Genomic DNA, 57,671 nt, shown 5'->3' on the forward strand with positions numbered 1-57,671 from the left:
GGGGAATTGCCCGTTTTTTTGTGGTGTCGTTCTATATTTCGGTCAACTTATTTAAAATTTCCAAAAATCACATGAGCATTGCCTAACATTTGAATGAGCTAAAAGTTATTATCTGCGGCATGTAAAGGAAATGCAGAAGATAACCAATGAAGTCGATATCTAGAACCAATTACATTTTGAATGTTGTTAACAAGTCCGGAAAGGCATTTGTGACGGATTTGGCTAATGACCTTGATGTTTCGGTTGAGACGATACGCAGAGACCTTAAAGTTCTGGATGAGAAAGGGGAGCTGATACGAGTTCATGGTGGAGCAATAGGTAAAAACTATAAAGATGAAGGAACGTCTTTCAACAACAGGGCGAATCGCAATGTTAACGACAAAATGGATTTAGTCGATCAAGTCATTTCCAATATTTACGAAGGTTCAGTTATTGGTTTAGACGCAAGTTCTTCTAGCTGGCTTGTCGCTCAAGCACTACCTAATATGAGATGCACAGTCGTCACCAACTCCATTAACAATATAAATGTGTTAAGTGGTAAAAATAATATCTCAATAATTAGTTTAGGTGGTTCTTTCTCTGAAAAGTACAAAGCGTTTTATGGGCTTATTACGAGAAAAACCTTAGCTGAAATGTCACTTGATGTCAGTGTTATATCATGTGTTGGTTTCGATGAGTTATCCGGTGTGTGGGACTCTAATGAATACAACTATGAAATAAAGAAAATGTTCATCAACGTGTCAGAAAAAGTAATCCTCTTAGCGGATAAGAGCAAGTATAAGAAAAAAAGTCTATTAAAGGTCTGCAACTTCGATGAAATAGATATTGTAATATCGAATGCTGATGTTAATACACAGTTCTAATTAATTTTACATAATGTAAAAGCTGTTCCTGTTTCTCGGGAGGGATAGTGACACTTGAAGAAAGTTAAAATGACGGACGTTTTATCATCCACCAATCCAATAAAGTCTAAAAAATATACAAACCAAGTAATAACTAAATCTATATAAATCGAAGGATATTAAGACTGCGTTCATTATCCCGTTAATTGGCTTTGTCTACTTAGTCTTATTTGGCCTTAAAGGCTACCAAATTCAAAAATAATCTCTCGTTAGTGTGAAATAGAGAATCGAAAATGAAAAACTTAGTAAAAATCGGTATTCGTCCAACAATCGATGGTCGTCGTCTTGGGGTTCGTGAATCTCTTGAAGATCAAACAATGAACATGGCTAACAACCTAGCCAAGTTTATTACTGAAAATGTACGTCACGTTAGCGGTGAAGCGGTTGAATGTGTTATTGCCGATACGACCATTGGCGGTGTAGCTGAAGCATCAGCTTGTGCAGAAAAATTCAAGCGTGAGAACGTTGGCGTATCTATTACCGTTACCCCTTGCTGGTGTTACGGTACTCAAACGCTGGATATGGATCCACATCTGCCAAAAGCCATTTGGGGCTTCAACGGTACCGAACGTCCTGGGGCTGTATATCTAGCCGCAGCAATGGCAGGTCACTCTCAACTTGGTTTACCCGCGTTTTCTATCTATGGCGAAGAAGTTCAGGATAAAGATGACACGTCTATTCCTAGCGATGTTCAGGATAAGATCCTTCGTTTCTGCCGCGCAGGTTTAACGGTCGCTGCTATTCGCGGTAAATCCTACTTATCTATGGGCTCAGTCTCAATGGGGATTGCGGGTTCTATCGTAGACCAACCGTTCTTCCAACATTACTTAGGCATGCGCAACGAGTATGTTGATATGACTGAAATTAAACGTCGTCTCGACCGCGAAATCTTCGATAAAGAAGAGTTTGAACTGGCGTTGTCGTGGACAAAAGAACATTGCAAAGAAGGTAAAGATTACAACCGAGTTCCAATGACCGAAGAGCGTAAAACCGAAGATTGGGAAACCGTGGTTAAGATGACGATGATCATGCGCGATCTGATGATTGGTAACCCGAAACTCGCAGAAATGGGTTATGCGGAAGAGGCGATGGGACACAACGCTGTTGCCGGCGGCTTCCAGGGTCAACGTCATTGGACAGATCACTTACCAAATGGTGACTTTAGTGAAGCGGTCCTCAACTCGTCATTTGACTGGAACGGCATCCGCGAACCGTTTGCTATTGCGACAGAAAACGACTGCTTGAACGGCGTAAATATGCTGTTCGGAAAAATGCTGACAGGCCAAGCGCAAGTATTCTGTGACGTGCGCACTTACTGGTCTCAAGATTCAGTAGAGCGCGTTAGTGGTTACCGCCCTGAGTCTGGATTGATTCACCTTATTAACTCAGGTTCAGCGGCTCTGGATGGCTGTGGGGAAGCTCGTGATGAGCAAGGTCAACCTGTATTTAAATCGCATTGGAATATGAATGCACAAGATGCAGAAGCGTGTCTGGCTGCGACCCAGTGGCCACCTGCCGATGTTGAATATTTCCGTGGCGGTGGTTTCTCATCGAACTTCCTGACTCATGGTGGTATGCCATTTACGATGCATCGTATCAACATCATTAAGGGCATTGGCCCAGTACTGCAAATCGCAGAAGGTCATTCGGTGACGTTACCTGCAGAGGTGCATGAAACGCTTAATGAGCGCACAAACCCAACATGGCCAACCACTTGGTTTGCTCCACGCCTGACTGGTGAAGGCGCGTTTAAAGATGTGTATTCAGTCATGGCGAACTGGGGTGCGAACCACTGTGTTATCTCTTACGGTCACGTTGGGGCTGACTTGATCACGCTTGCTTCTATGTTGCGTATTCCAGTGTCAATGCACAACGTTGACGAGCAAGACATTTTCCGCCCTCACACATGGACGGCATTTGGTCAGGACAAAGAAGGTCAAGACTACCGTGCTTGCGCAAACTTTGGTCCTTTATACAAGTAATCTTCTCGGGCGGGGTGATTCCCGCCCCCTTCAGGAGCCCCCATGTCTGTAGTGATTGTTTTAGATTGCGGTGCGACCAACTTGCGTGCCATTGCAATTGACCAAAAAGGCGTCATCGTCGCGTCTCATTTCATAAAAAACTCGACCAAATGTGATGCGCAAAACCCAAGTTATCACCTGTGGGATTTCGAAGACATCTGGCAAAAGATCCTTGAGTGTGGTCGGCATGTCGTGGCTCAAGTCGGAGCGAAAAATGTTCTGGCTGTGACCGTAACAACATTTGGTGTTGATGGTGCTCCGTTTGATAGTGATGGAAATCAGATTTACCCAATTATCTCTTGGAAGTGTCCGAGAACCATACCCGTAATGAAAGCGGTAGAAGATGAGGTTGATCGTCTGGAACTCTACCGAAGCAACGGCATTGGAGACTACAGTTTTAATACGCTTTACAAATTGCGTTGGCTTAAAGAAAACGAGCCTGAAGTGTACGCAAAGATGGATAAATTTGTCTTCATTTCATCGATGATCACTCACAGGTTAACTGGCGAAATGACCACCGATTACACAATGGCTGGCACATCCATGCTGACCAGTGTGGAAACCTGTAGCTGGAATGCTAAAGCGCTAAATTACCTAGGATTGACATCGGATCATTTCCCAAGGCTTGTGATGGCCGGTGAAAAGGTGGGATATGTTTCGGAAAACATCGCCAAACAAATAGGGCTTGTTAGTGGGACACCCGTGATTTCCGCAGGTCACGACACTCAGTTTGCTTTAGTGGGCTCGGGAGCGAAAGAAAACCAAGCGTTTTTGAGCTCAGGCACCTGGGAAATCTTAATGGCGCGCAGCCTGCGTCCCGCACTCAATCAACAAGCGTTGGATAATGGGGTGACCGTAGAGCTCGATGCATTGAAAGGCTTATATAACCCAGCGATACAGTGGCTCTCTAGCGCCGTCGTTGAATGGGTTGTGACGCAATTTTACAGTGCAGAAAAACACTCAAACGATTTGTACACCACCATGGTTAATGAAGCTGAAGCCGCCGGGCCAGGTGCTGGTGGGGTGGTGTTTAAACCAACTTTATCAGTTGATGAAAGTGGTATTGGTCAAGGATCAATAGAAGGCCTTTCTATTCACACTTCGCGAGGCCAAATTGCCCGAGCGGTATTTGAAGGATTAAGCCAACAGCTTAAACAACGTTTTCTTTACCTGAATCAATTATGCCAATTGAGCGACGAGCCAATCGTTGTTGTGGGTGGTGGCACCAAAAATCCGCTTTGGAATCAGCTTCGTGCTAATGCGTTACAGCGACCACTTCATATCGTAGAGCAGGCCGAAGCGACGGTAATTGGAGCAGCGATGTTCGCATTTTATGGCGTGGGCTTTTACCGCTCTGTCGATGAATCTCAACACAACATGCGTCCTAAATTGCGTGTGATCTATCCAGAAGCAACGGCAGTCTTAAATCAAATAAAACGGGAGCACAGCCATGCTTAGAGGTAGTCATCCTGCACTTTCGCCGACTCAACCGGCGACACTCTCATAAAAGGCTTATCCAGCATTTAAATTTAAGGATTAACAAAATGAACAGAATAGAGCTTTCCCAACACATTATCGATACTTGTATCGAAATGACCCGTTTAGGTCTAAACCAAGGTACCGCAGGTAACGTCAGTGTCCGCTTTGATAACGGCATGTTAATCACCCCAACGGGCATTCCTTACGAACAACTGACGCCTGAGCAAATTGTCTATGTTGCGGAAGATGGCACCTTTGAAGAGGGTAAACTTCCTTCTTCTGAATGGTTGTTCCACCTAACTTGCTATCAACATCGCCCAGATATAAATGCCGTGGTACATAACCACGCGATCAATTCTGCAACGGTCTCTATCTTGAATAAACCAATCCCTGCTATTCACTACATGATCGCAGCATCGGGAACGACTGAAATTCCTTGTGTACCTTACGCGACATTTGGCAGTCCTCAGTTAGCGAAGTACGTGGAAGAAGGCATCTCAAAAAGCAAAGCAATCTTGCTTCAACACCATGGCTTGATCGCAGGGGAAGTGAACTTAGACAAAGCGCTTTGGTTAGCGCATGAAGTCGAAGTATTGGCAGAGCTTTACCTCAAAGCTCTCGCGGTTAACCCAGAAGTACCAACGTTGGATGATGAGTCTATGCAGGTGGTGCTGGAAAAATTCAAGTCATATGGCTTACGAGTTGAGAAGTAATAAGGAGTAAATAAAATGGCCTTTGCATTAAACCTACCAAAACTGAGTTACGCAGGCGTCGGCGCTGTTGATGACGCGATTTCTACGTTGAGCCAGCAGCCAATTCAGCGAGCATTGATCGTGACCGATGCAAATCTTGTAGAACTGGGAATCTTAGATCATCTGATTGCTCTGTTAGATAAAGCTGCGATCGACTATGTGTTGTTTGACCGTGTGACACCTAACCCGACGGCATCGCTTGTGCGCGAAGGTTTGGAAACGTATGTCGATACTGGGTGTGATTGCTTTATCGCGGTTGGTGGTGGTAGCCCGGTAGATTGTGCGAAAGCCATTCGTATTGTGGCATCTAATGTTGGCGATATTGTCGATTTTGACGGTATCGGCAAGGTAAAGTGTGAGGGCGATTTCTTCATTGCGATCAATACGACGGCGGGCACTGCAGCGGAAATGACATCAAACTCAGTCATTACTGATGAAGAAAGACAAGTGAAGATGGTCATTATTGACTCTAAGCAAATTCCCGATATCGCGGTGAATGACCCTACTTTGATGATTAATTTACCTAGTCATGTCACGGCAGCTACCGGTATGGACGCACTAACTCATGCGGTAGAAGCGTACGTGACACCAGGTGCTCACACCCTGACTAAACCAACGGCGTTAGAGGCGATTCGCCTCATTACCCAGTGGCTACCCGTAGCGGTTGAAGATGGTCAAAACATCAAAGCGCGTGAAGAATTGGCTAACGCACAGTTTTTAGCGGGAATGGCGTTCAATAGTGCCGGTTTAGGCTTAGTACATGCAATGGCTCATCAGCCGGGTGCGACACATAACCTACCTCACGGTGTGTGCAACGCGATTTTGCTACCAGAAGTATGTGGGTTTAACGCAGAAGAGCATCCTGAGAGATTCCGTGATATTGCACAGGTAATGGGTGGGAAGACAGAAGGTTTAAACGATAAAGAAGCAGCAGAATTAGCCGTTGATTTAATTCGCCAATTATCTAAGCGCGTTGGCATCCCAGAAGGATTTAAAACCTTAGGTATTAGCCATGATGATTGCAAAAACTGGATAGACAAAGTATTGGCTGATCCATGCTTAGGCGGTAACCCTCGTCAACCAACGCCAAAAGAAATTGAGGCGTTATATATCGCATGTATCTAATCGCTCTTTGAGTTGAACCGACTTATTAGTAAGCTTTATGTATGGCAGGCAATGTTGAAGCCTTCTTCAAACACTGTCTGTCTTTTGTTTCACTTATATGATTTGGTTAGTTCCTCTTCGGTCCATTTTTTTATGCGGCCTTGTATACGCTCGCTCAACCCTACTAACGACGCTAACGCTCATATCAGTAATGTTTGTGTCTGCTTTTTGAGCAAGATGTTAAGCAGTTGGCCTTCACGCTTCGATTTAACTTAACGCTAGAGCTAGTGCGCTCTAATAAATGCGGGCTATTATTATCGTTAGAGCGCATTTCGCTGGGCGTTTTGTGTAAAATATGGGCTGATAAACAGCGATAGAGTGATTTGGGATTGGTGAAGAACTCATCAATTTTCATGGCGCGCTTTTGCGGGAAATGGTGGGCTGGTGGTATTTTATGCGGAAAATGCCATTATTGAGAATAAATTGTGATGTAATTCAATTTTTTCTGGCTTTTTTTATGCATTTAAGGAATAATCCGCCTCCCTTAGTCGTCCCTAATGGCTTATCGCGGTTGTGTACTGTGCTAATTCCTATCTGAATGGATTTAGTATCTGGATAATTCAGTATCGAATTGGAAGAGCATATGGGACTGTTTTTTTGTTTAATTAAGTAGGATCCCAATGCAAGATTCTGTTATTCAATTCAGTGATTTATCTCTGAATGATTCTATCCTTTCTGCTCTAGACGGAATGGGTTTCGTGTCACCAACTCCAATTCAGGCTGCGGCAATCCCACACCTGTTGGAAGGTGCTGACGCGCTGGGCAAGGCACAAACGGGTACAGGTAAAACGGCAGCATTCTCACTGCCTCTTCTCAACAAACTAGATTTAAACCAACGTAAACCACAAGCAATCGTACTTGCTCCGACTCGTGAGCTAGCGATTCAGGTTGCAGCGGAAATGAAAAACCTTGGTAAAAACATCAAGGGTTTGAAAGTTCTAGAAATCTACGGTGGTGCTTCTATCGTTGATCAAATGCGTGCACTTAAGAATGGCGCGCATGTTATTGTTGGTACTCCTGGCCGTGTTCAAGACCTTATCAACCGTGAACGCCTATATCTAGACGAGGTTAATACTTTCGTACTTGATGAAGCGGACGAAATGCTAAACATGGGTTTCGTGGACGACGTAACTGCAATCATGGAGCACGCTCCTGAATCAGCGCAACGCGTTCTGTTCTCTGCAACTATGCCTCCAATGCTGAAAAAGATTGTTGAGCGCTTCCTTCGTGACCCTGTAATGGTAGACGTTGCTGGTAAGAACCACACTGTAGACAAAGTTCAACAGCAGTTCTGGGTAGTGAAGGGTGTAGAGAAAGATGAAGCGATGTCTCGTCTTCTTGAAACTGAAGAAACGGATGCGTCAATCGTATTCGTACGTACTCGTCAAGATACTGAGCGTCTAGCTGACTGGCTTTCAGCTCGTGGCTTTAAAGCTGCAGCACTACACGGTGATATCCCTCAGTCTCTACGTGAGCGTACTGTTGATCACATCAAACAGGGTGTTATCGATATCCTTGTAGCAACTGACGTTGTTGCACGTGGTCTTGACGTTCCACGTATTACTCACGTATTTAACTACGACATCCCATTCGATGTAGAGTCATACATTCACCGTATCGGTCGTACAGGCCGTGCTGGACGTAAAGGTAAAGCGATCCTTCTTGTTCGCACTAACCAAATCCGCATGCTTCGTACTATCGAGCGTGTAACTAAGTCATCAATGGAAGAAATCCAACTTCCTCTACGTGACCAAGTTGCTGAAGCTCGTCTAGCTCAGCTAGGTGCAGAACTAGAAGCTGAGAAAGAGCACAAATCACTAGATAAGTTTGCTGAGTTGGTTGAGAAACTACAAACTTCTCTAGAAATCGACCCAGCAATGCTTGCTGCGATGCTTCTTAAGCGTCAGCAAGGCAAACGCCCACTGTTCTACATCGGTGAAGACCCAATGGTAGAAGCAATTGAGCGTGATAAGCAGCGTCGTAAAGAGCGTCGTGAAGGTGGTCGTGATGGTGGTCGTGAAGGTGGCCGCAGCTTCAACAACCAAGATTGGGATACTTACCAGCTACAAGTTGGCCGTGAGCAAGGTGTTCAAGTTAAAGACATCGTTGGTGCTCTGGCAAACGAACTTGGTCTAGGTAAAGGTTCTATCGGTGCGATCAAGCTGGCACAAGGTCATACTTTCGTTCAGCTACCAAAAGCAATGACTTCTGAAGCCGCGAACAAGTTGAGCAAACTACGTATCCGTCAACAAGATGTTGGTGCGGTAGTATGTGACTTCGATGATTTCCGCGAGTCTCGTGGTGGTCGTCGTGACGGTGGACGTCGTGATGGTGGTGGTTACCGTGGTAACCGTGATGGTGGTGCTCGTCGCGAAGGTGGCCGTCGTGAAGGTGGTTTCCGTGGCAACCGCGAAGGTAGCCGTGATGGTAACCGCGAAGGTGCTGAGCGTCGTTTCGACCGTAACCGTGGTGGTGATCACCGTGGTAACTACCGTGGTGAACGTGGTCACGGCCGTGGCCGTCGCACTCCGGAAGCATAATCGAGCCAGGTTAATTAAATAACCTGAGTTAGAAAAAGCTGATTTCAAAAACCGAGCATGGTTAACATGCTCGGTTTTTTTATGCTGGTAGGAAGCTGTCGCGTTTCTCGTCGTGCTCCGTTACCCAATTGATCACTTCGTCTAATGGGAGAGCAGGGCAGAATAAGTAACCTTGGATGATGTCACAGCCACGATGTCGTAAAAAATGCAGGGTATCCATATCTTGTACACCTTCGGCAACTACCGAGTAACCAAGCCCGTGGGCAAGTGCGATTGTATTTTCAACAATGGAGCGTGTGCTTTCCGTTCGGTTCGCTGTAGATAAGAATGATCGGTCGATCTTAATCTGATCCACCGGAAGATCTCTTAATAGTGAGAGGGAAGAATAGCCAGTACCAAAATCATCGAGACTGATCTTGATACCAAGCCCTTTGATTTCGTGTATCAGTGGGTTAAGTTCCTTCACTTTGTCAATCGCCATCGTCTCTGTTATTTCTAAACTTAGGAGATGGGCAAATTCAGGAGAGTGTTCGATTAATTTTTTTAGGCGGGTAAGTAATACGTTTGAAGATAGGTCTTTCGCTGATAAGTTGACATGAATTGGAAGCTTGATGCCTCTTCGGATAAACGTTTTCAGATCTTTTTCAACTTGCCCCAGCACCCACATGGTTATGTTGTTGACCTGATTACTTCGCTCGGCAATTGGTATGAAATCGTTTGGCGAAATGTTATTACCTTGTCCGTCTCGCCAACGAATAACTGCTTCAAAACCCACCACGACGCTAGTACGAGCATCAATTAATGGCTGGTAATACAGGCGAAACTCATCCTGATCTAACGCAAATTGAATACGTGATGAAATTTCCAGCTGATATTTAGCTCCAATATTCATATTGTCGTTATAAAATGCGAAAAGATTTCCGTTACTTTTCGCGTGATACATTGCAACGTCGGCATGTTTTATCAGCAATTCATTGGACTCTGCGTCCTGAGGGTAAGTGCTTATGCCAAACACGACAGCGGCAGATACTTGGAATTCGTCGAGGTGAAAGCGAGTGGAAAGTGCTTTATTGAGCCTCACGATAAGTTTCTTGCCATCCTCCTCAGTGGCAGATGCTGTGATTATCACAAACTCATCACCGCCGACGCGAAATATTTTGTCATTATCTTCAAGCGCATCTTGCAACCTTTGACCAATTTGAATCAGTAATTGGTCACCACAGAAGTGCCCCATCGCATCGTTGACTTGTTTGAAATTGACAACATCAAAGAGAATGACTGAAAAAGGCAGGCCAGTTTCAATACGATCGTCAATTACCTCAAAACAGTATTTTCTATTTGGGAGACCAGTTAGCGCATCATGAAACGCATTTTGTTTTTCGCGCTTTGCAAGGCTATGTAATTCGACGATGGAATCATTACTGAATTTGATGACGAAGACGACAAAAACGCTTCCAGCAAATAGAAGTATAGATATGCCAGTTTCGATAAGTGAGCCTGAGGGGTTTTGCGCAATGGTGTACAAGTACGTTGCATACGCAATAATAAAATAGCTGATCAGCACTAGAAGCCAGGTCCACCCAGAAACATCCGTTTTCGAGCGAATATTTTTTGTCATTTGCCATCCGAAGCAGAGCAACATTAAGCCTAAACTGACAAGTAAAAGCGTTATTTTCGGCACGATATTCCCCGATGTATTGTTATGTTTATTGTTTTTATTCGTCTAATAAATAAGTTAGCTCATAATTTAGTCAATAAACAAGACGGATGAATCACAATTCTCTTTTATGAGAAGATATTTTTTTTGCATCGAATAAAATCAGAAAGTGTCCGAGATCAATAAAAAATGTGCAATCAGACTATTAATTTTAAAAGATAGTTGAAAGATTAAAAAATTATTGAATAATAGAAAGCATATAAGTCGTAAGCTGCGTGAAAGCGCAATGACAACCTCTGCTCCACAACAGGATAACTATTTCATGTCTAATTCGTTTGTACTAGTGATCAACTCAGGAAGCTCATCACTAAAGTTCGCGGTCATCGATTCAAATTCAGGTGACGCGGTACTGAGTGGTTTGGGCGAATGCTTTGGTCTTCCAGAATCTCGTATGAGCTGGAAATTCAACGGTGAAAAAAAGGAAGTTTCTATCGAAGGTGACGATAGCCATCATAAAATCGCTATCGGAAAACTAGTAGGGTTAACCGACGAATTGGGTTTAGCTAAAGACATCGTGGCTGTCGGTCACCGTATCGTTCATGGCGGTGAAAAATTCACAACGACGGTTCGTATTACCGATGAAGTGACACAAGAAATCGAACAGCTTGCCGATCTCGCTCCACTACATAACCCGGCAGGTGCTATCGGCATTCGTGCTGCGATTGAAGCATTTCCGACTCTTCCTCAATTTGCTGTATTCGACACGGCATTCCACCAAACGATGCCTCAAAAGGCGTTTACTGGCGCTATTTCCCACGAGCTGTACGAGCAGTATGGGATCCGTCGCTACGGCTTCCACGGTACAAGCCATTACTTTGTAAGTCGTGAAGCTGCAAAAATGCTGAACAAGCCTGTGGAGCAATCGAGCTTCATTACGGTACACCTTGGTAACGGCGCGTCAGTATGTGCGATTAAGGATGGCCAATCGGTTGATACTTCGATGGGCTTTACTCCACTAGCTGGTTTGATGATGGGTACACGTTCTGGCGACCTGGACCCAGGCATTATTGAGTTCCTATTAAAGAAAGGTTGGACTCAGGAACAGGTATTTGAAACGCTAAACAAGAAATCAGGTTTCTTGGGAGTGTCTGGCGTCACTTCCGATGCACGAGGTATTCTGCAAGCGATGGAAGAAGGTCACGAAGGTGCGAAATTAGCGTTTGAAGTGTTTACCTACCGTGTTGCGAAATACATCGGTTCTTACCTGATCCCTCTTGATCGTCTAGATGCGGTTATCTTTACGGGTGGTATTGGCGAAAACTCTCTGGATATTCGTCGTGAAGTTCTGAAAAACCTTAGCTTGCTTGGTTTCGTGGAAGACGAGAAAGGCAACGAAGATGCCCGATTCGGTAATTCAGGTGAAATTGGTAAATCTGAACTGCTGGATGCGAAAGTATTGGTTATTCCAACCAATGAAGAGTGGGTGATAGCATCGCAATCCGTTGAACTTCTAAATCAATAGTATAGCAGTTAATTTAAACAACAAGCCACCAAATATGGTGGCTTTTTTATTTAATAAATTCAATAACTTAATGTTCTTTCCTGTATAAAGCCCTCTTTTTGTTGATCCATTTGATTAATGTGCAATAATCAATCCTAACAAAAAATTATAGGTTATAGAATTACAGGCTGATTGGAATGGACGAAAAACCACGCATTGCACATATTTATTCTAGAGTTTCAAAGGGCACACAAGTAAAAGGAGATGGCCTACGGCGACAAATCGAAATAGCTAGCAAGTTTATTGAAGATGTAAACATTTCAAACAGCCGTGATGGTTTACCAGTGTATACACTTGCAGATAGCCCCATCTACGACAGGGGGTTAAGTGCGTACTTTGGATTAAATACAGATGAAAACGCGGGGCTTGGCGCATTCTTAAAAGCAGCGGAAAACGGACAGGTAGAAAAAGGTACGTTGCTAATTGTAGAAGCAATTGACCGTATAAGTCGCTTGCCCGTTGATGATGCCCGCGCTCTGTTTGCACGTTTCAAAAAGTACGGCATTGATGTTGCCATTTGCCGTTTCAACCTGATCATTTATCACGACAAAAGTAGTGACTTAGGTCAAGACCTGCTTATCACTACAGCAATACATTTAGCGCACTTAGAGAGTGAACAGAAATCAAAACGCATACGTGCCAGATTCACACACAAGCGACTATTAGAAAAAGAGGGCGGTGAGAGACGCACATCAATGAGTCCTAGCTGGATTGAATTAAGCAAAGATAAAACGCACTTTGTGTTGATACCTGAGCGTGCGCGAATTGTGCGCAAGATGGTAGATTTAAAGCTGCAAGGCTGGGGTGCTCATCGCATTACAGTTTATCTTAATGAGCAAGGATATCCTTGCTGGAACCGCAGCAATACTTGGTACACAAAGATTGTTGAGAAGTATCTAAAGATGATACAGCTTGTCGGCGACTTTCAACCAGTCGAGCATGTGCACGGCGAAAAGGGGGTGCGCAAAGAACCTGTTGGAGATGTAATAAAAGGCTATTACCCAGCATTGATTACAGAAGAAGAGTGGATCAGGCTTAAAGCATCTTTTAAGAGATCTGGAGGGCGACAAACGGGCGCGTTTTCAAATCTATTTAGCTGCATGCTTTATTGCCCAACCTGTGGTTCTTGCATGTCTTACTTTAAGCCTAATCGCGGGCGCATCAAAGTAAGATGTCGCAAGCAGATTGACAAGCAAGGCTGCGACCAACGCGCACTTAACTATGAAGAAATCGAGCCGCGATTAATTAAAGCGCTGGCTGGTTTAGATTACGCAAAGATTAACAACAATAGCTTTGCTAGCTTACAGAAAGAGCTAAACACGCTAGAAGCGCAGGTTGCAGAGCTAGAAGCAAGCGCTGACGATATTAAGACACAAATGCTTGAAGAGTCAGATCCTCGTATTATATCCGTTTATGTAAACAAGCTAAAAGCTATCTATACAGAGCAAGATAAAGCAAAAGCACGATTTGAAAAGCTATCAACGCAAACAAGCGACTATGATGTAAACACGCTTGAGCAGCTACAATTAGAGCGAAACGAGGACAGAGAGCGCTACAACGGCTTTGTGCGCTCATTCGTCAAGTATGTGATAGCATCGGATTCAAAGCTTGGTAAACCACTGCGTATAGTGTTTAAAAGTGAAGCTGTGGGTGAAGTGCCAGTATTCTTTAATGACGACAAAAATAACAAAGCTATTAGTGATATTTTTACCGCGCAGAAAGATGTAAACGAAGCTGCCCCAATACGACTAATCAACATGTCACGCGTGCATGGTAATTTAGGTAAACTAGCAGCTATTGATACTGTGCCCGTACCTGATGATTTGGGCGACGCACTAGAAAGGATAAAATATCTTTTTGCAGTAAGACAAGCTGTACTACAAAACCCCGAAAAATGGCAAGCAATCGCAGATGACGCAAGGTTATTTGAGTAACTTCCACCAACAGAGCACCGCAAAGCGGTGCTTTTGTTTCGTTTGGAAAAAACGCGAAAAAACCAATTATATACCCGAGATCATTGAGTAGGCAATTTTGCCTTTGAGCAGTATGTTTTCGTAGCTTGTTCAGTGCCGTGATATATCCTCTTACGAAGCTCGGGGTAATAGAGTAGGAACTTTGCTAAACCTCTTTCTTAGATTTCTGCTCAGGACAATAAATGATTGGTCATTGGGTAAAACATGATTTATTAATAGTTAATTCTGTTCTATTCAATGAGAGCTATGGAAACCGATTGGGTAGCTGAAATAATTTATTGTTACAACTGGAATCGTGCATATATATTTAATGTAAAAGTGTTTCTTTCCGTTCTTTTATGACGACTCAGGCTATGTTAATTATTGACTAATTCAATTGTAATAAATGGAATGATTTCAAAGGAGTAACTATTGTAATTATTATTTAATGAAAGATGTTTTAAATTATTATTCGATAAGTATTTAATATTATCTTTTTACTTAAAGGGTAAGTATTATCACATGCCATGGCACTTAATAGTTAAGAAGTTATGTAATTAATTTTAATAAAATAACTGTTAAGTCGATGATTGTAAAGTTATTTTTTGGTTAACTCTAAAATTAGACATATAAACTCATGATTAAAATTAAAAAACAGACGCTTGATTTAAATTTATATTGAATATTTTTAATATATTGTTAATATGATAAAAATACAACTTGAAGCAAGCTATGTCTGAGAGTTCTATTTGTCCCAAATATCCTCATCAGACGATTCCCTCACAATTCGTTCGGTTGCACTAACACTCTTCGATGTTAGCGCTATATATTAAACCATAATCGCTTCGCTCAAAAAGTTGACATACAATAATTAAAATAAGGAACATAAGCCATGAGTGATTACATAGATATATTCCATTCTGTAGATAAAAATGAACTTTTGAAAATAGAGAAAGCACTACAGTCTGCAAAGAAAGATAAAATTAAACAAAGAAAATCTGATGAAGATAAGTTGTCTAAATCAGTGAAAATAAACTTTACAGAAATGGAATATCAAACACAAATAGATAATAAGAAGAAAGCAGGGTATAGCACTTTATCTGCTTATATGAGATCTATATTAAATAGGACGATGGTGATTAAACCAGTTGTACTTGAAGCTTCAAAAAACTTTTTCCATAAAACATCGGGTATTTTTAAAGATATTAGCTCTATTGCTTCACACCTAGAAAATGGAAATCAGCTTGATAGGCAAGAGGTAGAACTAGTTTTCCAAGCATTTGAAGTATTAAAACAAGAATTTCAGGAAACCAGGCTCTTGTTAATAAATTGCTTTACTGAAGATACTGCATATGAAATAGCACTGGAGCATATATCAATTGAGAAATTAGAAAAGCTGATACAAGAAAAAAAGAGAGCAAACTATGATATATGAAGAACCTGGACAAAAACAAAAAAAACACAATAAGAAGACTGTACATATACTTGTCGATTATATAAAAGGTAACGATGATCGTGTTGCTAAAAACCTAATTAACTATTCTGCAGATGCGAGCAAAGAGCGTGCTGCAATAACAGAGTTCATATACGCCAACAACATCATCCACATTCCGCATGAAGCCAGAACTGCGGCAGGGGAGTTATTAGACTTATCAATGGCCATCACGGAAATGCAGCAATCAATTGCTCTAAATCCCGCAGTAAAGCAACAGTTCAAGCACATGATAGTTTCTTTAGACACGGGTGAGAACTTAAGCAATCCTCAATGGCAAAAGACTGTCAAGAGGCTTATGGAGCACCTCGGATACGACAATTGTCGCTATATATCTTTCAAGCATAATGATACTGACGAAGAACATGTACATATCGTGACCAGCACTATAGATATGGTCAATCGAAAAAAAGTCTCTGACAGCTATAGCTATTATCGTGCACAAGAAGTAATGAGGGAACTTGAAATCGAGTTCGGCCTGCGGCAGTTAGTTTCGAGTAAAGATAAAGGCTATGACGATCGTGCAACCATCAATGATGCAAGAGTTAAAACTAAAAAGGCGCAAGTTGCTAGATTAGTCACGAGAGCGATTAACCGTCTTAACCAACGCTCAACGTTAGCGCAATTTGTCTCAGCCGTAGAAAAACAACATCCAGAACTCACAGTCGAAGTACGAGAAAAGGACGGGTTGGTATCTGGTCTCGTCTTTACTTTGAGTGACAATCGTTTTAGTGCATCTCAGCTTGGCAGTAATCGTAAGTTTACATTGGGAAAGTTAATTCAAAATGAAATTCTATCTGCTGATTCGCTCAATTTTGAGCGTTTTAAAGAAGAAATCAATAAGTCAGCTTTGCTGTCGCAAACGCAGAAACGACAAGCCCATACGTGTTACGTAAAACGTCAGTCGGACGATAATGGTTGGCTACTTGTTCTGTTTACTGCTAACAAAATTTACTTTAATAAACTGCAAGCGATTTTACATAACGATCGATTCCACTTGCGCTCTAGAAGGTTTATACAAAGTGGCAATAAAATGTCTTGTGCGATCGCTATACAGATCAATTTAGTACAACTTAGCGACACATTCGCTGATGTTCTCCGACAATTGTTTATCGAGCTGTTCTCTTCTATTAGAGAGAGCCACAACGAGATCCAACACAAGTTAACTATGCAAACATTCATCAACGATTTCAATGTAAAAGTGATCTCTTTAAAGGAACTTAAAGATTTTGAGTTACAAAAAGATGCTGAAATACTTAGTACTGAAGAATTGTTTGAATACAAAGTTAAGTACAAAGATAACGCGATGAACCTGATTCAGTAAAAATTTACAATTAATTATTTGATACGCTAGTCATTGAAAATCTAACTTTCGAGGGTGTTTATAAGTAGATGTTCGTTTTATATTAATTATCGTTATCATTAAATATAAACGTATTAGTATCTATAGATAATGACCTGGTCATTAATTTTAAAAAGAAAATTGGTTATTTGTAAGTAATATCTGTAAAATTATTTTTAAATTTTCACATCCGAAATAATGTTTTTATTGTTGAATCTAGTTAATTGTATTTAACGTTCAGTTGTTTATGATTATTTCTTCGTTAATTATTATTTAGTTTACTTATTGTTAATTAACTGGTAATTTATAATTAAAGATAAAAACAAATGATAAGTTTTTAATTATGGCCAATAACGCAGATGCAATTAATGTAGCAGTAGATAAAGAAAGATATAACAAAAACAATGATGGTATGTATTATACGCCGTACCGACATAGAAAAGGTATGACTCTTTATCTTCGGTTAAATATAAAGATAAATAATGAAGATTCTAGACATAGATCTCCAATGACAATGGTGGTTAATGTTGCTCAAAAACGTATTGATGAGTACCCCAAGTATACATTTGAAGAATTTGTAAATAACAATGCTTCTGAATGTGTGAAGTCGGGGGAGTTCGAGATTACTCGAGGTGCATATGAGAAATTTTTAGCTAAGCATAAATACTATTACGGAATATATCAAAAAGCAAAAGTGAATGAATGCCGTGGTTATTTCGAGATTGACAGAGCTGGAATTAAGAAAGAGGCGGCAAAGATATCAAAGCCAATTCATGACGTTGCAGATATTGTTGAAAAGCTTGCTTTAGATGGTCTTTTGACTGCCGTGGAAGCACAAGATCTGTATCAGTCAATGTACAGAATTAAACAAGTATTAGACGCATACGTTATGCCTGATATTCTTTTTCAGAATATGCTTTTCTATGATAAAAAATTGACTGATAAAATTAAAAACTACAATAATTTGTCTAACTTTAAAATTTCAAGTAAAGCAAATGCTGATCGTTTTGTTAAACACATGAGTAAAATAGACAGTTTTGAAACTGGCAACAGAGTTAAAAAATTAAGCACTGAAAGAAAGATACTAGAGTCTTTGTGTTCCAGTTAGTCGTAAACCTCATTGATATCTGCCAGATCAAAGATCTGGCTTTTCATATTATATACAAGTGTACATTTTGTAATCTAGTGGATGAATAGTATTGTTTTATTTAAAATCATGGATTAGTATTCAATCTTATACTCTGCTAGTCAACATATAATAAGGATGATTATGATGGATGATATTCATGAAAAACTTGGCGTTAATAAGTCCTTTCTTAACGACACATTCGCAATGATCCGCATATCTAAAGGCGGAGAGGTTTGGGTGCAATATCAAGATAAGATGGATATACCATCTGGCACTAAAGCAATTAATATTACTTCTGATGTCCTGAAGCTTATTGCTAGTCATCAAAGTAGCGAATTATGAGATCCTGGTTTAAATAAATTTGATATTGAGGTTTGATAAACCTGCTGTAATTTATCTTTCTCATCACGACTTTTTCTTTAAGTTAGAGGGAATTATTGTATAGGAATGGATTGACTATGATAGCTCGAATTGGAATAGCCGATGAAGAACTCGTTCGTAAGTATATGTTGGATGTTTCAGCTGGTAAATTAAACCATATCGAAAATTTTCCTCATTTCTGGTTTTCATCATTAACGGAGCTGGCACAGGTTTTAACTAGCGATAATATTAAGCTTTTGTATATAATTTCTCGTGAGAGAGTAAATAGTGTAGGGAAGCTAGCAGAGATAACGGATTGTAGTGTCGAAGAGCTTGAGGTTTCTATTGAGAGACTTACATCTATAGGTTTTGCTCGTATTGATATATGTGGAAACGAAGAGCGTCTTACTGCTATTTATACCTCTTTTGAGATCATAATGGGCAAAGAAGTGGAAGCCCTGCTTCTACAGCTACTTTAATTTTAAAATCAATTGCGCTTTTTTGCTGAAAAAGCGCAATTGATTTAGGTATTGTAAGTTAGTTCTAAAGAAAAATTCCTACCACTTGATTGCGTTGAATTCTCCATTGTTCGTTAAATAGCGCTGCTTGCCTTTGCATTTAAGGTATCGTTGTCTCTAGGGGGGATCACAGTGTCAAAATAAACCATTGTAGGGTCCTGTATCGATAAGAAAATTAGCTTGAGTTTGCAGGTTTCGTTTAAAGATATAGTTGTTATTTACAGTCGCCACTGAAATAATTTACATTACAGGTATTATGAAAAGCAAGTTAAATGATGCTTTAATGAAGTGCGTGTTCAATAAGTCGAAACACACAATGAGGCATAATGGTTTTTCGACATCACATAAATTATGTGTTATTAATCTGCTAATAATAAGGAAGCCCCCATTATTTATATCATACTGAATTGTTCCTACGTTTACGACTTAAGCCGATATGTGAGATATCTTTTTACCACAGTAAGAACAGTACCGTGCGTTACCATCAGGGTCATGGTGCAGTCCTCTTGAACAATTGAATTTAACCCAAAGCGCCCTTCTTAAAATACGCCAGTAATAATACATAGTCATACCCTAGTCATCGTAAATAAGGCTTATTATTGTTGATGATATTGCTTTAGCTATTAGTCGTTAAACCTGCGTTCACTTCCTTGTGTTAGCCTTGAAAACTCATCCAATGGCTAATTTCGTCTCCGCAAAACGTAGTTTTTTCTGGCGTGGGCTAGCTAAAAAGTACGCCAAGGTTAATGGTCCCAATCTCCCCATATACATCATAAAGATGATAATGAGTTCACCCGATGCGGAAAGCTGACCTGTTAAGCCACGAGATAACCCCACAGTACCTAATGCAGAAACCGCTTCAAACACGACATCTATCATCGGGGCATTTTCCGTCAAGAGTAATGCAAAGATGGCTAACCACGTCACTACAACCGAAATCATCGTCAGTGCAAGAGCTTTGCTGATCGTATCTTTCGCGATTTCACGTTTAAACACATGGATTTGCTCATCACGACGTAAGTAAGCGTAAGTCGATAAAATCAACACCATAAAGGTCACGACTTTGATACCGCTTGCGGTACTTAACGAACCACCACCAATGAACATCAACACCAGAATAATCGCGGTGGTGGCATCTTCTAGTTGGTCAATCGCGAGTGTATTAAAGCCTGCGGTTCTTGGGGTTACCGCCTGAAACCAAGAAGCCAGCCACTTACCGAGTTCGCTGAGTGGCGCTAAGGTGTTGGGGTTATCACGCTCGATTAGGTAGATGGCTATCACTGTCATGGCATTGATAAGCACGGTTCCCGTTATCATCATGCGGCTATAAACCGTCAGCTTTGACCACCGACGGTTTCGCTTTAAATCCATCCAAACCGAAAAGCCTAACCCGCCAATGATAAATAGTCCTGTAATCGTCAGGTTAACGACGGGGTCATCCACATAAGGCATTAAGCTATCAGCACTTAAGGCAAACCCTGCATTATTAAACGCACTGATGGTATAGAAAAAACCGTGAAATAAACTGGTTGCCCAGCCAAGCTCATCGTTCCAATACCAGGTCAGTATGGTCATCCCAACCAGTTCGACGGTCAGAGCAAACATAAGCACGGATTTAGCGGTCGCAACAAGCGTCGAGGAGTCGGTTTGATTAAATGCTTCTCTTGCGACGGTACGCTCTAAAAAGCCGATTTTCCCTCCCAAAGCAATCAAGGTCACAATGGCAAAGGTCATGAGTCCGAGGCCACCACACTGAATGAGTAAAGCAATGACAACTTGCCCAAATAAGGTGAACTGAGTGCCTGTATCAACCACCACTAGCCCTGTCACCGTTACGGCTGAGGTAGCCGTGAACAAACTCTGTATCCAAGTGATAGGCTCATGAGCCGCGATAGGCAGTTTGAGTAATGCCGTACCCAGCAGGATGAGCAGTAAAAAGCTGCCACTTAAAATTAGTGGCGGCGCACCAACTATTTTTTTTCCTGACTTGGGCTTACGTTCTATCGGCGTGATAGAGGGGTGCCACAATACCATGTCACACCAACCTTGGAGCGAGGTATTTTAGCTCAGCGCGAGTGCCGCACAACAGAATGATATCATTCGCTTTCAAGACAAAATCATGATCAATCTGATTGAGCACGTCTTGTTCACGTTTGATGAGAACCGTTTGCACACTGCCTTTGGCATCACCAAGAATTTGTCCAATCGGTGTGTCGTGTAACGATGCTCTGATATGAATTTCAACCACATACAACCCGTGACCTAAAGACAAGTAGTTATTCACCATAGGGTAGTTTAGTGCCTGAGCGACACGCACGCCCATTTCCTCTTCTGGATGGATAATACGTTGAACGCCAAGTTTCGACACTATGGTGTGATGTGCTTTGGTACTGGCCTTAACCCAAATCTCTTTAACACCGAGATTTTTCAATGCCAAAGTGCAAAGCAAACTTGACTGCATATCTTCCCCAATCGCGATCAATACCGCTTCGTTGTTGCCAAGATCTAATTCACGCAGCGCATTCTCATCGGTGGAGTCACAAATAATGGCTTGCGTTAACTCCTCGACATATTTCTCAACAATTTTTGGGTCGCGATCAACGCCCGTCACAGTGTGTCCGAGATGGATCAGTTCAAGACTGGCCGCGATACCAAAACGACCAAGCCCAATGACAGTAAAATGTGCCATGACAAAACCTTTACTATTTTTTCCAAAAGTGTGGCAATAACATGGCTAACACCGTGAAATATTCCAGTCGGCCAAGGATCATTGCCAGATTTAATATCCAGATGCCTGTATCAGAAACAGGTTGAAAATTGCTTGCTACCACGCCAAAACCAGGTCCAAGCACATTGATACACGCCACCACTGCGGTAAAGGACGACCAAAAGTCCAGTCCCGTTGCCATCATCAGCAAAGTGAACACCACGGTGGTCAGCGCCGCCAGAGACATAAAAGCCATCACGGCATTGGTCACATCAGAGGTTACAACACGCCCTTGATAACGGATCGGCAAAATGGCTCTGGGATGGGTAAGCTGACGAATTTCTCGTCGAATCACTTTAAACGTGATGATATCACGCACAAATTTATTGCCCCCTGCGGTTGAACCTGAGCAACCACCAAGATAGGCACAAAACACCAAGAAGAGTGCGCTTGCCGCAGGCCAACTGCCCAAATCCGCTGCCCCAAATCCTGTGCTGGTCATAAATGAGACGACGCTGAACATGGCAAAACTCAGTGAGGTAAGAAAATCGTCGTAAGCAGAATGGCTAAAAATGTACCATCCTAAAACAAAGGAGAGCGCTATCGCGGTAAGAATAAACACTCTCGACTCTTCATCAGAGGCATACAGTCGCAGCCCTGAAAAACCACTTTGAAACACACGAAAATGAAGACCAAAGCTGATCGCGCCCAACATCATGAAAATGTTGGATAACATAAGGATAAGGTGACTTTCAAAATGCCACATACTGGCGTCATGCGTCGAAAAACCGCCTGTTGAAACCGTGGTAAAACTGTGCGCAATGGCATCGTAAGCCGACATCCCCGCAAAATAGTAAGCCAACGCACACGCGACGGTAATCGCTAAATAGACACCCCAAAGATAATGCGCTGTCTTATTGATACGAGGCGAAAGCTTGTCATCCTTAATCGGCCCAGGCGTTTCTGCCTTAAGCAGTCGCATTCCTCCAACATTGAGCATGGGCAATACCGCGACGACAAAAATCACCACGCCTAACCCACCCATCCACTGAAGAAATTGACGATACAAGAGAAAAGATTTCGGCATATCGTCCAAGCCAGCTAGGATGGTAGCACCTGTGGTGGTTAAGGCGCTGATGGACTCAAATATTGCGTCAGTCATACTGACTTTGGTAACGAAATGGATCGGCAATGCACCTAAGAAGCCTGTTAATACCCAAGTTAAACTGGCAAACATTAACGCATCTCGAAAAGTGACTTTATGCAGCTCACTTTTTCGCAATAGAACGGATAACAAAAAAGCAGAGAGTATCATTACCGCCGAAGGAGAGAAGAAGTCACCTGAAATATGATCTTGAAATATAAACAGCGACAACAAGCCAAATGAACCTTGCACAATCCCCATCCAAAGCATGGGCATGACCAAGAGTCGAACGGTATTCTTGAGATTAATCACGAGGTGGCTCCATCGAAACTAAACGGTAGCCAATCCCTGATTCGGTTTTAATGAGCTGTTGTTCGTCTGCACTATCGTTGAGTTTTTTGCGCAACTGGCTAACCAGTACGCGCAGATAATGAGTATCTTCGGTATGACTTTCGCCCCACACCTCTCTCAACAAGTCTGTCTGTTTCACAAGTTGCCCTGGTGTAATCATGAGCATTTCAAGAAACGCAAACTCCTTTTTGGTCAGAATGACTTCAGTATCGTACAGCCAGCATTGATGGGTACTTTTTTGTAACTTGATCCCACTAAAAGTAACGATATCCTCGCTAAAATGGTCACTGACCAAATCTCGCAGCAGTACCTTAATCCGAACAATAAGTTCTTTAATGCCAAACGGCTTACTGAGGTAGTCGTTAGCTCCCGCTTCAAGCAAGCGGATCTTCTCTTCTTCTTGATCGCGTGCCGTTAGGATGAGCACAGGCGTTTTACTTGACTGACGGATCATCGATAGGAACTCAATACCATCACCATCAGGCAATCCCAAGTCGAGCACCACCACATGCGGCTGAACACGCTCAAATTGCACTTTTGCCGTGGCTAACGAGTCTGCTCCCACGTAATCAAAGCCTTCAGCCGCCAAAGAAATTCGCATAAACGTTTGGATTTGAGGCTCATCATCCACCACCAGTATTTTGTAGTTCACTACTGCTCTCCTTGTTGACTGCTTGGCAGCGAAATCCGAATCAAACAACCTTGTTGTACTTCTACGCATTCGATATGGCCTTGATGGGCTGAGACCACGCCTTTTGCCACACTCAATCCAAGGCCTGAGCCAGAATCGTCACTTCTTTTCTCCTTGCCTGAATAAAACAGCTCGAACATTCTTTCTGCTTCATCGGGTTGCAGTGATTGGCCTTGGTTGTAGACATCAATCACCACATTTTGCTGATTCTGATAAATTGTCACACTGACCTGTTTATCTTTAGGGGAATAGCGCAACGCATTGTCCAAGACATTAAATAACGCCTGCTCTAATAAAGCCCGACTGACTTCAACCGATGAAACCGTCCCATTGACGACAACCTCAATACTTGTGGTGGATGAAGAGAAACGGCCAATGACGCTTTTTACAATGTGCACTATGGATTCTTGTTGCTTCTGGATGTGAACCACGCCGTGCTGCAATTTCGTCGCTTGCAAAAGGTTCTCTATGTATTGGTGTAAGCGATGGCTTTCTTTGATGGCACTGTCGAGCAGCTCATCCTTTTCTTTGGCTTGCAGTTGCGTCTGATATTCTTTGAAAGTGGTGAGATTACCGATAATCCCCGCGAGTGGGGTTCTCAAATCATGAGATACGGAGAGCAAAATTTGGTGGCGCAGTTGAACTTGTTCTAGCGCATTTTGTTGGCGTCGATATCGCTCAGCGAGCTGACTGGTAGTAAAGGCAACCACAATAAAAACAAGTAAGTTGATGATGTCATCTAAGTGGAACATCTGAAGCGAATATCGAGGCGTGGTAAAGAGGAAGTTAAAACTGACGGCTTCGGCAATCGCAGCCACATAAGCTATTCGTGAGTGACATTGAAGGGCAATCACAACGATAGAAAGCTGGAGTATCAGCAACACCGCAATGGTTGAGCCTAACCAGTGATCAAGTCCTAAAGATACGACAAGTGCAAGAACAAACACCGATGCCGATAAGAGATAACGCTTCTGTAGCCAACTCATTGCCATATAAGTCATTTGAAAGAAAATCTTAACAGCGACTCTATCAGATGCGGGATCAGGGTTCGCGTAAAAAAAGCGTAAAATTGTGGGCAAATGAAGATAATTATGAATGTATCGTCAAAGTTGAAAACAACATAACGATTTCTCTGGCCCTTTATTTATTCGTCTAACAATTAGATTATTTGGATGATGATTCGTAATCAGGAATAAACCACAGAATGAAACGGTCCCCTTGAAAGCACTTAAGAGGGAACGTCATGCTCACCGACATGGGGAGTTCGCTATAGTGTTCAAATAGCAAATCTCTGGACAGAAAGCTCTCATCAATATCTCCTTATTTTCAATCTCCGTATGAGTGTCAGTCTATTCCTATTAAAGTTAAGAGGCGTGTCCCTGACTTCACTGCCCGTTACTTTTACACGTGATTCGAGTTGATAAGCTAAAATGACATAGTGTTTACGCATACGGATAAGGACTCAAAATGAAACAGACGATATACGCTGTACTGATTGCCTTAGCACTGTTTGGTTGTGAAAAGGCGAATGAAACGGTTGATAGTGTACAAGATACAGCAACAGAAGTGATGGATAAAGCTCAAGAGACAGCCAATGAAATGACGGCAGTTGTTCAGGATAATATGAATGATATGCAGGAGCAGGCGTTTGATTTTGAAGAGTTTGAAGCAACTTCTGATACTGCCAGGTCATTCTCAGAAGCAGTAAAAGAGGTGATTAATCTAGATTTTAGTGATCCTCAATCAGTTGAGAATGTAACAAACCGCGTTGCTAATAACTATCAATGTTATGTTGAAGCAACCTCAGAATCAGAAGCAGACAGTACAGTCAGCATGATGATGAGTTCATTGGATAGTGATGAAGCGAAATCATTAATAGGAAAAGCCATTGAACAAGCGAAAGCTAAACAAGAGTGTAATATCTAGACGTTTTTAGTTGGATTGTTTGGATTAATAACCGAAACGGCGGCGTCTCAATGACCAAAGTACAACACGTAAACATGGGCGACTTTTGTCGCCCATGTTTACGTGTTTTGAGTATCTCGCAATTTAACACAAAAGAATATCGATAAGTCATTCATTTAATGGTTGATTTAAATTGAATATATTCGTTATTATTTTGAGTGTTTAAGGGAGTAGCCTTCCTCTTATAAAGAGGTGTGAATATCAACAGTCTCCAAGCCACATGCTTGTGGTATTCACGTTCACTATGTTCTGGCAAGACTTAAGCAAAGCATTGATGCGGGTAGGATCGGTGTTTTGCTGTTGTTTTGCCTACCCAATTGATTAAAGGGAGCCTACTTTGAGAGTACGGTGCGCTTTGTTTTTTTGGCTTTCTACAAGAGAGCGTAGAAACTTTTTTCTTCTCTGCGCAGCTCACTTATATGCTTTGGATCGTCCCCACTTGTTAGCGCCATACTCCTATTTAATCAAGACAAGAAGTCATTTTGCTTCCATGTATTTGCAATGGGTGACCAGGCCTCGCCTTTGATTGCCATCTTCGTAATATCTAACGTAAAAGATTATTAAGCCGTTCTCTTAGTTATCTCTTATATTCACTACCAACTCAAATTGACGGCTAATCTATATTCTTACTTTATCTAACTGACGGATAATCATCATGTTATTAGCAACACTGGCCATTATTTTTGGCTTTGCCTTGCTCGTATGGAGCGCAGATAAATTTGTAGAAGGTGCAGCTGCAAGCGCTAACTACGCGGGAATGCCTCCGTTATTAATTGGTATGCTAGTTGTAGGATTTGGCACATCAGCGCCAGAAATGGTCGTTTCCGCAATGGCGGCGATGGATGGAAACCCTGCGCTGGCATTGGGAAATGCACTTGGTTCGAATATTGTAAACATCACTTTAATACTTGGCACCACAGCGATCATTGCTCCCATCGCTGTTCATTCAAGCATTATTCGTAAAGAGTTGCCGATTCTTCTAACGGTCACTCTTGGGGTCGGGGCGATGTTATGGAATCACCATATTAGCATGTTGGAAGCATGGGTATTGATCGGGGGGTTCTTTCTACTGATTGGCTGGTCAATTAGGAGTGCTCTGCGCTCGAGAGGTGATCATTTAGAACAAGAAATGGACGAAGAATTAGCCAGCCAGACATTGTCGCTAAAGTCGTCGATTTTTTGGCTTGTTGTAGGATTAGTATTATTGATTGTTAGTTCCAGGATCCTTGTGTGGGGAGCGGTTGAAATTGCCCAGCAACTTGGTGTCAGCGATTTACTAATTGGTTTGACTATCGTTGCTTTAGGGACTTCTTTGCCTGAATTAGCTGCTTCCATTGTCGCAGCCCGCAAAGGTGAGCACGATATTGCCATCGGGAATGTCGTAGGTTCGAATATGTTTAACTCTTTAGCTGTTATAGGGATTGCAGGCACTATTGAACCCATTTCCAATATTGGTGCGGAGGTATTCTGGCGGGACTGGACATCTATGCTTTTTGTCACCGTACTTTTAACGTTTACCGCAGTAGGTTTTGGAAAATCCCAAACTATTTCTCGCACAGAAGGCTCGGTGCTTTTGCTTTGTTATCTCGTCTACAACGGCTATCTCGTTTATACCGCCATTTAATAAACGAACCCTATCATATTTTATTAGGAACTAATATTCATGGACAACCTATTAGAACTGTATACAACACATCAAGCGTTCATTATTCAGATCGCACAAAATACATTGCTAACCGTTTTCATCTTTCTCGTTGCGTCGTTTGTATCCAAACTTGTGAAACGAGGCGTATTTAAGGCCACCGAAAAGGTCAGTGGAGGGGATGAGATTGTAGCGCGTTTGCTTTCCCAAGTGGCTTCATATGCGGTGTACTTAGTAGCGCTTGTCATCATATTGGACTTATTTGGTGTCAATACTGCAAGTTTAGTTGCATTAGTGGGTGCAGCAGGCCTGGCTGTTGGGTTGGCACTGAAAGATACATTAAGTAATATTGCTGCTGGAATAATGATCTTATTTCTAAAACCGATAAAAAAAGGGGAATTTGTCGAATTTGGGAGTTACTCGGGAAGTGTAACTGATATTGGTTTGTTTACCTCTGTGTTCGAAACCGCAGATGGCCTTTATATATCAAGTCCCAATAGTGCTGTTTGGAACTCAACCATCCGCAACTTTAGTCGTAACAATAAACGCCGCATGGATATAACGGTCGGAATATCATACAACGATTCAATTGATATCGGTTTGAATGTACTAAAAGAAATTGCTGCGTCTCAGCCACACATTCTCAAGGAGCCTGAGCCACAAGTGATTGTTCATATGCTGGCCGACAGTTCTGTCAACCTTCAACTGCGTGCTTGGTGTCCCACTAATAGATACTGGGATACCTACTGGGCCGTACAGAAGCAGGTGAAACCAAATATTGAAGCGGCAGGGTTAACCATACCTTTCCCGCAAAGGGATGTGCACGTAATAAGTAACGATTAAGGCATTTATCGTGTTGAAAGAGGTGACGCTCTTTCAACGCTGGCTCGGCTTATTAATACTAAACTCTGGATTAGGTAGGCTGGGCCAGTAAATGATGCAGAAGAGTCCTAATATGATTACTATTCCAAGTATAGACATAGTATTGCTTAATAATGTAAACCCTACCAGCCGCTGTCGGATGAAGTGAAAGCCCGAATTCAACTGCGAAGTGCGATACTTTCCAATATCAAGCAGCTAATGCAATTTCTTCAAATACATGGGCTGGCTGCTTGAAGCCTAAGCACTTTCTTTGTCGAAAATTTAGCCGCGATAAAGCGAACCCTATATCGCTGTCTACCTCCGCCGTTAGGTCGGTTCCGTTATTCACATATTGCCTTAAAAGTCAGTTCGCATTCTCATTAGACCCTCGCTCCCAAGAACTATGAGGATGGGATAAGTACACACCAGCCTCTAATTCTTTTGCGATGGCTTTATGACTTAAAACTCTAGTCCGTTATCTGCCATGATGGTATGGACATATTTCTTGTAAGACATCAGTAGCTCAATTGTGGCACTGGTGACATAAACTGCTGACTTAGATGGCACGTTCTTTACCTCGTAAAATCGAGTTTTACGAGGTAAATTAGTCACTATTGCACTCATACTATGATTGCGTAGCACAGTGTCGATTTGAAAGCCACCAAACCATTCCTTACTGTCAACGATATTTGGTCCATCTTCAATCGAAACCTGATTTTTTATCGATGGATCTTGCTCTTTTTTTCTTGACTCAAGTAGCGATATGACTTGTTGCCCAAGCGTTTTTACAATCAGTATGCTCCTGAGGTATGCGGTACTTACGCACAGTTTTGAGTTTATTAATCGACAACATCAGAGCCTCGTTTAGGCAATGAATACTGCCTTTACTGCCTCACTTAATATCCAGATATACCGTCGAGCGGTTGCACTGAACTGTTTTTGTAATTTCAGAAACTGAAATCCCTCGTTTCGAAAGAGCTGAAACCTGGTATCTTCAGCCTTCTGTCAACTGCTAATAATTCATGGTAGTACTACTTGCTTCTTGGCGAGTAGAGCGTATCACTTTCAGCAGTTGGCTTCCTGTACTGCACCTTTCTATAAATATCGCACTTATTATTTAAAATCGAGAGCAACCAAGCAAATAGTGCGAGGACGGCTGGTAGTAAAAGCTCAATAGTTTTTGCGTGTAGCAACTATTTTTCCATTCGTTAATTCCAGCTGACTACTCAATAAATATGAAGAGCTAAACTTCACATCAAAGATAATGTCGTCGTTTGGGCGTTACTTCGATAAGAGTGAAGTAGAGACAGGTGAGCTAAACTACAATAGTTGTCAATTTTCAATATGGTGTGGGCGAGAACCTAAACAGTCAAGATTTGGAGACAGACAATGCCTTGGAAAAATCACCAAAAACGGCAGATCAGAATTACAAATGCTGTTTGTTCATGGCGCTCGAGCCGTTGGGCGTTATTTGCAATAAGTGGTAAGATTGCGCTCGGCTCCTAGTTTAACTCGCTGGTAAATGGCGGGGTAACGCACAAGCTATTGTTGCATTGGCGAATTACATCATGACGTAAGTGAAGAAGCTATAATAGAAACGTCGGATATATTACAGCGAACCGAAAATTCATCAATAATTGAAAAAACGTGGCGTCCATATATCGTCAAATAAAATTGCAACGGTTTTAGAGTTTTCCCAATACAGTCGTTCCCACGTAACCGTTCACCAACAGGTTATTGACTAAGCGTTTGCGTAAAAACTAGTTTCGTTCAGGTCGAAGACATTGGGGTATGGTTGCTGTGAGATCACAGCAGTTACAATGCGAGTTAGAGTTTCGAGCGAAGATTTCTGCCTCTTCTTGCAAGTTTCTATGAGCGAGTGCACCCTGTCTCGGAACTTATCGCCTGCATCTGAGGTTGTGCCGTAGCTGATTTTTCGTTGAATGACGAAGCCACGCAACCGCGGCTCTGCTTCATTATTGGTGAGAGGGATCTTGGGGTTGGTTAGGAACAGCCATAAACTTTGGCTGTGCTCTTTGAGTTTTCGACATCGCCCTTGATAACGCTGAATCGGGATTTGTATTGCTCCCTTTTCCAACCATTGATCAAAACGACACCGTAGACGACTCAGTCGATCTAGATATAGCACGTCATCGATTTTGCCAGCTTCCCAACGATGGCGCATTCGAAAGACTAATTTGCTGAGCAGCACAAGGCGTTGACCTATTTTTGCGGTATGGCCTTTACCTGAGTAATCGGCTATTTGTTGTAGATTGCGAATGACATGCGACCAACATAATTGATGTTTGTCCTGAGAAAGCCAGTTATAGCCGCTATACTGGTCACTGACCACGATGCCTCAATAATCTGAGTCCAGTACTGTTTTTGCTGAGTGCGTCGAGCGAGAGTAAAGGATTTTTTCATAGACTAAATCATCGCTTGCGACCAGCCAGCACCATCGTAGACGCTCCTCATCATTTCTCGAGTGTGATGTTTCATCTACATGCACCAGTGGCGCAGACTGTATATTGGTTTTGATAGCTTGATGCAGTGGTGTAAGCATAGAGGCAATGCGGCTTTGTGCTTCACTTATGGCACCCACTGAGAAGGTCGTACCAAACTGCTCTTGCAGTAATGAGCGTATTTTTCGAACACTAAGATGATATTGACCAGCCAGTATGGCGATATGACTCATTAGATTTGGTCCCATAATCCCTTGAGGAATGTCGCTTGGCTTGTGTGCTTTTACTGCCTCTCCACATTGCGTGCATTTGCCCGAGTAGAGCCGATATTCAGTAATGTCTATGTGCGGCGGTGGGATTTCATGAACTTGATGGCGATAAAACGGCTTGTCACTCATTTCGAGGTCAGTGTCACCGCAGCAAGGGCATGTGTTTTCAGGGTAACAATCAACAACAGTATCGGATTCTTTTAGTTCTGAGAGTTGTCGTTTATGCCCTTCGTGACCCTGCTTAGCTCCTCTCGGATTGCGACCACTAGAGCTTTGAGCTTTTTTCGTTCAGTCCGCTCTTTCGGTCCATCGGAGGAAGGGGACTTCGAAGAATTGGCGCTGCTCGTTTTTAGCCTATCTTCATAATGGCGTAATTGCGCCCATAACTCGGATATCAACGCATTAGCTTCGTTGATATCCGATGCAATAGGTGGTGTAGATGAGAATTTGGATTTTTTCTTAGTCATGTAATCAGCATGAACACTAGGAATGACCACTCAATAGGCAAAGTGGGATCCAGTGCGGATGGTCACGTTTTTGTGTCAATGCATTGCTGGTGAACGGTTACGTTCCCACTACAAGCACTCAACAAGTTAACTAGGATAGGTATGCCCGAAACTCTAAAAGGTGTACGATTTAGCTAGCGTCCGCTCCTAAGCTGAATTCAGCTATAAAGCCGTTCAGAACCTATAATTAAGAATGAATAAACGAAAAATTTCAATAATCTTCAATATTGATATGTTGAAAATTGCAATACTAATAAAGAGGTGTTTTGAGTATTGTTTAACAAAATTCAATTATAAAGTAATTTTCGCACTTTTGATTCTTGATTAGGGCGACGGTTGTGAAAATGGATAAAAATGTCAATGATAGCTTGTACTGATTAAAAAGTGGAAAGAGATTCCAGAATAAGCTATTGAATTCAGGTGTTAATAATACTATAGTCATGAAAATAAATATTAGTTTGTATGGCTTTTGGTAAATAAATCTAAGCTCAAATGTCAATGCCCATATTTTTATTGAGGTAATTTCCATGGTGAAGTCAAGTAGGTTGTTTCTTTATAGTATAACTTCACTGTTGCTAGTTGTTGCTCCAATGTGTAGTTTTGCAAACGTCGATTCCAATATAATAAAATATACAGGATCAAATAATTATCCACCTTTGGAGTGGGTGGATGAAAGGAATAACATACATGGAATCCTACCTGAAATTATAAAAAAGTTTGGAGAAGACCCTGAAATTATAGTTTCTATTGATTTGAAAAATTGGGAAGATGCTCAAAAATCTGTTTTAAACGGCGAAGCTAATTTGATCGCGTTGATTGGTGCTGATTATAGAAAGAATCTATATGAATTCTCAGAACCTATATATTATATATCTCATGCCATTTACACAATGAAAGGTGAAAGAGGGTTCACTGGTTTAGATGAACTAATTAACAAGCGAGTAGCTGTTGTCAGTGGTTCATTTGCAGAATATAAACTAGGTAATGCTCCTAACTTAAACTCAATATCAGTAGATACTGAATTACAATGTCTCAACTATGTAGTAAAAAGATTCGTAGACGCCTGTATTGAAGTTACAATTTCATCTAATTATCTAATAGAACTACATAAATTACCACTAGAAATGTCCAGCTTACCTTTTTGGAGTGCTCCTTACGTATTTGCTGTTAAAAAGGGCAACGTAGATTTAATAAATGCGGTAAATTCGAAATTAACTGAAGTTGTAACTGATGGCACTTATGGAGAAATTATAAAAAGGTGGGAAAATGATTTTCAATGGTACTCATTGTCGTTTTGGAATAAGTACAAATTATGGTTAGTTACAGTTTCAGTATTATTAATAGTCTTTTTTCTTGCTTTAGTTTTTAACTACTTATTAAAAAGAAAGGTAATTAAAAGTACGAGTGAATTGAAAAATGAGTTGAAAATAACAAAGGAATTAAAAACTAAACTCTCTTACTTGGCTGATTATGATGAACAGACAGAACTTTTAAATAGGAATGGTTTTAATAATAGACTGAAAAATGAATTAACCTTAGAGAGGATGTGTTTTGATGGTTCCACCTTCTTTTCTGTACAGATTACCAATATTGATACTTTAATTAGTGTTATGGGATACGCTTACTCTCTGAATGTGATAAAACATGTAGGGCATACTCTACTAGGCTACGATGAGATTGAGCTAGCTCATTTAGGGAGAGGCGTTTATGTTTTGTTCTCTAATAATTCAAAAAAGTTAGAACAAATTTTAAATTATATCATAAACTTGCGCTTTTCCACTTTTAGCCTAGAGCCTGATCTTGTGGTTGGATATGTGACTATAGATGCTGAAGAGAGAATAGAGGGAATAAAACATATTGATGAGCATATTGATGAGTTAATTAGAAAGTCAATAACGGCATTATCATATGCAAAAAGGAAATATTTATCTATTTGTAAGTATGATGTCGATGCTGAGCCAAATAAATTGAATGAAAAGCTGCTTACAGATTTTAAAATTAATAAGTGCAAAGACTTTATATTATTTTATCAACCACAAGTTTGCTTAATTAAAAATAAAGTTATTGGTTATGAGGCTTTAGTAAGATGGAATCACCCTGAATTGGGCTTAATATCACCTAATTCCTTCATTCCTTTATTTGAAAAAGCTAACAATATGTATGATATTACCGTATGGGTTGTCAAAGAGGTAATAAAATTTTTGAATGACTTAGATAGTCAGTATGTCACGGTAAGTATTAATATTACAACTCAAGACATAGTTAATGATAAATTTATACACTTTATTACGAGTATTTTAAAAAAAACAGAACCATCTCGTTTAGTGTTTGAGGTTACAGAAAGTTCGTTTCTAGAAAATTTTGATATTGCGAAAGAGAATATGGAGATCCTGAACCGTTTGGGGGTATCATTTTCTATTGATGATTTTGGAACTGGATATTCAACACTTGCTTATCTTAATGAGTTGCCTATAAAGGAATTAAAAATCGATCAGTGTTTTGTTAGTAAGCTTAATACTTCTGAAAAGTCTAAAGCAATAACAGAGTCAATCATTACATTAGCTCATGAGTTAGGTCTCAGAGTTGTAGCTGAAGGCGTAGAGAACTACCAAACATTGGAATATCTTATTATGTGTGGATGTGAAAAAGCGCAGGGTTATTATTATAGTAAGCCAGTTTGTAGTGAGGAAGTAATAAAATTTACTAGAAATTATAATAAAATAGGGTAAATGTTTTTATTTTGGCTATATAGTCAAGTAGTAGTCTAAAAAATATTTATGGAGTGACAGTTGAGGGTAGGATCATTGAAGCGCGAATATCACGCTTCATATGCGTCGTATAAACTAGTAATTCAAATTCGCTGTCGGATATCGAACATCAGACAATTAAGGTGACAAGCGCCTTATGAAAATTGTGTTGTACGAACTCAACTTAGAGCATTGACGTCTTAATACTCACATTTGACTAAGGTTGAAGAGACTGTTCCGAAACGTAGGTTGATCTAATAAGCTTTGATGCGATGGATGTATTTCTCCGTTGCAACTAACCAGATGGATCTACAGCCCCCAGGGTATGAGTCAATTAAAAATATCCTTTGTTTTGCCCCGATTTTGATAGAATCAATTATGAACGAAGTAAGGTCTGTAAAGGTAGGCCAGGTGACCTAGTTATTAAGAGAAGGGAGAGTTTTTTGTAAGGAGGGGTAGTATCACAATTTAGCTGTAGGGTGTCAAAGGTTGATGGTTACAACAGGAATTGGAAAAATAGCTAAAGCTATCATAGGCGCTATCGATCAGAGATCGTAATGAACGAATGAAACGATGATTAGGTGGTAAATTAAGCCTGAGAAATTACAACGCTAATGCAGGCGAAGCTTACTTATGGCCCAAAGCGTTGAATGAGCTTTAAGGGAGTAGATATGACAGAAACTCAGAACTATTAAGCGCAATTACGTGGACATACCTTTTCTCTAGTGTAAACAACAAGGTCTCTTACAATTACATTGAACTTATTTATTATTGTTACTCCACTTTTTCTATTTTTGGTCCATGTTTGATTTATAAGCTAGAAGATGTCAAGTGTGACATGAATTAATGAAATGATTATAAAAATCTAGACAAACTAGTGTAATAAGTATAAATAAACACTTTAAATGAAAACTTTATAAAGATTCTTAGATGTTCATGTTTTTGAGATGTACACACAAAAACATTTCAAATGCTGTTATTGAAGGGTAAGTGTAGCGATAGTTTAGTGTTCATTGATAAGATTAAGGCGTTTAATTGTTAGGTGAGGTGTTTCAGTTTGCAAAGTATCCTCTACAAGTACATTAAGCTAGTGAGGGTAGTAAGTGGATAATATTTTAAAGGAATTAGATACAAATGATTTGCAGAGATTCTATGTAGATCTTGGTCAGAGATTGATCAAGCATCAAGACGCTAGACTTAGTTTATTCTATCTGCTTCATTATCATGATTCTCGTAACTTAAACTATGGTAATCAATATATTATTCTGTATAAAATGGATTTCTCGGATCTATTGGATGAAGCTTACATTAGATTCGATAACCATATAAGAATAAAAGCAATTAAAGAAAATCTTTCTTCCCTTATCAAATTTACTGGGTATCTTTTAAGTAATGAAAGGATGATGAGTACAAGTAAAAAGAATTATAGGCACTTAATCTCTTTGATGAAAAAATTAGATAAAAGCATAGAAATATTTCGAAAAGAAATAACCCATGCATTAACTTATACAGATGAGTTAACAGGGCTTTTAAATAGGGCTGCATTTGAAAAAGATATCGAATATATAAATTCAGAATCTGTTGAATTTAACTATTCTTACTGTATAGCTCTTATTGACATAGATAATTTCAAGAATATTAATGATAATTATGGTCACTTGGTTGGAGATGATATCCTAGAATCGATTTCTGATATTATTCAATCCTCTATTAGGCCAGACGATAAAGCCTATCGTTATGGTGGCGAAGAAATTGCTCTTGTGTTAAAATATTGTAGCCTCACAGATGCATCATCTGTTGTTGAAAGGCTTAGAAAAAAAATCTCTAACTATATATTTATCTTCGATAAAATAGAACTTAAAGTAACTATATCTACGGGTATTGCAGAAAATGAAAGTAACGATACAAATTATCGAGAAACATTAGAACGAGCAGATAAAAATTTGTATAAAGCTAAAAGGTCTGGTAAAAATATAACAAAATATTGAATTTGTAAAAAGATAATTTTTTATAAAAAATATCATAGTTACATTGTTTCGTAATCTTAGAATCTGTCATGTTTTCTTGTGATTATTTTAATTTTTTAAATTCTATCCATAATTTTCAAAGTCTATAGAAATTTAAGATTATGGATGAATTGGCACCGACTTGATAGACACCTTTTAGCTAGGCCTTACCTCGGTGTCCAAAATTCGTGGCACGGACCATTCATGGTAAATAATAATTTTTCTTTGCATAAATTTAACTATAAAAGTGTTTTCGTAAAGTATCAATCGTATCACAAAGCGAAAGTTCAAATATGCAGTTAATCACTACTTGATTCCTAAACGTTTCGCTAAACGGTGTAGGTTCCCACTATCAAGCTCTAATTGGCGAGCCGTTGCTGCCCAATTTCCTTGGTTTTGATTGAGTGCATGAAGAATCGTTTTTTTCTGATACCTATCCGTTGCTTCTTTAAGCCCCACGTCAGGTTCACTAATCGAATAAATGTCGGTTGTGTTGATTACAACTGAATTTGCAGACGAGGATGTCTCGATATCAAAATCTGACACTAACAATTCGATGTCCGATGAGCGTGTGCGAGCTTTGGACAATACACCTGCACGCTTGATCATATGCTCCAGCTCTCGCACGTTTCCTGGCCACGAATATTGTTTTAATGCTTGAATAAGATCTGATGAAAAGCGAATACTATTTAGTCCTAATTTGCTTCTTAGCTGTTCTGCGAAGAAACCTGCTAATAATATGACGTCCTCCTCACGTTCGCGCAATGGAGGAACACGAATAGGGAAGACGCTTAAACGATGATATAAATCGGCTCTAAAACGTCCTGCGGTGACTTCTTCATGTAAAACTCGGTTGGTGGCTGCCACAATACGAGTATTGACACGGATATGTCGGTCATCCCCGACACGTTGAATATCCCCGTACTGCAAAGCTCGCAACAGCTTTGCTTGTAATTCAAGTGACAACTCACCAACTTCATCTAAAAATAAAGTACCACCGTCGGCCTGCTCGAATTTACCTTTGCGGTTACTGATCGCTCCAGTGAACGCTCCTTTTATATGTCCAAACAATTCACTCTCTGCTACAGATTCAGGTAACGCTGCACAATTTAGGTAGACCAATGTTTTATCTGCGCGATTAGAACGATGATGAATGGCGTTGGCAACCAACTCTTTTCCAACCCCAGTTTCGCCCATGACCAATACGGACAGTTCAGTATCGGCGACCGCATTAATTTGTTGTTGCAATGACTTCATTTCTGGCGATTCGCCAATAATGTCGTCATTCAATGCCCGTTTTTCAGTAAACGATTCTCTCGGCAAGCTGGTCTGTGTTTCCAATTGTTCTAGAAGCAATGCGGTATGAAGTCCGCCAGCGGCCAACGCACTGATAAAACGTAGCTCATGATTTAGAAGTGAATCAAACTGGAAGGGATCAAAAGCATCAATGGTGATTGCGCCAATGAGATGATCGTCTATTAACAAGGGTAACCCGATGCATGAATGGATGTGTAATTTATCATCATGATTAGGGATCAAGCCGTCGTAGGGGTCGGGTAAGTTACTATCCGATGGAAAACGCACAATATCACCCGCGCGGGCAATCGCTTCTAATCTTGGATGTTCATTGATAGAGAAGCGGCGACCCAATACTTCTTTTGCTAAACCATTGATGGCTAGCGGTTTAAAGTGTTGATCTTCATAAAGAAGCAGAGCAGACGAATCACACTTTAAGACTTCTCGTATTGTGGTGAGCAAGGTGTCAAAGCGAGCTTGTTGAGTAAGAGCTGAATTCAGATCTTGTGTAATGTGAAGCCATTGGGCGATTAGTGTAGTCATATTGAATATCCACAATTGTCAATATGACAATTTTAATGTCTTAATGACAGCTGTCAACAGTGTCATTAAGACATTATTTGTGTGGCGAGCTTGCGGTAAACTATTGATAAATAACAATATGTGTTTTTGGCATGCCTTGTGCAATATCTAATGTATCAGAGATAAATTAATTTAAATCCACGTTAAGGTAGTGACAATGACAATTCATGTTAAAAACAATATTCACTGGGTAGGTCAACGCGATTGGGAAGTGCAAGATTTTCATGGTACAGAATACAAAATGACTAAAGGTACCAGCTACAACAGTTACCTCATTCGAGAAGAAAAAACGGTATTGATTGATACTGTTGATCATCGATTCAGCCATCAGTTTCTTCAAAATCTTGAGATGGAAATTGATCTTAAGTCCATTGATTTTATCGTTGTAAACCATGCGGAAGAAGATCACTCAGGTGCCTTATCTGCATTAATGGAGAAAATTCCTAACACCCCCATTTATTGTACCGAAGCCGCGATAGATTCAATTGTTGGACATCACCATCATCCTGAGTGGAATTTCAAAACGGTAAAAACGGGTGACAGCATTGATATTGGTAACGGAAAACAGCTCGTTTTTGTTGAGGCGCCCATGCTTCACTGGCCTGACAGTATGATGACTTATCTAACGGGTGACGCGGTGTTATTTAGTAATGATGCATTCGGTCAACATTATTGTGATGAACGATTATTCAATGATGAAGTCGATCAAAATGAGTTGATGGATCAGTGTTTACGTTATTACTCCAATATCTTGACACCGTTTAGCAGCTTAGTAACTGCAAAGATTAAAGAGGTACTCAGTTTTAATCTGCCTGTCGATATGATTGCTACATCACATGGTATTGTGTGGAGAGATAATCCTGCTCAAATTATTGAGCAATATTTAGAATGGGCGGACAACTATCAAGAGGATCGCATTACGATTTTCTACGATTCGATGTCAAATAATACTCGAATGATGGCGGATGCGATTGCACAAGGTATTCATGATGTTGATTCTGGCGTTGCCGTTAAGGTTTTCAACGTCTCTAAGCATGATAAGAATGAAATTCTAGCTAACGTCTTCCGCTCTAAAGGTATTTTGGTCGGGTCTTCAACCATGAACAACGTCATGATGCCAAAAGTGGCAGGTATGCTAGAGGAAATCACGGGGCTTCGTTTTAAAGCGAAAAAAGCTGCCGCTTTTGGTAGTTACGGTTGGAATGGCGGTGCAGTTGATCGTATACATGCGCGGTTAACCGATGCAGGATTCGAAACTGCGTTAAGTTTGAAAACCAAATGGCGACCAGATGGAAAAGCAATGCGCGAATGTCGTGAACATGGTCAGGCGATTGCTAAATTATGGGCTAACAACTCGCTATCAAGATCTACAAAAGTACATTCGACAGCTCTCGAACCAGCATCTCAGGCTCCTCAAGTGAATCCGCGAAACGTCGAAGAAGTTCAGCTTGGTGTCCAACAGGAACAGCCACACCCTGAAGGTTGTCAGTGCATGATATGTACTGTATGTAACTGGGTATATGATCCTTCACAGGGTGAGCCAAACCAAGGCATTGAACCTGGAACAGTATGGTCTGACATACCCGATTACTTCTTATGCCCAGAATGTCACTTAGGCAAAGATGTCTTTGTAGAACATAAAGCGTAAGGAGGCAGTATGCAGATACCTATAGTGATCATTGGTAGTGGCTTTGCTGCTTACCAGTTAATTAAAACAGTGCGTCGTATGGACGCACATATTCCAATTCAGGTTTTTACTGCTGAAGATGGTGCCGAGTACAACAAGCCAGATTTGAGTCATGTTTTTAGTCGAAAACAAACAGCCTCGGATTTAGTTGTCAAATCTGGCGACATGTTTGCAAAAGAACATAACATCGACTTGTTTGCAAACACCAAGGTTGAAAAGGTAGATATTTACACGAAGCAGGTGACAGCAAATGGGCAAGTTTACCCCTATGGAAAACTGGTGTTTGCTACAGGAGCAAAAGCATTTGTTCCACCAATGAATGGTGATGGAGTAGGAGACGTATTGACGTTGAACTCGCTACAAGAATATCAGGCGGCTGAAACACAAATTAGCCGAGCAAAGCGGGTTTTGATCATCGGTGGCGGGCTAATTGGTGTTGAAATTGCAATGGATCTTGCAACCTGTGGTAAAAACGTAACCGTTATTGAGCCAAATACTCGCTTATTGGCAAACTTAATCCCTGAGTTCATTGCTTTGCCAATTGAAAGACAGCTTAAGCAGCAAGGTATCCAACTGGGATTAGAAACTAGCGTAGTCGCAGTAGACAGTTCAGAAAGTGGATTAACGGCAACATTACGCTGTGGGCGCACAGTTGAAACCGATATCGTGATTTCAGCGGCTGGCTTATGTGCCAATACACAGTTGGCTAAAGAAGCGGCTATTAGAGTTAACAAAGGAATTGTCGTCGATAGTCGTTTGCAGACTTCAACTCGTAATGTTTTTGCGTTGGGAGATTGCGCAGAAATCCAAGATCGAATGATGCCATACCTACAACCTATTGTGTTAGGCGCCAACGTACTAGCCAAACAACTATTGGGGCAAGACGCCCAGTTAGTGTTACCTCCCATGATGGTCAAGGTCAAAACGCCTAGTTACCCAATCCAACTAGCAGGAACAGTAAATGAGGTTGATCATTGGGAAGTGAATATTTCTGTTTCTGGTGTTGTGGCGAAAGCGAAAGATGACAACGACCATCTCGTCGGTTTTGTCGTTACAAACGAACAAATAGAGCAGGCATTCCCACTGCTTCGTGAGCTATCACAGATATCTAGACAATCGTAACATCGAATTTAAACAAAAGAGGACATTATGTCACATTTGCGTATACCAAAAGAGTGGACGATTCAACGCTCAACACCTTTCTTCACAAAAGACAACGTGCCGAGTGCTTTACTTTCTCACCATAACACGGCGGAAGATGTTTTCGGTCAATTGTGTGTTATGGAGGGGCAAGTGACTTACTATGGCTTTGCCGATGCGAATGCCACGGAACCTGAGATGGTTGTTGTTATTAATGCAGGTCAATTTGCGACAAGTCCACCGCAATATTGGCATCGTATTGAGTTGAGTGATGATGCCCAATTCAATATTAATTTTTGGTCCAATTCAACTAAAACCAATCAGCCAATGTATCAGTCTCAATCTAAATAGTTTTATCTATGTATCTTGGGGCAACATTAGTTGCCTCAATGCTAATTAAATATCTATGATTAGTCTTGAAAATAAGGAAAATTGATGTATTCACTATTTATTCGTATGCGATTTGTGCATTGGTTAGGTGTTGTTATTCTTGTGATGAATGCATTATTTTTTACCGAAAATATGATTTCTCAGATACTTCAAGGCATCGTTGTTATTTTTTTAATTATACACGATATAGATGAAAAAATTTGGGGTGTTGATTCTCTAAAAAATGTCACCATGTATATGAGAAACTTTGAAAGGAAAGATTTATCAACACCTTGCAACATTAACAGCCAATACAACAGTGAAATTACCAATGTGTTGAATGTAATCAACACATTCAGATTCAATGTTAAGGTGGCGCTTGAAGAAATTCAGCAACAAGCGATTGCATCAGATGAGATTTCTACGCAATTGAAATATAAATCGACAAATATCTCGGAGCGAATTTTAAGGCAGGATGCTAGTGTTAGTTCACTAAATGAACAGCTTGAAGAGCTTGATAACACTTCAATCGCTCTTAAAGTGAAGGCCGAAGAAACTCAGATTCAAGTAAAGAGTACACACGCGAAGCTTGAGCATTCTGTTGGGATGATGGACAACCTTGTCCAAGGTCTCGATCAATACTTAGAAAGTAACCACCAGTTACAGAAGAGTTTCAATAAGCTTTCCGCGCAAACACTATCGATAGAAAATGTCGTTTCAGTTGTTGCAAAATTAGCGGACCAAACTAATTTACTAGCATTGAATGCCGCAATTGAAGCGGCCCGCGCTGGAAATCAAGGTCGAGGTTTTGCGGTTGTAGCAGATGAAGTCAGAAGATTGGCGCAATCCACGCAAGAGAGCTTGCATGAAATTAACTCGATAGTTTCTGAGATATCAACGACTGTAAAAATGGCTGGGACGCAAATGTCGTCGCAAACTTCGACGATAACTCTTCTATCTGAAAATACGATTAAAAGCCAAACTGAAATTCGCAACGCCAATGAAAGCATAGGGTCTGTACTGTCATTTATTGAACATAATGAAAGCGAACATGAAGTTAACATTCATACGATCAGTCAATTAGTTTGTGAAGCAAATTCCAAAGTTGATGAGTTGAAACAATTGTCTAGTTCGAACGCTATTGACTGTGAGGCCCTTATAAAACAGGGTATTAATTTAACAAAGGTAACAGAAAATGTTGTTGAAAAACTGAGTATGTTCAAAACTGCTTGAATGAAATTGGTTGGTTGTAAATTATTAAAATCAACCAACCATTTCAAAGGGAATAAATCTATTAATCGTTTAATTTATTTTTTTAAGTTGTACAAGAATTCGATTAGATCTGACTGTGTGATCATTCCGATTAACTGGTTATGGTCATTTATAATCGGTATATGGTGAAACCCCGAGGTCAAATATGGAATAAGACGAGCTACATGTTGATCTTCATGCATAGAAATTGGATTTCTTTTCATATATTGGCCAATAGTGTTCGACGTCTTTTTCTTTGCCAAGAGGTATAAACCTACGAATGAGTTTATTTTTCTTTTTTCGACATAAAGTAAAAAATCGACTAATGAAAAAATACCTACAATTTCTTTATCGGAGTTTATAATAGGAATTGCACTAAACTTATTTTTTTGAAGTGTATTGAGACCCTCATAGACAGAATCACTTTCTGTGAGTGCCAGAATGTTTTCTGTCATTACATGTTTGCAGGTCAGTTTTTGACTTTTGTGCTCCAAAGCAAGCAGGTGAGTTTGTTTGAAAATTTCATCGAGCGTTTGTTCATCAATATCTAACCATTCATTTCTCGTTTCCAGAACACTATGTAATTCATCAAAGTAAAGTGATGACTTTTCATGTGCAGACTTTGAATTAATTGATGGTTTTTGAGTTGTTTTCGAAGACCTTATGGCATTCCATCTACGATACACAATGCCAGACAAGGCTAGGGGAAGAACATTAAGTAAGACAGGATCGAATATGAAGTAAACATCTGGCTGCGATGTGTGACTCAACACAGGGACAAGTGCAGTTGCTACGCCAGGTGGATGGACACATTTTAGGACAATCATAATGATGATAGTGCAAGTTATTGTCAGTGTTATCAAAACTATGAGATCATCGAATGCCGTCGATAAACCGATACCGACCAACGCCGCCGTTAAATGTCCACCGACCAAAGGCCATGTTTTTCCCATTGGACTGCTAGGGATCACAAAAATGATCGTGATGGAAGCCCCTATTGATGCAATCAATAAAGGGGTTGTGGAAATGGTATGCCCGTAGTTTGCAAGTACCGCAATGATAGCTGATGTAAGGAATACAGGTATTGCAATGAATGAAAGATTGAATAAGCGGTCAAAATGAGACATAGGAATCAAAGTAAAAGTGAAAAACGGAATTTTATGCGATCATTAAATGTTGATAAAGCGTTTAAATTTTTATGGATATAATTAAAACGAACATGAGTTGTCTAATCTTTATATAAATAGGCTTGATTTATAAATACCATTATCGTATGCCGTGTATAAATATGAAATGTTATTTTTCATTATTGTCGTAATCATTTAGAGGTAAATTTAATTAAATCATATATTAAGACTAATAGGTTAGATAGTTCTAGAGTAGAATAAAAGTGATATGAAAGAGGATAATTGATATGAACATAAATAATACTTCCCTATGTGATATTATAAAAAACGTTCCAGGTTCAATAAATGTATTAAAATCGTACAACATTAATGTATATATAAACTTAAGGAAAACATTAAATGAATTTTTAGTTATCGATGATATTTCCAAATATTCTAATATGATTGATGAATTAAACGAACTGAGTCGGGATAACAAAGAGTTGCTGAAATTTTGTGATATACCTCATCAAGAGTTGATAAAATATATCATTGCTAACTTTCACATAAAACACAGAGATCAGTTGAATCGGGCGATAGAGTTAGCGAAACGTGTTGAAACTGTACACTATGACCACCCTAAATGCCCTCTTGGTTTGAGTGAATGCTTAGAAGGGATTGAGAACGATCTATGCAGTCATATGGAGAAAGAAGAACAAATCTTGTTTCCAATGATCAGTCAAGGGATCTATCCTGATGGTCCTATTTTCGTCATGGAGAAAGACCATGATGACCATATCCAGGCATTGAGTGATTTAATGACTTTGGTGAACTACTTGGAAGTACATGAAGATGCATGTCAGTCATGGCAAAATTTATATTTATTATTAGAGCAATTTGAAAGTGACATCCTCACGCACATTGCTTTAGAGAACAATATTTTATTTAAAAATTAATGTACAGTGAAGAATGAATTTCTGCTTAATCGATGTGTTTAGGCAGAAATATCTAATTATTCGAACCTGATTTTTTCTTGATGTACCCAAACTGCTGCTTCAACTCGAGAGCGTAATTGTAGTTTTTTCAAGATGCTTTTTACATGAACTTTTACTGTGCTTTCGGAGATGAAAAGTTTATTAGCAATCATTTTGTTTGATAAACCAACAGCAATGTTTTTCAGAATCTCCTGTTCCCGAGTGCTAAGAACATCAATAGATACATTGGTTAGTTTTTCTTGCTTCTTTTCTCTTAGATTTCCTACTAAAATTGATGTTAATTCAGGGCTAATGACTGTTTTTCCTAAACATGCATTTTCAATAGAGGCTAGTAATTCTTCTGGTTCCATATCTTTTAAAAGATATCCGTCTGCACCTAATTTAATCGCCTTAGACACGTCTTCATCGTAATTTGAAACGGTAAAAATAATAATTTTGCTTGAGATGTGTTTATCTCGTAGTAATTTTAACGTTTTCAATCCATCTAACTCTGGCATATTGATATCTAATAGGATTAAGTCTGGTTCGTAGTCAATAGCATAATCCACCCCTTGAATCCCATTACTTGCTTCTGCAACGACGGTTAGATGTTTTCTGGTATTGAGTAATTGCTTAATACCATTTCTCAACATTGGGTGATCGTCGATTAAAAGTATTGTGGATGCTTCAGCATTGGTAAATGTATGTTCTTTAATCATATTATACTCGTGAATATATAGGAAAAGTTAGGTAGAATTCAGTCCCTTTGCCAGGAGAGGAGATGATATCCCATTTTCCTGATAGAGACTGTGCTCTGTCACCAATAATTTTTAGACCATAACGAGAGTTTTCTTGTGAAGTAGAGAATCCACAACCATCGTCGAGAATAACTAAGGAGATATCATTATCTTTCATTGATAAATCTAGCGTTACATCGGAAGCTTGTGCATGCTTATAAATATTATTTAATAGCTCACGAATTATTTGTATTAAATGTATTGAATGATGAATGGATATTTTATTAGCTGGGATTTCATAACTAAAATTTATTTTGGTGCCAATTTTTTTGTTATATTCCTTAACCGTGTTTTCCAGCGCAGGTAAAAAACCTAGCCCATCTAACCTCAACCGAAAGGTTGTCAAAAGCTCTCTAAGTTGACAATAAGCAACATTTACTTCTTCTCGCATTTCACCAATAATAGATATCTGTTCTTCGTCTAAGTTAGATAAATCCATTTGTAAAATACTCAATTTAATCTTGAGACAAGACAGGGACTGAGCGATTGAATCATGTAGTTCTCGTGCAATTGTATTTCTTTCTTTTAATATTAATAACTGCTGATCCTGCTGAACCTTATAGAAAACGGAAAGAGATTGTGTTAATAGTTCTGAAAATGCAATTATTAATTGCTCATTTTCTATATTTATGCAGGATTTTATATTGTTTGATATGACGATTTTTCCATAGTCATGATTAGAGTCCTTTAGTTTTATAGTGATCTCTGATAGGTTTTCTATGAACGTCTTTTCATTATCAAAGCAGAGGTTGCAGCTGAGGTTTTTGCAAAAATCAGGTCTGCTTATTGAACCAAAATCAAATATTTGAGTATTATCACTTTCTTGATAATCATTAATTAATATTTTAACTTTATGTATACCAGTTAATTCAATTAACTCTTGAGTTAATGGTGCCAACATATCGCAACTATACTGTTCATTATTAAACTTTTTACATGCTCGATATAGAAAGTCTAAGTATTTATTTTTTCTATTCAAATCCTCTGTCTTATGATATACAACATTTTCTAAATTTATATATGTTTTTTTTATACTTTCTGACATTAAATTAATAGAATCGCCCAATTCATTCATTTCATCTTTATGTTTCTGTACGATAAACTTCTTACTAAAGTCTCCAGATTTAATCGATCTTGATATATCAAGTATTGACATCCATGGCTTAAATAGCCTTGAGTATAGGTTTCCAATAGAATATATTCCAAATATTATTATCATAATGGAAAATGCTTTTTGGATGTTTTCTAGAGATTTAATATTGTTCTCGGTATTACGTTCTACTTTATAGATCAGATTATCTATTATTTTCACAAACTCGTCAGAGTTTGATCTTATTGATTCATAGTTCTGATTTTCTATATTTTTCTGAAAGAAAGCTAATAAATTTCCATGCTGATCGCTTAAACCACTTTTGATCATGTACTCTATTATGTTTGGATTATTCAGATTTTTATTAATTCTACTTATATTTTCTGACGTAATACTTTTATCTGTAGACAAAATAGATTTATAGATGAGCATTCTTATCGAGCCAATTTGATTAACAATGTGCGTTCGACCTTGAATATTGTCTACCGTTATGAGTGAAATAAACATACCAGATAAAGATATACTACAAAGTATTAATATAAAGAATGAAATTTTTTTTGTTATGGATATATTGAAAAAATTCATTATCTCATCTAATGAGCTAGTTTTCCGTATCCAATAACATACCGCTTTTTTATGATACAAGACATACTACCATTGGGTTACTACCTAATAGTTTCCTAAACCGCCTGTTTATGAAATTTTTTGTTTTTTTAATAATATCAATCATTTATAAAACAAGGCTGTAACTACAATGAGCAGTATCACTTAATGGGTGGGTTTTATTAGGAATATGTCTTTGATCTAAATCAACAATTTTACTACGTGATTATCACTAAATGTACTGGTTTTTCCAATAACAATGGTGTTAATCATGTCAATAAATATAGATACAAAGGACATGGAGTCGTCTGGTCGATTAAGTACTCGTTCAATTAAACAATGGCTTCCCGAGGATAGTTCGTTTTGGTTATCTCAAGGACAATACATTGCAAAACGAAACTTATGGATTTCGATTCCTTGTCTACTATTGTCCTTTTGTGTTTGGATGATCTTTAGTGCTGTTGCAGTTAATCTGCCTAAAGTCGGCTTTTCATTTAGTACAGAACAACTGTTTTTGTTAACGGCTTTACCCTCTGTCTCAGGAGCGATCGGTCGTATTCCGTATTCTTTTACAATTTCAATATTTGGCGGTAGACGTTGGACAGCATTCAGCACGCTGATGCTTATTGTACCAATGGTTTGGCTAGGGATTGCAATCAGTAATCCTCACACTGCATATTCCACGTTCGTCATGATTGCACTGTTGTGTGGACTAGGCGGTGCAAACTTTGCCTCAAGTATGGCCAATATTAGTTTCTTTTACCCAAAGGAAATGCAGGGGAGTGCGCTTGGGTTAAATGGAGGACTTGGTAATCTCGGTGTCAGCGTAATGCAGTTGGTGGTCCCTATCGCTATTTCGTTTCAATGGTTTAATTCGCAATCTGAAGGACTACAGCTCCAAAACGCAGCATGGATTTGGGTTCCGTTAATTTTGCTCTTTAGTGTCATTTCTTGGTTTGGAATGAACGATATAGAAAGTGCAAAAGCCTCGTTCAAAGAGCAGGTCAAAGTACTTAAACAAGGGCACTTATGGTTGATGAGTTTATTGTATCTCTCCGCATTTGGTTCTTTTATAGGGTTCTCTGCTGGCTTTGCGATGTTGTCTCAAACTCAATTCCCTGAAGTTGATGTGTTGAAATTTGCATTTATTGGTCCGCTCATTGGTGCGCTTATGAGACCTGTTGGTGGGGCATGGTCAGATAAATTTGGTGGTATAAAAGTAACGTTTTTAAATTTCGTTCTAATGGCGTTATTAACAATTCTTATCTTCTTTACTATTCCATCAGAAAGATCGTCAGGTAGCTTTGTTCTCTTCCTTATCATTTTCATGGGACTATTTGCCTGCTCAGGTATTGGCAGTGGGTCAACATTTCAAATGATTGCGGTTTTATTCCGCCGTATTATCACGCAACAAGCGAGAGTGGCTGGGTTGGATGAGGAAATTATCACACGTAAATCAGCAACGGATACAGCAGCAGCATTGGGATTTATATCTGCCATTGGCGCGTTTGGTGGTTTCTTTATTCCCCAGGCATTTGGTCTATCGCTCTCTCTTACAGGCTCTGCTTCAAGTGCCTTAATACTATTCCTATTTTTCTATGTCGTTTGTTCAATCATTACGTGGTTCGTTTATGGACGAAATATAGAGAACGGTTACGCGACAAAAATATAAGTCACATATTTAACTCGAGCATTTTTATCGTAGATATCAACGTTAATTATTAACTAAGCATAAATAATAATTAGTTCCTAAATATAGGAGAAACACTGAATGAGCAAGTTTTTGGATCGGTTTCGATACTTTAAACAAGTCGGAGATTCGTTTTCTGGTGATCACGGACAAACACTTAATACAAATCGTGATTGGGAAGATGGATACAGAACGCGTTGGCAGCATGATAAAATTGTGCGCTCTACTCACGGCGTAAATTGCACTGGGTCTTGTAGCTGGAAAATCTATGTCAAAAATGGGTTGGTGACATGGGAAACTCAACAAACAGATTATCCTAGAACACGTCCAGATCTTCCCAATCATGAGCCGAGAGGATGCCCGCGAGGGGCGAGTTACTCATGGTACTTATATAGTGCGAATCGCCTCAAGTACCCAATGGTACGTAAACCGTTATTAAAACTTTGGCGTGAGGCAAAACGTCGTTTTGCAGATCCGATCGATGCATGGAAATCTATCGTCACTAACTCTGACTCGACTACTGCTTATAAAACAGCGCGGGGACGAGGAGGATTTGTACGTAGCTCTTGGGCTGAAGTTAATGAAATTATTGCCGCTTCTAATATATACACCATAAAAGAACATGGACCAGATCGCGTGGTGGGTTTCTCCCCAATTCCAGCCATGTCAATGGTGTCTTACGCTGCTGGTGCGAGATACTTGTCTCTCATTGGTGGCTCTTGTTTGAGTTTTTATGATTGGTATTGTGATTTACCACCAGCATCTCCGATGACGTGGGGGGAGCAAACAGACGTTCCTGAATCAGCAGATTGGTATAATTCTTCATACATTATTGCTTGGGGTTCGAACATCCCTCAAACTCGTACTCCTGATGCGCACTTCTTTACCGAGGTCCGCTATAAAGGGACGAAAACGGTCGCAATTACACCTGATTACGCTGAAGTTGCAAAACTCTGCGATCATTGGCTTAACCCAAAACAAGGTACGGACAGTGCAGTAGCACTCGCAATGGGTCATGTAATTCTTAAAGAATTTCATGTTAAACGTCAGTCTGAATACTTCCAAAACTACTTGCGACAATATTCAGATATGCCGATGTTGGTGAAGTTGGAACCTAGAGCTGACGGTAGCTACAGTGCAGGTCAGTTTTTACGTGCATCAGAGCTAGTGAATAACCTCGGTGAGTCCAACAATCCTGAATGGAAAACCATCGCTATTAACGAAATGGATGGAGAATTTATTGCGCCTAATGGCTCTGCTGGTTTCCGATGGGGGGAGAAAGGTAAATGGAATCTTGAGCAGCAAGCGGGAGATGGCCAGAATAATGTCAAATTACAACTAGGGATAAAAGATGCAGACGACACGCTTGATGTTGCCTTCCCTTATTTTGGTGGTTTAGAGCACGAACATTTTACCCATGTGCCACTCTCAGACCTCATTAATCGTAAGCTACCAGTGAAACGTATTACTTTGGAAGACGGAACCGAAACATTTGTCACTACTGTATATGATCTGACACTTGCGAATTATGGTGTAGAGCGTGGATTAAGTGATCCTAGTTGTGCAGCTGAGTATTCCGAACTCAAAGCTTATTCTCCAGCATGGGCTGAAAAAATCACAGGAGTCTCAGCCGACGAGATCATTCGAATTGCAACTGAGTTTGCGGATAATGCAGAGAAAACTCGTGGACGTTCGATGATTATTGTGGGTGCAGGCTTAAACCACTGGTACCACATGGATATGAACTATCGCGGTTTGATTAACATGTTGATCTTCTGTGGCTGTGTTGGCCAAAGTGGTGGTGGTTGGGCGCATTATGTCGGACAAGAAAAACTTCGTCCTCAGACAGGATGGCAACCTCTAGCGTTTGGATTAGATTGGCAGAAGCCTCCACGTCATATGAATGGCACATCCTTCTTCTACAACCATTCGAGTCAATGGCGATATGAGAAGTTAAAAGTCGATGAATTACTGTCTCCAGTAGCGGATAAAACGCGCTACAGCGAACACTTGATCGATATGAACGTTAAAGCAGAGCGAATGGGATGGCTACCTTCGTCACCACAACTTAATGTCAACCCGTTGAATATTGCCAAACAGGCACAAAGCTCAGGACAGTCAGCAACTGATTACGTTGTGAATGCGTTGAAAGACGGTGAGATTCGTTTCGCATCAGAACAACCTGAAAAACATTATCCACGAAATATGTTTATATGGCGTTCTAACTTACTTGGCTCGTCGGGTAAAGGTCACGAATACATGCTCAAATACTTACTCGGAACCGAGCATGGTATTCAAGGTAAAGATCTGGGCGAGTTTAGTGCAACAAAACCGAGTGAAGTGGAATGGAATGATCAACCAACACAGGGCAAGCTTGATCTCGTTGTTACGTTAGATTTTCGTATGTCGAGCACGTGTTTATTCTCGGATATCGTCCTTCCAACCGCAACGTGGTATGAAAAAGATGACATGAATACGTCGGATATGCATCCATTTATTCATCCTCTATCAGCAGCGGTTGACCCAGCTTGGGAAGCGAAGTCTGACTGGGAAATCTACAAAGGCATTACTAAAGCATTTTCGAGTCTTTGTGAAGGCCATTTGGGTAAAGAAACCGATATCGTTACGTTACCTATACAGCATGATTCTCCAGCGGAAATAGCGCAGGCATTTGATGTTAAAGATTGGAAACTTGGTGAATGTGAGTTGATCCCTGGTAAAACTGCACCACATATTATGGCCGTGGAACGTGACTATCCTAATACCTATGCACGATTCACCTCTCTAGGGCCACTATTAAATAGTCAAGGTAACGGTGGAAAAGGAATCAACTGGAATACCGATAGTGAAGTTGAATTGCTCAAAAAACTCAATTATGTCCATCATGAAGGAGCCGCAAAAGGACTCGCTAAAATTGAAACAGCCATTGATGCAGCAGAAGTGATTTTAACGCTAGCACCAGAAACGAACGGGCAGGTAGCAGTAAAAGCGTGGGATGCATTAAGTGAATTCACAGGGCGAGAACACCGCCACCTAGCCATCAATAAAGAAGAAGAAAAAATTCGCTTTCGAGACATTCAAGCACAACCGCGAAAAATCATATCGAGTCCAACATGGTCTGGCTTAGAAGATGAACATGTGTCCTACAACGCTGGTTATACCAATGTACATGAGTTGATACCATGGCGAACAGTAACAGGACGTCAACAGCTATATCAAGATCATCAATGGATGAGAGATTTTGGTGAGAGTTTAATAGCTTATCGTCCACCTATTAACACTCGTACTGTTCACGACATTATGGGTAAGAAGGGAAATGGCAACAAAGAGAAAGCCTTGAACTGGATTACGCCACACCAAAAATGGGGGATTCACTCTACATACAGTGAAAACTTACTGATGCTGACACTATCACGTGGTGGCCCAATTGTGTGGATGAGTGAAATAGACGCAAAAGACCTTGGTATTGAAGATAACGATTGGATCGAAGCATTTAACTCTAATGGCTCATTAACGGCACGGGCTGTGGTCAGTCAACGTGTACCTGAAGGCATGGTCATGATGTACCACGCACAAGAGCGTCTTGTTAACTTGCCAGGTGGTGAGATTACTGGACAACGAGGTGGTATCCATAACTCAGTTACTCGGGTATGTCCAAAACCTACTCATATGATTGGCGGCTATGTGCATCAGGCTTATGGCTTTAACTACTACGGAACAGTCGGTTCGAATAGAGATGAATTTGTTGTTGTTCGTCGAATGAAGGAAGTCAAATGGCTAGATGGCGAAAACAACGATTATACACAAGCACCGAATATGTACAGTGGTTTAGTGGGAGATAAATAAGTATGAAAATTCGTTCACAAGTCGGCATGGTATTGAACCTTGATAAATGCATCGGATGTCATACCTGTTCAGTCACCTGTAAAAACGTTTGGACTAGTCGCGAAGGCATGGAATACGCGTGGTTTAATAATGTCGAGAGTAAACCTGGTACAGGGTATCCAAGTGATTGGGAAAACCAAGATAAGTGGAAAGGAGGATGGATTCGAAATATTAAAGGAAAGCTCGAGCCAAAAATGGGCAATAAAATTGGCGTTATGGCGAAGCTGTTCAATAACCCAGATATGCCGACCATAGATGATTACTATGAACCGTTCACTTTTGATTACGAACATCTCCAAAATTCACCACAAAGTAAGCATCAACCAATTGCTCGTCCTCGTTCTCTGATCACTGGCCAGCGGATGGACAAAGTGGAAAAAGGGCCAAATTGGGAAGAAATTCTGGGCGGAGAATTCTCTAAACGCTCTGCTGATCAGAATTTCAATGACATGCAAAAGGAAATGTATGGTCAGTTTGAAAATACGTTCATGATGTATTTGCCTCGTTTATGCGAGCACTGTTTAAATCCAGCTTGTGTGGCGACTTGCCCAAGTGGTGCAATATATAAGCGGGAAGAAGACGGTATCGTGTTGATTGATCAGGACAAATGTCGTGGATGGCGGATGTGTTTGACAGGATGTCCATACAAAAAGATTTACTTCAACTGGAAGAGCGGTAAATCGGAAAAATGTATCTTCTGTTACCCAAGAATTGAGTCTGGCCAACCAACTGTGTGTTCAGAAACCTGTGTAGGGCGCATTCGCTATTTAGGGGTGATTCTATACGATGCAGATAAGATTGAGCATGCAGCGTCCGCGAAAGATACAACGGATCTTTACCAAAACCAGCTAGATATATTTTTAGACCCGAATGACCCTGAAGTTATTGAAGAAGCACTTAAACAAGGTATTACGGAAAATGTACTAGAGGCCGCGCAGAAGTCACCTGTGTATAAAATGGCGATTGAATGGAAACTTGCGCTGCCTTTGCATCCAGAGTATCGCACCTTGCCAATGGTTTGGTATGTGCCACCTTTGTCACCAATTCAGTCTGCGGCAGATGCTGGATATGTGGGTAATAATGGTGTGCTTCCAGACATAGAGAGTTTAAGAATCCCTGTGCAATACCTTGCAAATCTTCTGACTGCGGGAGATGCCGCTCCCGTATTGCGAGCATTAAAAAGAATGTTGGCAATGCGGCATTTCAAACGTGCTGAAACAGTTGATGGTCAAACAGACCTTAGTGCATTAGAGCAAGTTGGGTTGACGGCACAACAAGCTGAAGAAATGTATCGCTACCTGGCAATCGCAAATTATGAAGATCGATTCGTTATTCCATCAAGTCATCGAGAACTGGCGCGTGAAGCCTTTCCTGAAGCTAAAGGTTGTGGATTCAGTTTTGGTAACGGATGCCATGGTGGTGATGATAGTCGAATCAATCTATTTAATAGTCAGCGCATCAATTCTATAGATATCACTGCTAAGACGATAGGAGATAAGTAATGGAACTGAAATCTCTCAGATTAATTGCGGCCTTACTGGATTATCCGAGCTGCGACATTTGGGACTATCCAAATGAATTAATTGGCATCGTAAAACATTGCGAAGAATTAAGTATCGATCAAAAGAAAATATTGGTTAAATTTATTAACAAAATTTTAGCCTTGGATCTAATGGATGCACAATCTAATTATGTTGATTTATTTGATCGAGGACGATCACTATCTCTTCTCTTATTTGAACATGTGCATGGAGAATCAAGAGATAGAGGTCAAGCAATGATTGACTTGATGAGCCAATATGAAGAAGTTGGCTTGCACCTTAGTGGCGGTGAACTCCCTGACTATTTGCCTAGATATCTAGAATATGTATCTCAATTGAGGACAGAAGATGCCAAGGAAGGACTGCAAAATATTGCTCCAATTTTAGCGCTTATCACTGAACGATTAAAACAAAGAGACAGTTACTACTTTGATTTATTTGAAATATTGATGGCTCTCTCGGAAGAAAATGTAGACTTTGATGCTTTGTATCAACAAGTATCCAGTGAAGATGAAGACTACACACCAGAAGCCCTAGATGCGGCTTGGGAAGAAGAACAAGTCCGATTTCTAGGTGAAGAAGGCTGTAACTCTGCATTGCAACAGCAGCATCAAAGACGATTTGTAAATAATGTTTCGCCGCAGTATTTAAACATTAGTGATATTAATGGAGTGCAGCAATGAGTTTTTTAAATGGTTTCTTTTTTAATATCTATCCCTACATCGCTGGTTCCGTATTCTTGATCGGTAGTTGGGTAAGGTATGACTATGGCCAATACACCTGGCGTGCAGGGTCTAGCCAAATTCTAGACAATACCAATATGCGATTAGCTTCGGGGTTATTTCATGTCGGTATCATAGGCATATTTCTCGGGCATTTCTTTGGCATGTTAACGCCTCACTGGGTCTATGAATCATTTCTGTCATTAGCCGCCAAACAATTAATTGCGATGATCGCTGGTGGTATTTTTGGCATTATGACTATCACAGGAGGAGCAATGTTACTGAGACGACGTCTGACTAATGTTCGAGTGCGTGCAACATCATCTTTTGCCGACATCCTCATTCTTACACTGCTTGTCATTCAAGCATGCCTAGGTGTCTTAACGATTCCGTTTTCTGCACAACACTTGGATGGCAGTGAAATGATGAAGTTAGTTGGTTGGGCGCAAGATGTCGTGACATTTCAATCTGGTGCAGCAAGCAACTTAGATGGCGTGAGTTTTATATTTCGCATTCATATGATATTAGGAATGACGATATTTCTTATTTTTCCATTCTGTAGATTGGTTCATATTTGGAGCGTCCCATTTGAATATATTTCAAGACGTTACCAAATAGTAAGAAGTAGAAGATAATACTCGTAAGCGAAGTGAGTACTGAATGCCTTTATTAAGTACTCACTTTGTTCTGTAACGTATTTTAAAGTGATTTTATTATGGGTTTAAAGTTAAAGGTAAATATATGGTTTACTATGTTTCGAGAAAATATATTTTACATAAAATATTAGAGCCATTTTTTATCGCGTTTTTTTGGCCTTTTTTGATTTTTCTAACTTCACAATTCGCTAACCTTGATATGAGTGAAGAACTAATTTATCAAGTTAAAATATTTACCATTATTGTATTTTTGATTACAATTGTTATTGCTGTAATAAATGTTTATTTTTTAAAAAATACTGTTCTTGTCATAGACAAGAATGGAATGGTTTATCGGGTAAGAAATAAAGTTTTAAAGTTTCCATGGACTCATATATCAAGGGTTAAAATTTATAAGTCTAGAGGAAATATTATGAGTATCGTTCTATTTCCTTACAAAAACAAGTTGAGAGTATACTGTTTTGACAGGATGGACAATTTCATCAATGATATTGAAAGATATGGAAAAAATAAAGTCCATATTATTTATTAGTTCACTAATATTTTAAGATTACAATTTAAAATATATTTTATGAGAGAGTACGAATGGAAACGTGTGGGAAATGTAGACATTTTTTCAGAGAAAAACTTACGAACAAGGAAATTTGTGAGGCATGGCAACAGCCTACCCATATGAAGAAACAGGCTTGTTACTCATATATACCTAAAAAAATTAAAATTAAATATCTCAGAAATGATAAACAATAACGCTATATTCGTTTGTTTCGGACAAGAGCACGTCTTACATTTTTACACATTTTTCCAAATGAATATATTTCGTCAAATGTAGGCGAAATTCCTCGATTCAATTGGTGCTGCCAATATGATAATTCTGAATCGACAAGCTCCATTAACTTTTTAGGACAACCGATACAACTATTGTCTGTGCCACATTTAAATGTATCCTCGTTGTATAGGGGGAACTCATCTTTAACGGCATTAATTATCTGCTGCATCGCTGTTATTCTGTCTGGTTTTTTGCTCATAAGGTTACCTCTCGAGAAGATATTATCAACAATAGACAGACAAATTTCAGTTATCCTAAAGAGTTAAAAATTGCACTAAACTCCATGGGCATTGTATAGCGAGTAATGATTAACGTTGATTCCGCTATTGCTTTCCGTCACTGAGCGAGGCGCCAGTTTTTTAAGTCCTGGCATTGGAAAATGTAACGCTTATCCCGACCAATGAATACGGTGATTTTCCAGAGCTGATTATAGAAGTGCTCGATAGTTTCAGAGTTAGTATGTTTTACATGTTCAAGCAATCAGGAAAGAGGATGTAAGCGATAGTGATAGTTCTTCAATGATTCGTTAACTTGAAAAGTCTCATATTTAAAATGGATTTGTTTATCAAGACATTGAGTAAACTTGTCTAATTGTTCTGTATGAATGAGTAAAGAAATTGGTGCGATTTGGTGATTATCGATCTCATCGAAACAATTGTTAATGTGTGCTCTATCCAAATAAACTACATCTTGATTCTGTGTTGGAGTTTCTTCAATCAGCTTTGTGTCAAACCCTGCCTTCTCGAACTGCTCAAGCAAGTCATAGAGTTTGTCTACATCATTCTTGCACTTGATTGAGCTATATTGCTGAACAATCCCATTTAAATGTTTTTCGATTGACCCAAATTTGTTTTTCATTAAGCAGATGGCTTTTAGCTTTTTTTTGATAAGTGAATAGCGTTGCTCTCTCAATTTTGGTTTTAAGAAGTCAATGAGGATTTTGTTGCGCTGTACTTCTTTGACAAAGCTTCGAGACGCACTGACCTTAAAGTAGAGATGAAGCAGTGCATTTTCAAAAGTAGATTTTAAAAGCTTGTGATATGACTGTTCTGACATTGTAAGCGTTGATTATTTACTGGTGTTGTTATTCTAACATACAAAAAGAAATGCAAACGAACACAGCAATTGGATTACTGTCATGTTTATAAGGGGGTATCCGATTATCTGAGCGGATGTCCACTAAAGGGTGGTATGGAGCAGTATAGTAGTAAGTGTAATGGAACTAACTAAGTCAAT

41 protein-coding genes and 3 pseudogenes are annotated in these 57,671 nt (G+C 40.0%); 29 read left to right on the forward strand and 15 right to left on the reverse strand.

The features are described 5' to 3' along the window. Positions 1 to 146: 146 nt before the first annotated feature. From DBX26_RS24245 to DBX26_RS24270, 6 genes are all read left to right on the forward strand, one after another. Positions 147 to 863: a DeoR/GlpR family DNA-binding transcription regulator gene (locus tag DBX26_RS24245; protein WP_118121153.1), complete on the forward strand. Its 717-nt coding sequence runs from the start codon at positions 147 to 149 to the stop codon at positions 861 to 863. A 272-nt stretch (positions 864 to 1,135) separates the two neighbouring features. Continuing rightward, positions 1,136 to 2,884 carry an L-fucose isomerase gene (fucI, locus tag DBX26_RS24250; protein ID WP_118121154.1) on the forward strand — a complete coding sequence of 583 codons (1,749 nt, stop codon included), beginning with the start codon at positions 1,136 to 1,138 and terminating at the stop codon, positions 2,882 to 2,884. 42 nt (positions 2,885 to 2,926) lie between these two features. After that, positions 2,927 to 4,381 (forward strand): L-fuculokinase, encoded by a 1,455-nt coding sequence (fucK, locus tag DBX26_RS24255; protein ID WP_118121155.1) that lies wholly within the window; start codon positions 2,927 to 2,929, stop codon positions 4,379 to 4,381. 86 nt (positions 4,382 to 4,467) lie between these two features. Beyond that, the gene (gene fucA / locus DBX26_RS24260; RefSeq protein ID WP_065298411.1) at positions 4,468 to 5,115 is read left to right on the forward strand and encodes an L-fuculose-phosphate aldolase; all 648 of its coding nucleotides are present in this window, start codon (positions 4,468 to 4,470) and stop codon (positions 5,113 to 5,115) included. Positions 5,116 to 5,130: 15 nt separating this feature from the next. Next, a complete protein-coding gene (gene fucO, locus DBX26_RS24265) occupies positions 5,131 to 6,279 on the forward strand; it encodes a lactaldehyde reductase (protein ID WP_118121156.1) in 1,149 nt (382 codons plus the stop codon). Between the two features lie 659 nt (positions 6,280 to 6,938). After that, on the forward strand, positions 6,939 to 8,858 hold the full coding sequence (locus DBX26_RS24270; protein ID WP_118121157.1) for a DEAD/DEAH box helicase: 1,920 nt from the start codon (positions 6,939 to 6,941) through the stop codon (positions 8,856 to 8,858). Positions 8,859 to 8,937: 79 nt separating this feature from the next. Here the strand turns inward: DBX26_RS24270 and DBX26_RS24275 are convergent, their stop codons facing one another. Further along, positions 8,938 to 10,476 (reverse strand): bifunctional diguanylate cyclase/phosphodiesterase, encoded by a 1,539-nt coding sequence (locus tag DBX26_RS24275; protein WP_162889767.1) that lies wholly within the window; start codon positions 10,474 to 10,476, stop codon positions 8,938 to 8,940. A 361-nt stretch (positions 10,477 to 10,837) separates the two neighbouring features. Here DBX26_RS24275 and DBX26_RS24280 point away from each other — a divergent pair, with 361 nt between their 5' ends. The 7 genes from DBX26_RS24280 to DBX26_RS24310 all read left to right on the forward strand — a co-directional run bounded on the left by DBX26_RS24280 (position 10,838) and on the right by DBX26_RS24310 (position 18,830). Then, entirely contained in the window at positions 10,838 to 12,037 is a 1,200-nt protein-coding gene (locus DBX26_RS24280; protein WP_118121258.1) for an acetate/propionate family kinase, read from the forward strand. A 176-nt stretch (positions 12,038 to 12,213) separates the two neighbouring features. Continuing rightward, complete coding sequence (locus tag DBX26_RS24285) at positions 12,214 to 14,010, forward strand: recombinase family protein (protein ID WP_014234481.1); 1,797 nt, start codon at positions 12,214 to 12,216, stop codon at positions 14,008 to 14,010. Positions 14,011 to 14,920: 910 nt separating this feature from the next. Next, complete coding sequence (locus DBX26_RS24290; protein ID WP_069535806.1) at positions 14,921 to 15,463, forward strand: chromosome partitioning protein ParA; 543 nt, start codon at positions 14,921 to 14,923, stop codon at positions 15,461 to 15,463. Next, entirely contained in the window at positions 15,453 to 16,844 is a 1,392-nt protein-coding gene (locus DBX26_RS24295) for a relaxase/mobilization nuclease domain-containing protein (protein ID WP_118121159.1), read from the forward strand. Before DBX26_RS24290 ends, DBX26_RS24295 begins: the two co-directional genes overlap by 11 nt. A gap of 361 nt (positions 16,845 to 17,205) precedes the next feature. After that, positions 17,206 to 17,970, forward strand: coding sequence for a hypothetical protein (locus tag DBX26_RS24300; protein ID WP_118121160.1), 765 nt, complete (start codon positions 17,206 to 17,208; stop codon positions 17,968 to 17,970). A 162-nt stretch (positions 17,971 to 18,132) separates the two neighbouring features. Next, the gene (locus DBX26_RS24305) at positions 18,133 to 18,333 is read left to right on the forward strand and encodes a hypothetical protein (RefSeq protein ID WP_118121161.1); all 201 of its coding nucleotides are present in this window, start codon (positions 18,133 to 18,135) and stop codon (positions 18,331 to 18,333) included. Between the two features lie 116 nt (positions 18,334 to 18,449). Then, a complete protein-coding gene (locus DBX26_RS24310) occupies positions 18,450 to 18,830 on the forward strand; it encodes a transcriptional regulator (protein ID WP_118121162.1) in 381 nt (126 codons plus the stop codon). A gap of 708 nt (positions 18,831 to 19,538) precedes the next feature. On the opposite strand, the gene DBX26_RS24315 is transcribed toward DBX26_RS24310, so the two are convergent. The 5 genes from DBX26_RS24315 to DBX26_RS24335 are packed head-to-tail and all read right to left on the reverse strand — an operon-like array spanning position 19,539 to position 24,748. Further along, a complete protein-coding gene (locus DBX26_RS24315) occupies positions 19,539 to 20,903 on the reverse strand; it encodes a TrkH family potassium uptake protein (RefSeq protein ID WP_118121163.1) in 1,365 nt (454 codons plus the stop codon). A 1-nt stretch (position 20,904) separates the two neighbouring features. Further along, positions 20,905 to 21,558, reverse strand: coding sequence for a TrkA family potassium uptake protein (locus DBX26_RS24320; protein ID WP_118121164.1), 654 nt, complete (start codon positions 21,556 to 21,558; stop codon positions 20,905 to 20,907). Positions 21,559 to 21,571: 13 nt separating this feature from the next. Next, on the reverse strand, positions 21,572 to 23,032 hold the full coding sequence (locus DBX26_RS24325) for a TrkH family potassium uptake protein (protein WP_174234203.1): 1,461 nt from the start codon (positions 23,030 to 23,032) through the stop codon (positions 21,572 to 21,574). After that, the gene (locus DBX26_RS24330) at positions 23,025 to 23,723 is read right to left on the reverse strand and encodes a response regulator (RefSeq protein ID WP_014234407.1); all 699 of its coding nucleotides are present in this window, start codon (positions 23,721 to 23,723) and stop codon (positions 23,025 to 23,027) included. The genes DBX26_RS24325 and DBX26_RS24330 overlap by 8 nt, the downstream gene beginning before the upstream one ends. Continuing rightward, on the reverse strand, positions 23,723 to 24,748 hold the full coding sequence (locus tag DBX26_RS24335; protein ID WP_118121260.1) for an ATP-binding protein: 1,026 nt from the start codon (positions 24,746 to 24,748) through the stop codon (positions 23,723 to 23,725). The genes DBX26_RS24330 and DBX26_RS24335 overlap by 1 nt, the downstream gene beginning before the upstream one ends. A gap of 481 nt (positions 24,749 to 25,229) precedes the next feature. Here DBX26_RS24335 and DBX26_RS24340 point away from each other — a divergent pair, with 481 nt between their 5' ends. The 3 genes from DBX26_RS24340 to DBX26_RS24350 all read left to right on the forward strand — a co-directional run bounded on the left by DBX26_RS24340 (position 25,230) and on the right by DBX26_RS24350 (position 28,212). Further along, positions 25,230 to 25,688: a hypothetical protein gene (locus DBX26_RS24340; RefSeq protein WP_118121165.1), complete on the forward strand. Its 459-nt coding sequence runs from the start codon at positions 25,230 to 25,232 to the stop codon at positions 25,686 to 25,688. 694 nt (positions 25,689 to 26,382) lie between these two features. Continuing rightward, the gene (locus tag DBX26_RS24345; RefSeq protein ID WP_118121166.1) at positions 26,383 to 27,351 is read left to right on the forward strand and encodes a calcium/sodium antiporter; all 969 of its coding nucleotides are present in this window, start codon (positions 26,383 to 26,385) and stop codon (positions 27,349 to 27,351) included. Between the two features lie 39 nt (positions 27,352 to 27,390). Continuing rightward, complete coding sequence (locus DBX26_RS24350) at positions 27,391 to 28,212, forward strand: mechanosensitive ion channel family protein (protein WP_118121167.1); 822 nt, start codon at positions 27,391 to 27,393, stop codon at positions 28,210 to 28,212. A gap of 226 nt (positions 28,213 to 28,438) precedes the next feature. Here DBX26_RS24350 and DBX26_RS24355 read toward each other — a convergent pair. After that, a pseudogene (locus DBX26_RS24355) lies at positions 28,439 to 29,239 on the reverse strand (IS30 family transposase). A gap of 324 nt (positions 29,240 to 29,563) precedes the next feature. Between DBX26_RS24355 and DBX26_RS25710 the strand changes: the two are divergent. Beyond that, positions 29,564 to 29,701: pseudogene (locus tag DBX26_RS25710) on the forward strand (transposase); the annotation flags it as partial. Positions 29,702 to 29,971: 270 nt separating this feature from the next. Here the strand turns inward: DBX26_RS25710 and DBX26_RS24365 are convergent. Further along, positions 29,972 to 31,090, reverse strand: a pseudogene (locus DBX26_RS24365) (IS66 family transposase). Between the two features lie 71 nt (positions 31,091 to 31,161). After that, positions 31,162 to 31,428: a DUF6444 domain-containing protein gene (locus DBX26_RS25850; RefSeq protein WP_367947066.1), complete on the reverse strand. Its 267-nt coding sequence runs from the start codon at positions 31,426 to 31,428 to the stop codon at positions 31,162 to 31,164. Between the two features lie 566 nt (positions 31,429 to 31,994). Here DBX26_RS25850 and DBX26_RS24375 point away from each other — a divergent pair. Further along, positions 31,995 to 34,196 (forward strand): EAL domain-containing protein, encoded by a 2,202-nt coding sequence (locus DBX26_RS24375; protein ID WP_118121170.1) that lies wholly within the window; start codon positions 31,995 to 31,997, stop codon positions 34,194 to 34,196. Positions 34,197 to 35,317: 1,121 nt separating this feature from the next. After that, positions 35,318 to 36,202 (forward strand): GGDEF domain-containing protein, encoded by an 885-nt coding sequence (locus DBX26_RS24380; RefSeq protein WP_118121171.1) that lies wholly within the window; start codon positions 35,318 to 35,320, stop codon positions 36,200 to 36,202. A gap of 324 nt (positions 36,203 to 36,526) precedes the next feature. On the opposite strand, the gene norR is transcribed toward DBX26_RS24380, so the two are convergent. Further along, on the reverse strand, positions 36,527 to 38,059 hold the full coding sequence (gene norR, locus DBX26_RS24385; RefSeq protein WP_118121172.1) for a nitric oxide reductase transcriptional regulator NorR: 1,533 nt from the start codon (positions 38,057 to 38,059) through the stop codon (positions 36,527 to 36,529). A gap of 196 nt (positions 38,060 to 38,255) precedes the next feature. Between norR and norV the strand changes: the two genes are divergently transcribed. The 4 genes from norV to DBX26_RS24405 all read left to right on the forward strand — a co-directional run bounded on the left by norV (position 38,256) and on the right by DBX26_RS24405 (position 42,527). Beyond that, a complete protein-coding gene (gene norV, locus DBX26_RS24390; RefSeq protein ID WP_118121173.1) occupies positions 38,256 to 39,746 on the forward strand; it encodes an anaerobic nitric oxide reductase flavorubredoxin in 1,491 nt (496 codons plus the stop codon). A 9-nt stretch (positions 39,747 to 39,755) separates the two neighbouring features. Beyond that, the gene (gene norW / locus DBX26_RS24395) at positions 39,756 to 40,907 is read left to right on the forward strand and encodes an NADH:flavorubredoxin reductase NorW (protein WP_118121174.1); all 1,152 of its coding nucleotides are present in this window, start codon (positions 39,756 to 39,758) and stop codon (positions 40,905 to 40,907) included. Positions 40,908 to 40,934: 27 nt separating this feature from the next. Further along, complete coding sequence (locus DBX26_RS24400; protein WP_000018973.1) at positions 40,935 to 41,276, forward strand: DUF1971 domain-containing protein; 342 nt, start codon at positions 40,935 to 40,937, stop codon at positions 41,274 to 41,276. 84 nt (positions 41,277 to 41,360) lie between these two features. Beyond that, on the forward strand, positions 41,361 to 42,527 hold the full coding sequence (locus DBX26_RS24405; protein ID WP_006071640.1) for a methyl-accepting chemotaxis protein: 1,167 nt from the start codon (positions 41,361 to 41,363) through the stop codon (positions 42,525 to 42,527). A 74-nt stretch (positions 42,528 to 42,601) separates the two neighbouring features. Here DBX26_RS24405 and DBX26_RS24410 read toward each other — a convergent pair whose 3' ends face one another. Continuing rightward, positions 42,602 to 43,672 (reverse strand): HPP family protein, encoded by a 1,071-nt coding sequence (locus DBX26_RS24410; RefSeq protein ID WP_118121175.1) that lies wholly within the window; start codon positions 43,670 to 43,672, stop codon positions 42,602 to 42,604. Positions 43,673 to 43,959: 287 nt separating this feature from the next. On the opposite strand from DBX26_RS24410, the gene DBX26_RS24415 reads away from it, so the two are divergent. Beyond that, the gene (locus DBX26_RS24415) at positions 43,960 to 44,607 is read left to right on the forward strand and encodes a hemerythrin domain-containing protein (RefSeq protein ID WP_118121176.1); all 648 of its coding nucleotides are present in this window, start codon (positions 43,960 to 43,962) and stop codon (positions 44,605 to 44,607) included. Between the two features lie 56 nt (positions 44,608 to 44,663). Here DBX26_RS24415 and narL read toward each other — a convergent pair whose 3' ends face one another. Both narL and DBX26_RS24425 read right to left on the reverse strand, forming a co-directional pair. After that, on the reverse strand, positions 44,664 to 45,344 hold the full coding sequence (gene narL / locus DBX26_RS24420) for a two-component system response regulator NarL (RefSeq protein WP_118121177.1): 681 nt from the start codon (positions 45,342 to 45,344) through the stop codon (positions 44,664 to 44,666). Position 45,345: 1 nt separating this feature from the next. Continuing rightward, complete coding sequence (locus DBX26_RS24425) at positions 45,346 to 47,097, reverse strand: histidine kinase (RefSeq protein WP_118121178.1); 1,752 nt, start codon at positions 47,095 to 47,097, stop codon at positions 45,346 to 45,348. A 289-nt stretch (positions 47,098 to 47,386) separates the two neighbouring features. On the opposite strand from DBX26_RS24425, the gene DBX26_RS24430 reads away from it, so the two are divergent. The 5 genes from DBX26_RS24430 (at position 47,387) to narI (ending at position 55,588) form a co-directional block, all read left to right on the forward strand. Then, positions 47,387 to 48,787, forward strand: coding sequence for a NarK family nitrate/nitrite MFS transporter (locus tag DBX26_RS24430; protein ID WP_269465673.1), 1,401 nt, complete (start codon positions 47,387 to 47,389; stop codon positions 48,785 to 48,787). 99 nt (positions 48,788 to 48,886) lie between these two features. After that, positions 48,887 to 52,651 carry a nitrate reductase subunit alpha gene (locus tag DBX26_RS24435; protein WP_118121179.1) on the forward strand — a complete coding sequence of 1,255 codons (3,765 nt, stop codon included), beginning with the start codon at positions 48,887 to 48,889 and terminating at the stop codon, positions 52,649 to 52,651. Positions 52,652 to 52,653: 2 nt separating this feature from the next. Then, positions 52,654 to 54,192, forward strand: coding sequence for a nitrate reductase subunit beta (narH, locus tag DBX26_RS24440; protein ID WP_118121180.1), 1,539 nt, complete (start codon positions 52,654 to 52,656; stop codon positions 54,190 to 54,192). Next, entirely contained in the window at positions 54,192 to 54,914 is a 723-nt protein-coding gene (gene narJ, locus DBX26_RS24445) for a nitrate reductase molybdenum cofactor assembly chaperone (RefSeq protein WP_000421206.1), read from the forward strand. The genes narH and narJ overlap by 1 nt, the downstream gene beginning before the upstream one ends. After that, on the forward strand, positions 54,911 to 55,588 hold the full coding sequence (gene narI, locus DBX26_RS24450; RefSeq protein ID WP_118121181.1) for a respiratory nitrate reductase subunit gamma: 678 nt from the start codon (positions 54,911 to 54,913) through the stop codon (positions 55,586 to 55,588). Before narJ ends, narI begins: the two co-directional genes overlap by 4 nt. A 770-nt stretch (positions 55,589 to 56,358) precedes the next feature. On the opposite strand, the gene DBX26_RS24460 is transcribed toward narI, so the two are convergent. Further along, entirely contained in the window at positions 56,359 to 56,634 is a 276-nt protein-coding gene (locus tag DBX26_RS24460; protein ID WP_065298440.1) for a hypothetical protein, read from the reverse strand. Positions 56,635 to 56,915: 281 nt separating this feature from the next. Beyond that, positions 56,916 to 57,491, reverse strand: a complete 576-nt coding sequence (locus tag DBX26_RS24465) for a DUF2913 family protein (protein WP_065298441.1) — start codon at positions 57,489 to 57,491, stop codon at positions 56,916 to 56,918. Positions 57,492 to 57,671 lie beyond the last annotated feature (180 nt).

Origin of the sequence: Vibrio sp. dhg, from assembly GCF_003443775.1 — a bacterium.
Taxonomy (GTDB): domain Bacteria; phylum Pseudomonadota; class Gammaproteobacteria; order Enterobacterales; family Vibrionaceae; genus Vibrio; species Vibrio natriegens.

What these genes read in the sequence shown, in the direction of transcription:
- DBX26_RS24280 (WP_118121258.1), top strand. Translation starts at nt 10,838, where the DNA reads ATGTCTAATTCGTTTGTACTAGTGATCAACTCAGGAAGCTCATCACTA.
- DBX26_RS24415 (WP_118121176.1), top strand. Translation starts at nt 43,960, where the DNA reads ATGAACATAAATAATACTTCCCTATGTGATATTATAAAAAACGTTCCA.
- narJ (WP_000421206.1), top strand. Translation starts at nt 54,192, where the DNA reads ATGGAACTGAAATCTCTCAGATTAATTGCGGCCTTACTGGATTATCCG.
- DBX26_RS24410 (WP_118121175.1), bottom strand. Translation starts at nt 43,672, where the DNA reads ATGTCTCATTTTGACCGCTTATTCAATCTTTCATTCATTGCAATACCT.
- narI (WP_118121181.1), top strand. Translation starts at nt 54,911, where the DNA reads ATGAGTTTTTTAAATGGTTTCTTTTTTAATATCTATCCCTACATCGCT.
- DBX26_RS24290 (WP_069535806.1), top strand. Translation starts at nt 14,921, where the DNA reads ATGAGTGATTACATAGATATATTCCATTCTGTAGATAAAAATGAACTT.
- DBX26_RS24335 (WP_118121260.1), bottom strand. Translation starts at nt 24,748, where the DNA reads ATGAGTTGGCTACAGAAGCGTTATCTCTTATCGGCATCGGTGTTTGTT.
- DBX26_RS24315 (WP_118121163.1), bottom strand. Translation starts at nt 20,903, where the DNA reads ATGGTATTGTGGCACCCCTCTATCACGCCGATAGAACGTAAGCCCAAG.
- DBX26_RS24430 (WP_269465673.1), top strand. Translation starts at nt 47,387, where the DNA reads ATGTCAATAAATATAGATACAAAGGACATGGAGTCGTCTGGTCGATTA.
- DBX26_RS24425 (WP_118121178.1), bottom strand. Translation starts at nt 47,097, where the DNA reads ATGAATTTTTTCAATATATCCATAACAAAAAAAATTTCATTCTTTATA.
- fucK (WP_118121155.1), top strand. Translation starts at nt 2,927, where the DNA reads ATGTCTGTAGTGATTGTTTTAGATTGCGGTGCGACCAACTTGCGTGCC.
- DBX26_RS24270 (WP_118121157.1), top strand. Translation starts at nt 6,939, where the DNA reads ATGCAAGATTCTGTTATTCAATTCAGTGATTTATCTCTGAATGATTCT.
- norR (WP_118121172.1), bottom strand. Translation starts at nt 38,059, where the DNA reads ATGACTACACTAATCGCCCAATGGCTTCACATTACACAAGATCTGAAT.
- DBX26_RS24405 (WP_006071640.1), top strand. Translation starts at nt 41,361, where the DNA reads ATGTATTCACTATTTATTCGTATGCGATTTGTGCATTGGTTAGGTGTT.
- DBX26_RS24305 (WP_118121161.1), top strand. Translation starts at nt 18,133, where the DNA reads ATGATGGATGATATTCATGAAAAACTTGGCGTTAATAAGTCCTTTCTT.
- DBX26_RS24275 (WP_162889767.1), bottom strand. Translation starts at nt 10,476, where the DNA reads ATGACAAAAAATATTCGCTCGAAAACGGATGTTTCTGGGTGGACCTGG.
- DBX26_RS24310 (WP_118121162.1), top strand. Translation starts at nt 18,450, where the DNA reads ATGATAGCTCGAATTGGAATAGCCGATGAAGAACTCGTTCGTAAGTAT.
- DBX26_RS24295 (WP_118121159.1), top strand. Translation starts at nt 15,453, where the DNA reads ATGATATATGAAGAACCTGGACAAAAACAAAAAAAACACAATAAGAAG.
- DBX26_RS24245 (WP_118121153.1), top strand. Translation starts at nt 147, where the DNA reads ATGAAGTCGATATCTAGAACCAATTACATTTTGAATGTTGTTAACAAG.
- fucI (WP_118121154.1), top strand. Translation starts at nt 1,136, where the DNA reads ATGAAAAACTTAGTAAAAATCGGTATTCGTCCAACAATCGATGGTCGT.
- DBX26_RS24435 (WP_118121179.1), top strand. Translation starts at nt 48,887, where the DNA reads ATGAGCAAGTTTTTGGATCGGTTTCGATACTTTAAACAAGTCGGAGAT.
- narH (WP_118121180.1), top strand. Translation starts at nt 52,654, where the DNA reads ATGAAAATTCGTTCACAAGTCGGCATGGTATTGAACCTTGATAAATGC.
- DBX26_RS24400 (WP_000018973.1), top strand. Translation starts at nt 40,935, where the DNA reads ATGTCACATTTGCGTATACCAAAAGAGTGGACGATTCAACGCTCAACA.
- DBX26_RS24465 (WP_065298441.1), bottom strand. Translation starts at nt 57,491, where the DNA reads ATGTCAGAACAGTCATATCACAAGCTTTTAAAATCTACTTTTGAAAAT.
- DBX26_RS24345 (WP_118121166.1), top strand. Translation starts at nt 26,383, where the DNA reads ATGTTATTAGCAACACTGGCCATTATTTTTGGCTTTGCCTTGCTCGTA.
- DBX26_RS25850 (WP_367947066.1), bottom strand. Translation starts at nt 31,428, where the DNA reads ATGACTAAGAAAAAATCCAAATTCTCATCTACACCACCTATTGCATCG.
- DBX26_RS24375 (WP_118121170.1), top strand. Translation starts at nt 31,995, where the DNA reads ATGGTGAAGTCAAGTAGGTTGTTTCTTTATAGTATAACTTCACTGTTG.
- DBX26_RS24340 (WP_118121165.1), top strand. Translation starts at nt 25,230, where the DNA reads ATGAAACAGACGATATACGCTGTACTGATTGCCTTAGCACTGTTTGGT.
- norW (WP_118121174.1), top strand. Translation starts at nt 39,756, where the DNA reads ATGCAGATACCTATAGTGATCATTGGTAGTGGCTTTGCTGCTTACCAG.
- narL (WP_118121177.1), bottom strand. Translation starts at nt 45,344, where the DNA reads ATGATTAAAGAACATACATTTACCAATGCTGAAGCATCCACAATACTT.
- fucA (WP_065298411.1), top strand. Translation starts at nt 4,468, where the DNA reads ATGAACAGAATAGAGCTTTCCCAACACATTATCGATACTTGTATCGAA.
- norV (WP_118121173.1), top strand. Translation starts at nt 38,256, where the DNA reads ATGACAATTCATGTTAAAAACAATATTCACTGGGTAGGTCAACGCGAT.
- fucO (WP_118121156.1), top strand. Translation starts at nt 5,131, where the DNA reads ATGGCCTTTGCATTAAACCTACCAAAACTGAGTTACGCAGGCGTCGGC.
- DBX26_RS24460 (WP_065298440.1), bottom strand. Translation starts at nt 56,634, where the DNA reads ATGAGCAAAAAACCAGACAGAATAACAGCGATGCAGCAGATAATTAAT.
- DBX26_RS24300 (WP_118121160.1), top strand. Translation starts at nt 17,206, where the DNA reads ATGGCCAATAACGCAGATGCAATTAATGTAGCAGTAGATAAAGAAAGA.
- DBX26_RS24285 (WP_014234481.1), top strand. Translation starts at nt 12,214, where the DNA reads ATGGACGAAAAACCACGCATTGCACATATTTATTCTAGAGTTTCAAAG.
- DBX26_RS24350 (WP_118121167.1), top strand. Translation starts at nt 27,391, where the DNA reads ATGGACAACCTATTAGAACTGTATACAACACATCAAGCGTTCATTATT.
- DBX26_RS24320 (WP_118121164.1), bottom strand. Translation starts at nt 21,558, where the DNA reads ATGGCACATTTTACTGTCATTGGGCTTGGTCGTTTTGGTATCGCGGCC.